General features: G+C 32.8%; 36 protein-coding genes. 24 read left to right on the top strand and 12 right to left on the bottom strand.

All coding sequences use genetic code 11. From position 1 onward, the window contains the following. Both BLT46_RS13345 and BLT46_RS10680 read right to left on the bottom strand, forming a co-directional pair. On the bottom strand, positions 1 to 161 hold a 161-nt coding region (locus BLT46_RS13345; protein WP_143021880.1), incomplete at its 3' end, for a transposase. A gap of 73 nt (positions 162 to 234) precedes the next feature. Further along, positions 235 to 624, bottom strand: a complete 390-nt coding sequence (locus BLT46_RS10680) for a group III truncated hemoglobin (protein WP_090410055.1) — start codon at positions 622 to 624, stop codon at positions 235 to 237. Positions 625 to 682: 58 nt separating this feature from the next. Between BLT46_RS10680 and BLT46_RS10675 the strand changes: the two genes are divergently transcribed. The 5 genes from BLT46_RS10675 (at position 683) to BLT46_RS10655 (ending at position 4,969) form a co-directional block, all read left to right on the top strand. Beyond that, entirely contained in the window at positions 683 to 1,432 is a 750-nt protein-coding gene (locus tag BLT46_RS10675; RefSeq protein WP_090410053.1) for a Rossmann-like and DUF2520 domain-containing protein, read from the top strand. Further along, on the top strand, positions 1,432 to 1,959 hold the full coding sequence (locus BLT46_RS10670) for a KdsC family phosphatase (protein ID WP_090410052.1): 528 nt from the start codon (positions 1,432 to 1,434) through the stop codon (positions 1,957 to 1,959). Before BLT46_RS10675 ends, BLT46_RS10670 begins: the two co-directional genes overlap by 1 nt. 13 nt (positions 1,960 to 1,972) lie before the next feature. Continuing rightward, positions 1,973 to 2,560: a Maf family nucleotide pyrophosphatase gene (locus tag BLT46_RS10665; protein ID WP_090410050.1), complete on the top strand. Its 588-nt coding sequence runs from the start codon at positions 1,973 to 1,975 to the stop codon at positions 2,558 to 2,560. A gap of 2 nt (positions 2,561 to 2,562) precedes the next feature. Then, complete coding sequence (locus BLT46_RS10660; protein ID WP_090410048.1) at positions 2,563 to 3,087, top strand: mechanosensitive ion channel family protein; 525 nt, start codon at positions 2,563 to 2,565, stop codon at positions 3,085 to 3,087. Positions 3,088 to 3,292: 205 nt separating this feature from the next. Continuing rightward, the gene (locus BLT46_RS10655) at positions 3,293 to 4,969 is read left to right on the top strand and encodes an SLC5/6 family protein (protein WP_143021894.1); all 1,677 of its coding nucleotides are present in this window, start codon (positions 3,293 to 3,295) and stop codon (positions 4,967 to 4,969) included. Here BLT46_RS10655 and BLT46_RS10650 read toward each other — a convergent pair. Next, on the bottom strand, positions 4,966 to 5,574 hold the full coding sequence (locus BLT46_RS10650) for a trimeric intracellular cation channel family protein (protein ID WP_090410044.1): 609 nt from the start codon (positions 5,572 to 5,574) through the stop codon (positions 4,966 to 4,968). The two genes, BLT46_RS10655 and BLT46_RS10650, sit on opposite strands and share 4 nt — an antisense overlap. Before the next feature lie 20 nt (positions 5,575 to 5,594). Further along, positions 5,595 to 6,335, bottom strand: coding sequence for an RDD family protein (locus tag BLT46_RS10645; protein WP_090410059.1), 741 nt, complete (start codon positions 6,333 to 6,335; stop codon positions 5,595 to 5,597). 22 nt (positions 6,336 to 6,357) lie between these two features. Here BLT46_RS10645 and BLT46_RS10640 point away from each other — a divergent pair, with 22 nt between their 5' ends. From BLT46_RS10640 to BLT46_RS10610, 7 genes are read left to right on the top strand one after another with little or no spacing between them, the layout of a single operon-like run. Then, the gene (locus tag BLT46_RS10640; RefSeq protein ID WP_090410042.1) at positions 6,358 to 7,326 is read left to right on the top strand and encodes a stage II sporulation protein M; all 969 of its coding nucleotides are present in this window, start codon (positions 6,358 to 6,360) and stop codon (positions 7,324 to 7,326) included. A 13-nt stretch (positions 7,327 to 7,339) separates the two neighbouring features. Then, entirely contained in the window at positions 7,340 to 8,260 is a 921-nt protein-coding gene (locus tag BLT46_RS10635; RefSeq protein WP_090410040.1) for a hypothetical protein, read from the top strand. Continuing rightward, the gene (locus BLT46_RS10630; RefSeq protein ID WP_090410038.1) at positions 8,260 to 9,066 is read left to right on the top strand and encodes a DUF4129 domain-containing protein; all 807 of its coding nucleotides are present in this window, start codon (positions 8,260 to 8,262) and stop codon (positions 9,064 to 9,066) included. The genes BLT46_RS10635 and BLT46_RS10630 overlap by 1 nt, the downstream gene beginning before the upstream one ends. Further along, a complete protein-coding gene (locus BLT46_RS10625; RefSeq protein WP_090410036.1) occupies positions 9,063 to 10,271 on the top strand; it encodes a hypothetical protein in 1,209 nt (402 codons plus the stop codon). Before BLT46_RS10630 ends, BLT46_RS10625 begins: the two co-directional genes overlap by 4 nt. A gap of 9 nt (positions 10,272 to 10,280) precedes the next feature. Continuing rightward, positions 10,281 to 11,279 (top strand): AAA family ATPase, encoded by a 999-nt coding sequence (locus tag BLT46_RS10620; protein WP_090410034.1) that lies wholly within the window; start codon positions 10,281 to 10,283, stop codon positions 11,277 to 11,279. Positions 11,280 to 11,291: 12 nt separating this feature from the next. Beyond that, positions 11,292 to 12,626 carry a DUF58 domain-containing protein gene (locus tag BLT46_RS10615; protein ID WP_090410032.1) on the top strand — a complete coding sequence of 445 codons (1,335 nt, stop codon included), beginning with the start codon at positions 11,292 to 11,294 and terminating at the stop codon, positions 12,624 to 12,626. 4 nt (positions 12,627 to 12,630) lie between these two features. Next, on the top strand, positions 12,631 to 13,425 hold the full coding sequence (locus tag BLT46_RS10610; RefSeq protein WP_090410057.1) for a TrmH family RNA methyltransferase: 795 nt from the start codon (positions 12,631 to 12,633) through the stop codon (positions 13,423 to 13,425). An 87-nt stretch (positions 13,426 to 13,512) separates the two neighbouring features. On the opposite strand, the gene BLT46_RS10605 is transcribed toward BLT46_RS10610, so the two are convergent. Together BLT46_RS10605 and BLT46_RS10600 are read right to left on the bottom strand one after the other, a co-directional pair. Next, a complete protein-coding gene (locus BLT46_RS10605) occupies positions 13,513 to 14,670 on the bottom strand; it encodes an iron-containing alcohol dehydrogenase (RefSeq protein WP_090410030.1) in 1,158 nt (385 codons plus the stop codon). A 76-nt stretch (positions 14,671 to 14,746) separates the two neighbouring features. Continuing rightward, positions 14,747 to 15,619, bottom strand: coding sequence for a helix-turn-helix domain-containing protein (locus BLT46_RS10600; RefSeq protein WP_090410028.1), 873 nt, complete (start codon positions 15,617 to 15,619; stop codon positions 14,747 to 14,749). Between the two features lie 1,073 nt (positions 15,620 to 16,692). On the opposite strand from BLT46_RS10600, the gene BLT46_RS10595 reads away from it, so the two are divergent. The 8 genes from BLT46_RS10595 to BLT46_RS10560 all read left to right on the top strand — a co-directional run bounded on the left by BLT46_RS10595 (position 16,693) and on the right by BLT46_RS10560 (position 28,149). Beyond that, on the top strand, positions 16,693 to 18,906 hold the full coding sequence (locus BLT46_RS10595; protein WP_090410026.1) for a RelA/SpoT family protein: 2,214 nt from the start codon (positions 16,693 to 16,695) through the stop codon (positions 18,904 to 18,906). A 96-nt stretch (positions 18,907 to 19,002) separates the two neighbouring features. Beyond that, positions 19,003 to 19,473, top strand: a complete 471-nt coding sequence (locus BLT46_RS10590) for a Fur family transcriptional regulator (protein WP_090410024.1) — start codon at positions 19,003 to 19,005, stop codon at positions 19,471 to 19,473. 27 nt (positions 19,474 to 19,500) lie between these two features. Next, positions 19,501 to 20,772, top strand: a complete 1,272-nt coding sequence (locus BLT46_RS10585; protein ID WP_090410022.1) for an adenylosuccinate synthase — start codon at positions 19,501 to 19,503, stop codon at positions 20,770 to 20,772. A gap of 120 nt (positions 20,773 to 20,892) precedes the next feature. Then, positions 20,893 to 22,635 carry an OstA-like protein gene (locus BLT46_RS10580; RefSeq protein WP_090410020.1) on the top strand — a complete coding sequence of 581 codons (1,743 nt, stop codon included), beginning with the start codon at positions 20,893 to 20,895 and terminating at the stop codon, positions 22,633 to 22,635. 20 nt (positions 22,636 to 22,655) lie between these two features. Continuing rightward, on the top strand, positions 22,656 to 23,849 hold the full coding sequence (locus tag BLT46_RS10575; RefSeq protein ID WP_090410018.1) for an aspartate aminotransferase family protein: 1,194 nt from the start codon (positions 22,656 to 22,658) through the stop codon (positions 23,847 to 23,849). A 28-nt stretch (positions 23,850 to 23,877) separates the two neighbouring features. Next, the gene (locus BLT46_RS10570; protein WP_090410017.1) at positions 23,878 to 25,275 is read left to right on the top strand and encodes a tetratricopeptide repeat protein; all 1,398 of its coding nucleotides are present in this window, start codon (positions 23,878 to 23,880) and stop codon (positions 25,273 to 25,275) included. A gap of 96 nt (positions 25,276 to 25,371) precedes the next feature. Beyond that, positions 25,372 to 26,124, top strand: a complete 753-nt coding sequence (locus tag BLT46_RS10565) for a shikimate dehydrogenase family protein (protein WP_090410016.1) — start codon at positions 25,372 to 25,374, stop codon at positions 26,122 to 26,124. A 129-nt stretch (positions 26,125 to 26,253) separates the two neighbouring features. Next, entirely contained in the window at positions 26,254 to 28,149 is a 1,896-nt protein-coding gene (locus tag BLT46_RS10560; protein ID WP_090410014.1) for a DUF349 domain-containing protein, read from the top strand. Positions 28,150 to 28,260: 111 nt separating this feature from the next. Here BLT46_RS10560 and BLT46_RS10555 read toward each other — a convergent pair whose 3' ends face one another. Together BLT46_RS10555 and gyrA are read right to left on the bottom strand one after the other, a co-directional pair. After that, entirely contained in the window at positions 28,261 to 29,532 is a 1,272-nt protein-coding gene (locus BLT46_RS10555) for a tetratricopeptide repeat protein (protein ID WP_090410012.1), read from the bottom strand. Between the two features lie 24 nt (positions 29,533 to 29,556). After that, positions 29,557 to 32,100, bottom strand: a complete 2,544-nt coding sequence (gene gyrA, locus BLT46_RS10550) for a DNA gyrase subunit A (RefSeq protein ID WP_090410011.1) — start codon at positions 32,098 to 32,100, stop codon at positions 29,557 to 29,559. Positions 32,101 to 32,382: 282 nt separating this feature from the next. Here gyrA and BLT46_RS10545 point away from each other — a divergent pair, with 282 nt between their 5' ends. Then, the gene (locus tag BLT46_RS10545) at positions 32,383 to 34,932 is read left to right on the top strand and encodes an ATP-dependent Clp protease ATP-binding subunit (protein ID WP_090410009.1); all 2,550 of its coding nucleotides are present in this window, start codon (positions 32,383 to 32,385) and stop codon (positions 34,930 to 34,932) included. A gap of 163 nt (positions 34,933 to 35,095) precedes the next feature. Here the strand turns inward: BLT46_RS10545 and BLT46_RS10540 are convergent, their stop codons facing one another. Then, on the bottom strand, positions 35,096 to 35,854 hold the full coding sequence (locus BLT46_RS10540) for a glycosyltransferase family 2 protein (protein ID WP_090410006.1): 759 nt from the start codon (positions 35,852 to 35,854) through the stop codon (positions 35,096 to 35,098). A 139-nt stretch (positions 35,855 to 35,993) separates the two neighbouring features. On the opposite strand from BLT46_RS10540, the gene rimK reads away from it, so the two are divergent. Further along, a complete protein-coding gene (gene rimK / locus BLT46_RS10535) occupies positions 35,994 to 37,358 on the top strand; it encodes a 30S ribosomal protein S6--L-glutamate ligase (RefSeq protein ID WP_090410004.1) in 1,365 nt (454 codons plus the stop codon). Positions 37,359 to 37,407: 49 nt separating this feature from the next. Further along, positions 37,408 to 38,574 (top strand): LETM1-related biofilm-associated protein, encoded by a 1,167-nt coding sequence (locus tag BLT46_RS10530; RefSeq protein WP_090410002.1) that lies wholly within the window; start codon positions 37,408 to 37,410, stop codon positions 38,572 to 38,574. Here BLT46_RS10530 and can read toward each other — a convergent pair. Beyond that, a complete protein-coding gene (gene can / locus BLT46_RS10525) occupies positions 38,571 to 39,221 on the bottom strand; it encodes a carbonate dehydratase (protein WP_090410000.1) in 651 nt (216 codons plus the stop codon). The two genes, BLT46_RS10530 and can, sit on opposite strands and share 4 nt — an antisense overlap. A gap of 10 nt (positions 39,222 to 39,231) precedes the next feature. Continuing rightward, a complete protein-coding gene (locus tag BLT46_RS10520; protein ID WP_090409998.1) occupies positions 39,232 to 39,873 on the bottom strand; it encodes a carbonic anhydrase family protein in 642 nt (213 codons plus the stop codon). 386 nt (positions 39,874 to 40,259) lie between these two features. On the opposite strand from BLT46_RS10520, the gene metK reads away from it, so the two are divergent. Continuing rightward, positions 40,260 to 41,552 (top strand): methionine adenosyltransferase, encoded by a 1,293-nt coding sequence (gene metK, locus BLT46_RS10515; protein ID WP_090409995.1) that lies wholly within the window; start codon positions 40,260 to 40,262, stop codon positions 41,550 to 41,552. Positions 41,553 to 41,685: 133 nt separating this feature from the next. On the opposite strand, the gene BLT46_RS10510 is transcribed toward metK, so the two are convergent. Then, positions 41,686 to 43,602 carry a polysaccharide biosynthesis protein gene (locus BLT46_RS10510; protein WP_090409993.1) on the bottom strand — a complete coding sequence of 639 codons (1,917 nt, stop codon included), beginning with the start codon at positions 43,600 to 43,602 and terminating at the stop codon, positions 41,686 to 41,688. Positions 43,603 to 43,867 lie beyond the last annotated feature (265 nt).

Raw genomic sequence — 43,867 nt, 5'->3', positions numbered from 1 at the left:
CCTTGTTCTCCATAAACTTCATATAGTTTAAGCCAAAAATAAAGGTTAAACTCACTGATTTTTTCTGATCGAGAAAGTCCCCTCATACTGTCTTTACCTTCCAAAATAATAGTTACTATACCTAACTTAAATTCAAAATTGTATTTCTGTTTTCTACTCATAAAAAATGCCCCAAAAAGTGTCTAACTTTTTGGGGCATGTCTACATTACGTAATGAAGCGTTTTTTTTTATAACTACATCAGAGGTTTACTACCTACATCTCTAAAATACTCTATTTTACTTAAAAACATTGTAGCCATACGTTCTGCCCTCCATTTAGCTTCTTCTGCTAATTTACCTTTATATAATTCATCTACAGTACTATTAAATAAGTATTTCCACGTATCAAAATGCTCCTGGTTTACTGGTAGTTGTGAATGTGGTGGAAAAGGGCGCCCACTATAAGAATATTCGTCTAATAGAATTGTCTGCCAAAATCTATACATTTTCTCTAAATGTTCTGGCCAACGACCTGCCAATTTACTTTCAAATATTGGCCCTATTAAATCATTTCTCTGCACTCGTCCGTAGAAGGTATCTACCAAAACCCTAATATCTTCTATACTTTCTATGTCTTTTTTCATTACAAATGCTTATTTTTACGTATTAATAAATCCCCCACAACCCCTCAATCACGTAACCATGATAACTATTTCAATATTAGGTTCTGGAAAAGTAGCGCATCACTTGATTCTAAATATATTAGAACAAGACAATATAGCTTTGCAACAAGTTTATGCACGTACACCAGACAAAGTTAGTAACTTAGTTTCTCACAATCAAATAATAACAAACATCAGCGAGTTAAAACCTGCTGATTTATTCATCATTGCTGTCAGTGACGATGCTATTGAAGAAGTATCTAATGCAATACCTTTTGCAAATGCTTTTATTGTACATACTTCTGGCACTAAACCAATGGATAGTATTCAAAACACAAACAGAAAAGGTGTCTTTTATATGTTACAAACATTTTCTCTTGACAAAGAAGTTGATTTTTCAGAAATCCCTTTTTGTTTAGAGGCGAGCAATGTAGAAGACTTTCTTCTTTTAGAGAAAATAGCAATAAAATTCTCTGAACGCGTTTATAAAATTAGTAGTACACAACGTCAAGCAATTCATTTAGCAGCAGTGTTTGTAAACAATTTCACAAATCACTTATGCACATTAGGTGAAGAAATTTGTAAAGAAAATAATGTACCGTTTGACATTCTAAAACCACTTATCTTAGAAACAGCACATAAAATTGAGGTTTTAGCTCCTAAAGATGCACAAACTGGGCCAGCCATTCGAGGTGATCAAAGTATTATAGACCGACACCTTAATGCGTTAAATGACCCAATTAAAAAAGAAATATACCAATTAATAACAAAATCAATACAAAGCAAATAATGTCTAAACACTTTAAAGAAATAATGAACGACATCACTACATTTATTTTTGATGTAGATGGTGTACTTACAGATGGAAATGTACACGTAGCTCAAGATGGTAGCTTATTAAGAGATATGAGTATTCGTGACGGATACGCTATCAAAGCTGCTATTGAAAATGGTTACCAAGTATGTATTATTTCTGGAGGAAGCAATGATGGAGTACGCATTAGATTACAAAACTTAGGAGTAAAAGAAATCTACATGGCTGTTCCTAACAAGGTAACAGTATTCAAAGAAATCATTTCGAAACACAATCTAAACCCAGAGAATATACTTTATATGGGTGACGATATTCCTGACTATCATATTATGCATGAGGTAGCATTGCCTACTTGTCCACAAGATGCTGTTCCAGAAATAAAACGCATAGCTAAATATATATCTCATGTTAATGGAGGAAAAGGTGCTGCGAGAGATGTTATTGAACAAGTTATGAAAACACAACAGAAGTGGTTTCAACATTTTGACGCTAAATACGATTAATGTTCCCTCTTTTATGTTAGATAAATTATTTAAAGAATACGCAATTGTCTTAGGCTCTAATTCTCCTCGTAGAAAGCAATTTTTACAAGAACTTGGCATTCCCTTTGTAGTCAGAGCATCTGATATAGACGAAAGCTACCCTGAAGAATTACAAGCTGGAGAAATAACAGACTTTATAGCAATAGCAAAATCAGAAGCCATTGCACTTGAAAGTGATAATGAAATATTAATTACAAGTGATACTACTGTTTGGAATAACAATCAATCGTTGGGAAAACCAGCAGACAGACAAGAAGCCTATGAAATGATTAAAAGTATCAGTGGAAAAGAGCACGAGGTTATAAGTTCTGTTTGTCTTCGAAATAAGAATAAAACAAGAATCTTTAACTGTATAACAAAAGTTACCTTTTCAGAATTATCAGATGAAGTTATCTATTATTACATTGACAACTATAAACCATTTGATAAAGCTGGTGCATACGGAATTCAAGAGTGGATAGGTTTAGTTGGTATTGAAAAAATTGATGGTTCTTACACTAATATTGTAGGCTTACCAACAACCGAATTAGTACAAGAGTTAATTCAATTTATTAAAGAATAACAATGTTACAAGAGTATTTTCGTGAAATAATAACAACAGCAATTGTTATCGTATTATATATTCCAACTAAAAAGATAGCTGCTTATATTATTCGTTCTTTCTCTTCCAAAGAGGATCGAAAAGATAGCAGAGTAAACTTAGTTATAAGGCTATTCAATACACTTATCTTGTTTCTTTATCTCGTACTTATATTAACTATTTGGGGAGTGAAACCAGAAAACTTTATGCTTACAATTACTTCTGTATTTACAGTAATTGGAGTTGCAATGTTTGCTCAGTGGTCATTGCTTAGTAATATTACAGCGGGTATTTTATTATTTTTCTCATTCCCTTTTCGAATTGGTGATACCATTAGAATTCAGGATAAAGACTTCCCTATTGAAGCTGAAATAATCGACATCAAAGCTTTCTGTACAATTTTATTAACTGTGGACAAAGAAAAAATATCTTACCCTAACAGCTTATTATTACAAAAAGGAATTGTCATTATTGATAAAAACAAAGATCAAGATAGTCCAAGTATATAAGTTAAATATTAATTTTAACAGTATTCAAAAATATACAATGGCACAAAAATTGTATTTACTACTACGGTTTTAATAGTAAAATGGTAGTAGTACTAAAGCCAGTTACGCAAATTTGCGTAACTGGCTTTTTTTAGCTTCTACTATGCTATTAACACCCTACCAACTATTCTACCAAACATAGGCTACAAATACAATTCACATTCCCATGAACCTATTAGATTGGAGCATATTCATCATCGTGTTATTCTTACTTATCACTTTTAATCAAATTAGACAAAGAAGACGTACTTCCCTAACCTCAATTTATGAACCATCAACATTATACTATGGTTTCAAGATTTTAGGAATACAAACCCTTTCATTCACATTTATATCCCTCCCTGGAATAGCTTATTATCACGGAATGACCTTTTTACAATTCTTCCTTGGTATTCCACTTGCCATCTATATTATTTGTGCTTATATACTCCCTAAATTCAAAGCAAGTACAACCACTAATGCATTTGAATTCATAGAAGAAAAACTGGGTACCCAAGCTAGTAGATTAGCGGTAATACTTTTTATTATTCAAAAAATATTACTTCTAAGTGTATGTCTTTATGCCACTTCAATTATCCTTTCTTTATTAGTTCGTGTCAGCTTTAAATCACTATTATTAATTGTAACTTTCATTTGTATTTCACTGGCAATCATCTACAAACAAAAAACAAAAATATTTCCAAAAAAAATGCAACTATTGTGTTTTATTACTTTAATGATTGCTATCATTCTTGATATTCTTTACAAGCTACCAGATGGTATGGGATTTAATGATGTTTTAAAATTTGCAGATTCTTTCGATAAACTAAAAGTTATTGTGCCTTCACTTTCCCTTAAAAGGGGATTGACCTACATCAACGGAATGGTCAATGGAACATTATTATTTATTGCAATGTTAAGTCTTGAAACAAGGGTTTTAGCTATCTATAATAAAACAAAATATAGTAGTAGAACAAAAGATAGTTTAATTATGAACGGGCTATTTAATATTCCTTTACAAGCTCTTATTTTATTTACAGGTTGTATGTTGTTTACCTTTTACCAATTCAATACGCCAAAACTTCATTACAACCCTCATAACGAATACATTGTAATGAACTCTCCCTATGCTCAAGAATATGATAGCATACAACAGAAATACAACATATTACAAGCTCATAAACAAGAAGTTAGTCAATTATATACTGGACAGATATACCAAAATTATAGCAACCCAGTACTACAATATCAATTAGTATGTTTAAATGAAAATGAAGATGAATTACACAAAGCTGCTCAGCAAACAATAAGAAAAGCGAATGGGAAACTTGAAATTAACGATTCGGATTTTATTCTTTTAGATTTTATCATCAATGAGATTCCTGCTGGAATAACAGGTTTTGTAATTGCACTATTTTTAATCAGTATGATTGCAATGGTACACAACGAAGTCAAATATCTATCACAAAGATCATTACACTACTTTAGTTCAAACACTACAACAGAAATAAATACAAGTATCATTCAGCCAATTATAGCTTCTGTTTGTCTATTACTAGCCCTTGCTTTGTGCTATACAATACCTGTATTTAGTAATCTATTTCAAATGCTTTGGTGCTACTCCTCTTTATTTTTTGGAACTATTTTGGGGCTTTTACTAATAGCTATATTAACTCCTAATGTTCATAATCTGGCTGTTCTTTACAGTGGAATATTAACACAAATTAGTATTTTGATTTTATTCTTTACAATAGATATACACTACATTTGGTATAATTCTATCGGTGTACTTTTAGTTTTGCTTTTCACTTACCTATTTCACAATGCAATAGAAGCTTATCAAATAATCAAAAACAACTTTTAAACTGTAGCAAAAGGAAGACTCCATTTGTACTTAACGGCTAATAAACGAATTACTATAATGATTCCTGCCGTTCCTATGTATAAAATGTCTTTACTCAATTCAAAGTAATTCAACACATAATACATTAAACCTCCTAATATACAAGCTGTAGCATAAATTTCCTGCTTGAAAATAATCGGAATTTTATTCGCTAAAATATCTCGTATTACTCCTCCAAAACAAGCAGTAATTGTTCCTAATGTTACGCAGATTATCGGGTGTAAACCTACATTCATTCCTTTCTCAATGCCAATTAGCGTAAACACAGCAATACCAATTGTATCAAATAAGAAAAGAGAATATCTCAAAAAGTTGAATTTTTTATAAAAGATAATTGCTAAGAACACGCCAAATAGTGTAATGAAAAAGTAATTCAAATTTGTAAGCCACATAACAGGAGTATATCCAATCATCACATCTCTTACTGTTCCTCCACCAATGGCAGTAGCAAACGCTAAAATACTCATTCCAAACAAATCCAACCTACGCTCACGACCTGCTAAAGCACCTGATATAGCAAATGCTAATGTTCCTAATAAATCTAAAATATCGAAAAAACTATACATCTATTTTTTAAGTAATTCTATTAAATCTTAGCTGTCATCTGATTATAATCTTTCAATACAGCCTCTATAAATTCTAAATCTGTAAGTGTTGATCTTCTTCCGCCTACTCCGATCACATTTTCCACTTTACTTACCAGCTTTTGTAAAAGCGAATAATCTTTCGTTTGCTTATAGCTATACAACGCTTCTTTAATAATGTAAACATCTTTATCACTTAAATTAAGCACCTGAGGAAATAAGGGTACATATTCTGATGCAACTTCTTGAAATATAGTAGCACTTAATGGTACGCGTTCTTTAATTGAAATAACAGATGTTCCTGCTAAAATATCTCCCAATCGCTGACTCTTAGAAGAGCTTGCAATCGATATTACTCCAACTGCACCAGACATCATCCAAAAATCAATTAGTCCCATAATCCAACGAGTAGCATAATCAACTATTGATGCTTCATAGCCATCTATTTTAATCACGCGAATACGCATTATTTTCTTCCCGGGTGTAGCACCCTGCATAATCGACTCAAAGAATAGTGTGTAGAAAAAAACTGGACTAAATGATATAATCCAAAATGCTATCTCTGACCAATTATCATCGAAACCTTTTGCTAAACGAAACTTATTAATGATATAACTAACTAAAATAACATATAGCAACTTAAATATATTATCAAGAACAAATGCGATAATTCGCTCACCAAGCGACGCACTTTTAAATTCTATTTTAATATTTTGTGTTGTATTTATTGTTAATTTAGCCATAAACATTATTTTGCCGTGTTAAATGAGGGAAGTCGCTTTTATAAAAAACAATAAGAATCAATGGATAGAATTTGAAAAAATAATCTATTCAAATACTACACACAAACCCGATTACCTTGCCGATATGTACATACAGATAATGAATGACTTATCGTTTGCGCAAACTTATTATCCCAAAAGTAAAGTTACACAATATCTCAACACTTTAGCAGCGCAAACTTATCAAAAAATTTATAAAACTAAACGTATCGAGGAAAATAGAGTTGTACATTTTTTTAAAACAGAAGTACCTCTTATAGTCCACGAACACAAAAGTCTTTTATACTTCACTGTATTTGTCTTCTTTCTTCTTGCTGGTATAGGCGCACTTTCAGCACATTACGACTTAGATTTTATACGTCTTGTTTTGGGAGATAGCTACGTCAATTTAACCTTAGAAAACATCAAAAAAGACGATGCTATGGGTATTTATAAATCAGGGAGTAACTGGGGTAGTTTTATCGGAATTGCCTTTAATAACTTATTTGTTGGGTTAAAGTTTTTCGTATTCGGAATATTTGCTGGTTTAGGTACGCTTCTCTTCCTATTTTATAATGCTATTATGGTCGGATCATTCCAATATTTGTTTATCAAAGAGAATGCTTTTATGGACAGCTTTAGAGGAATATGGTTACACGGAGCTATTGAAATAACTGGAATTATCATTGAAGCGTTTGCTGGTTTCGTATTTGGAGCAAGTCTCCTCTTTCCAAAAACATATTCGCGTATGAATTCTTTTAAACTTGGCTTTAACAACGGTTTTAAAATATTCATTGCAATGGTCCCTTTCATTGTAGTAGCCGCTTTTATTGAAGGTTTTATAACCCGATACGCTAAAGAAATGCCAGACATTCTGAACTATATAATTATATTTGGATCCTTCTATCTGATATTATTTTACTTTTTTATCTATCCCAAGAAGGTTTACAAAAAACATTTAATCAACTTATAAAAACAAATACACTATGTTCCAAGTATTCAAAAAAAGAAACTTTAGTGATTATATCAACGATACTATTTCTTTCTTTAAGTTAGAGGGAAAAACATTCTTTACTAATTTATTTACCCTTTGTGGTCCACTCCTTTTAGTGTTGTTTGTTTGTGTTTATTTCTTGTTTGATATGTTCTTTAAAACTGTTATGAATGACACAATGGATTCTGTTGATGAATTTCTAAACACTAATTTCGGATGGGCTATTCTAATCGCCTTTGTTACTTTTATAATTGGAATTGCAATTTCAATTCTTGCTTATACATTCCCTATTTATTACTTAAAAAACATCACAACAATTCCTAATCAATACAGAGAAATTGCTCCTATTAAGAGTGAACTAAAAAAAGACTTCGGTCGCCTTCTTATTTTTGTTTTAGGTACTATGTTTTTAATTTTCCCTTTGATGATGATTGTTTTCTTCATCTCAGCATTATTAATATTCCTAATAATTGGACTACCTTTACTTCTAATCTTATTACCAACGTTTACCTCTTTGACAACCATTGCATACTATGAGTATGTAACTAAAAAAGTGGGGGTCTTCACAGCATTCCAAACGGCTTTTTATATCGTTAAATCAAATTTCTGGCCTATCATTGGTAACACGACTATTGTGTACCTTGTCATTAATATCGTAGCGTCAATTCTATCTGCTATTCCTCAAGTAATTTTTTACGTAGGTGTATTTACATCAGATAGAAATATTGAAGATATTTCATTGACATCAGGATACAAAATTATGATGATTGCTGTTGTTATTTTATCTACAATATTGTCATTCTTTGCTAACAGCCTATTGATTATCAACCAAGGTATGATTTACTATAGTGCTCGTGAACACAAAGAAAACACACAATCTCACATTGATATTGATATGATAGGTAACAACTAATGAAGAAAACGCTTTTTACAATATTATCCCTAACTCTTGTAGTTGGCTCTCTTTACGCTCAACCGAAAGCTATTGATTCTATTCGAACCCAGCTTCCTCCAATCGTAGAACGCCAGGCACAAGCAAAAAACAAAAAGACTACTCCCCTTATAGAAGATAAGGAGAGTGATATTTCTGTACTTCAATTTGACCAAAACTTTAAAGAGAAGTATAAAAAAGACCAAAACTTCAACTACGAGGACACTAAAGCAGAGGATACAATATGGCAACGTTTTAAAAATTGGCTAAGAGATCTTATTTCTGATTTCTTTAGTGCATTTGATGTCGATTACGAAACACAAAGTAGACTTACTATCTTCTACAGAATTCTTTCTATTTTCGCTATTGGAATATTAGTTTTTTACATCATTAGAGCCTTTGTACAAAAAGATGCTTATTGGCTCTTTAAAAAGCGTTCTAAGAAAGTTGCAATACCTGTAGATGATGTAGAAAAGAACTTAACAACGGTACACTTTCCTACCTTACTTTCTAAAACTATAAACGAATCGCAATACAGATTAGCAATTCGCTATTACTACCTATGGCTGTTACAGTCATTACAGGAGAGTAAACAAATTGAATGGCATATAGAAAAGACAAACTCTGATTATGTTGCAGAAATAAAAGACAAAAAAACAAGAGAGAATTTCCAATACCTTTCTTATATCTATAATAATATCTGGTACGGAGAACACGAAATCACAGAAGCTGAGTTCTTTCAAGCCAAGCGTTCTTATGAAACAACCTTAAAAACCAATGTATCGTGAAAAACTCTATAAATAAATTTATATTCTTTTTCTTTGTGATTCTTGGTTTTATTTACTTCATAGAATCCAGTAGAAAACCACCCATTAACTGGACCGAAACTTACAGCAATGTTGATAAGATTCCTTATGGTCTATATGTATTGGACAAAGAAATAGACAAGCTCTTAGACAATCGTACAGCTGTTACCCGCATTACTGATAATATGTATAACTTCTTTGCTGAAAAGGCAACGGATTCAATAACTTCAGCGGCTGTCATATCTATTAAAGGCTATGAGTACATCAGCGAACATTCGATGAGTGATATAGAGGATTATGTTGCTTACGGTAATACAGTCTTAATCTTTCAAAAGTATATTGATGGAATAAGAGGTCTCGAAACAATGTCTATGAAAAAAAGATATGAAAACTATGCCTTAACAGAAGACATAAACCTTTCGGTTTCACTGACAAATAAGAACCTTACTTCTTATTCTTTTATACTTGACAATCCTACTTTTAGGTACTTTGATATGTCTGAAGAACTAAAAGAAACTGCTGAAGTACTTGGATATTCTAAAATAAAGGGAGAGAAATTCCCAAACTTAATTCGCATACCTATAGGCAAAGGGTTTCTTATTTTAGGTACTGAACCTGCTATGTTTACGAATTACAATATGCTAAAAAGTAATAATCATATTTACATAGCTGGTGTTTTATCGTATATACCAAAGGGAGATTTATTTTTCTCAGTAACTAAAATTGCTGGCGACGAAAAGTATATATCCAATTCAATGTTGCGTTTTATTCTAAACAATCCTGCTTTGAAGTGGATGTGGTATTTCTTCTTGATTTCCCTTATTGTTTTTGTCTTATTTACAGCAAAGCGAAAACAACGTGTCATCCCGATTATTAAGCCTTTGTCAAATACAACAGTTGACTTTACAAAAACAGTTTCTAATCTATACTTGCAAAACAAAGATTATGAAGACCTCATCAATAAGTCAATTATTTACACTTTAGAAAAAATAAGACGTAAATACTGGATTGATACAACTAAGTTAAACAAACAGTTTATACTTGATTTACACGCTAAAACAGGTAAGGACAAACAAGACATCAAGCAGTTTGTTTCTTTTGTAGAACAGTTCAAAGCAACTCCTAACAGTGCTTCTGAAGCACAATTAGTTGCATTAAATAAAATAATAGAGAAAATCATTGATTAAAAATATACTATGGAAAACACGCCAATTTCATCAGAAAACTTACACTTTGAATCACGTTTAGACTTGAGCTTATTACAAGAAAAAGTAAAGGCTATTAGAAGTGAAATACACAAAGTAATTATCGGACAAGAAAAGACGATAGACCAAATCATAGTGGCTCTCCTTGCCAATGGCCACATCTTATTAGAAGGAGTACCTGGAGTTGCGAAAACACTTTCTGCTAAATTGCTGGCACAAGCTATTGATATGGACTTTAGCCGTATTCAGTTTACGCCTGATTTAATGCCTTCAGATATTTTAGGTACATCTATTTTCAATATGCAACAATCGGCATTTGAGTTTAAAAAAGGGCCTATCTTTTCTAACTTAGTATTGATTGATGAGATTAACCGTGCTCCGGCTAAAACACAAGCTGCCTTGTTTGAGGTAATGGAGGAACGCCAAATTACTATTGACAGCAAAACATATACAATGGATGCTCCGTTTTTAGTAATTGCAACACAAAACCCAATTGAACAAGAGGGAACATACCGCTTACCAGAAGCACAATTAGACCGTTTCTTATTTAAAATTAGCATTGACTACCCTTCTTTAGAAGAGGAAATTGCTATTATTCAAAAAGAACACGAATTACAAGACAAGAAGAAGTTAGACCAAATACAAAAAGTACTAACTCCTACTGAAATCATTGCTTTTCAAAATTTGATTAAAGAGATTATTGTAGAGAAAAACATTATAGAATATATTGCTAAGATTGTTGCTAATACCAGAACAAACTCTTTGTTATACTTAGGAGCATCTCCTCGTGCCTCAATTGCTATTCTAAATGCTGCTAAAGGTTTTGCTGCTATCAACAACAGAGATTTTGTTACACCTGAAGACATCAAAGAAGCAGCTATTCCTGTGTTGCAACACCGTATTATTGTTTCTCCGGAAAGAGAAATGGAAGGTATTACGGCAAATGACATTATAAATCAAATCGTAGAATCAATAGATATCCCAAGATAATTGTAAGACATTATGTTTAAATTTTTCAAACAACTTTATCTTCAGAAGCGCGTGTATATAGGCCTTGGTAGTATTATGGTCTTATTTGCACTTGCGTTTATTTTTCCTGTGCTATACTTAGTTGTTTGGGGACTATTCCTATTGTTTTTTGCTGCGATATTAGTAGATATATCCTTATTGTTTTCTAAGAAAAACAAAGTCAATGCTGTGCGTATTTTGCCAGAAAAACTTTCTAATGGAGATGAAAACCCTATTTATATTTCGATTGAAAATCAATCTCCTATTACTTTTCACTGTGAAATAATAGACGAGATACCTTTTCAATTTCAAAAAAGGGACTTTGAAATCAAGAGAACCTTACTGGCTAAAGAACACAAGACTATTTCCTATACTCTTTCACCTAAAGAACGCGGAGAGTACCTATTTGGAAAACTAAATATCTATGTTTCTTCTACTTTGGGATTAGTAGCTAAACGCTATGTTTTTTGTGACCAAGCTACATTGCCAAGTTACCCTTCATTTATCCAAATGAAAAAATACGACTTGATGGCGTTTTCGAAAAACAAATACGCCTTTGGAATGAAGAAAATCAGGAAAATTGGCAACACTACAGAGTTCGAGCAAATTAAAGAATATGTTTTAGGAGACGATATACGCACTATCAACTGGAAAGCAACCGCTAAGAAAAACGAGTTGATGGTAAACCAATACCAAGATGAAAACACAGAAACAGTTTACTGTATCATTGATAGAGGGCGCGTTATGCAAATGCCTTTTAACGGGCTATCGCTCTTAGACTATGCTATTAATTCAACTTTAGCCCTGTCTAACGTAATTCTAAAAAAGAACGATAAAGTAGGTTTAATGACTTTTTCGGAGGACATTAAAAACCAACTCCCTGCGGATAGTAAAAAAACGCAGTTACACAAAATAATGGAGCAACTTTATCGCGTAACAACAAACTTTGTTGAAAGTGATTTCGGAAAGTTATACGCACAAATAAAGCACAAAATTACTCATCGAAGTCTGATTATATTATACACCAACTTTGAGTCGATGAATAGTTTAAAAAGACAACTGCCTTACCTAAGAGCTATTGCCAAAAACCACGTCTTATTAGTTGTGTTTTTTGAAAATACAGAGTTGACAAAACTGACAAATAAGAAGGCAAAAAACATTGATGATATTTTTGACAAAGTAATTGCAGAAAAATTTAACTTTGAAAAGCGATTAATCGTCAATGAATTGACAAAATATGGAATACAATCCATACTAACCGCACCAGAAGAATTATCCATAAATACCATAAATAAATACCTGCAAATCAAAGCAAAAGGTACCTTATAGAATGATGATAAAAAAAATAGACAGTCCTCAAAATCCTTTTATTAAAAGTATTGTTCAACTACAAGAAAAAGCAAGAAATAGAAAACAAAGCAACTCTTTCATCATCGAGGGGGTTAGAGAAATCGAATTAGCAACTAAAGGTGGCTATGTAATGAAGACGTTACTTTTCTATGCTGACATCATTAGTGAGCAAAGCTTAAAACCTTTTATTACAGCAGAAACTGAGTTGATAGAAATATCAAAAGACGTCTACCAGAAGTTAGCCTATAGAGATACAACAGAGGGAGTAATTGCAATAGCGCAGTCGAAAACACTTTCTTTAGCAGACTTAAAGCTTTCTGAAAATCCGATTATATTAATTGCGGAAGCACCTGAAAAGCCTGGGAATATTGGAGCTATATTACGAACAGCAGATGCAGCTAATATTGATGCCGTTATCATTGCTAACCCGCGTAGTGATTTATACAACCCGAACATCATCCGTTCAAGTGTTGGCTGTGTATTTACCAATCAGATTGCAATGGCTACAACAGAAGAAGCAATTGCCTTTTTAAAAGAGCGCAATATCAATATCTATTGTGCTACTTTACAAGATTCTACTTCTTACCACACAAGAAATTACACAGAAGCGACAGCTTTTGTAGTAGGTACAGAAGCGACAGGACTTACGCAACAATGGAGAGATGCCAGTACAAAAAACATCATCATTCCAATGAGTGGTGTTATTGATTCTATGAACGTATCCGTTGCTGCCTCTATCCTACTTTTTGAAGCAAAAAGACAACGCGATTTTAAATAAGCGAAATCATCCTATAAAAAAAGCCTGTCAATCGACAGGCTTTCGTGATTTAAGAACTATTGTTCTCTAAACTTTCAAATACTTTGATTAGTTGTTTTCTACAAAAACAAGACCATCATAACAAGCATTGTAGATATCTTTTAACTCTTGAACAGTTGGTTTTCTTGGGTTGAAACCAGTACAAGGGTCTAAGAAAGCATTGTTAGCAATGAAGTCTAAGTTTTTATCCCAATCCTCACGTGAAATTCCGAAGTCTTTAATCGCCGCTTGGTTATTAACCTCAGCTCTTAACGTTTCAACTGCTTGGGCTAAGTCTTCTGCTGTTTCTTTGTCAAGAACTTTTGCAAGGTCTCTAAAACGCTCTGTTGCTTTTGCGTTATAACGAATTACGTTTGGTAAAAAGATTGCGTTAGAAGCACCGTGGGGAATGCCATATAACGCACCTACTTGATGAGATAAAGAGTGAACAATTCCCAACCAAGCATTGTTAAAAGCAAGACCTCCCATAAATGAAGCATCGTGCATATTTTGACGAGCTACAATATTGTTAGGATTTTTAACTGCTTCTTTCAAGTTGTTGAAAACAATCTCTAAACCACCTTTAGCCAATACATCAGCATAATTATCTTCGATATTAGAAACATACGCCTCAACACAGTGAGTTAATGCATCTAAACCAGTATTAGAAGTAACGTGAGCTGGCATAGATTCACAAATCTCTCCATCTACGATAGCAATATCTGGTGTTAATTCATACGATACGATAGGGTATTTCACACCTTTTTCACGGTCAGTAATTACAGCTAAACCAGTAGTTTCTGTACCTGTACCACTTGTAGAAGGGATTGCAATAAACTTAGCTTTGTTACGTAAAGTCGGAACTTTAAAAGGAACTGTCATTGCATCAAAATCAGCATCTGGGTGTTCGTAGAATACCCACATCATTTTTGCAGCATCAATTGCAGAACATCCTCCAAGACCTACAACCCAGTCAGGTTGAAATTCTTTCATCAACTCTGCTCCTTTGAAACAAGTTTCAGATGATGGATCTTCTTCTACTCCTTCATACGTTTTAATCTCTAATCCAGCTTCTTCTAAGTAAGCAATTGCTTTACCTAACATTCCGCTTTTCTTCATTGAGCTTCCACCTGTAACGATTACCGCTTTGCTCCCTTTTATATTTTTTAATTCTTGAAGACTTCCAGCACCGTGGAACATCTCACCTGCAATAAATAACTTACCCATTTTTGACTAATTTTTCTGTTTAATTTCTGAAGCAAAAGTATGGGCAATCCTCCCCTCAGATGTTATATACTTAGTCCTATTTGTTATAAATTTGAGCCAACTCATTTTGAAGTTCTGTTGGCGTTTCATCTAATTTGTTTTTAACGAATTTATTTAAGGCAGAGGGCGAACTAAACCCAAGTTCTAAAGATATTTGTTTATGGGTCCAATCAGAAAACAACAACAACCTTTTAATCTCTTGTAAAATACGCGTATGTATAGCATTAATGGCTGTTTCGCCACAATGTCTTTTCGTAATACTATTTAATTTCTTAGTAGAAATAGCCAAACTATCCGCATAAAACTTCACTGTTTTCTCGCTTTTATACTGTTCGTTCAACATCTTTTTAAAACGGATATAAACCATTTTATCTGTCTCATACTGAAAGATTGGTTGCTGTCCGTGAATAGACTCTATAAGCCCTAACAACAAAATTTTGATATAAAATCGCGCTTGTTCTTTACGCATTAAACTCGGGCTTTCATAAATACTTTCAATATTAGTAACCACCATTTTTGCACGTTCAAACTCTGCCGGAGATAGAATTAGTGAATTTAAGTTAGTTGATAAATTAACGTTATATGACAGCAATTCGTTCTTCAAAATATCCGAACAAAACAACACTTCTTCAAACAGCAATATTTTGCCAGATATTTCTTCCGATACAGACAAAACAGCCGCTATCTGTTCTGGAAATACAATAGAAATTCTACCTGATTTTAGCGAAATAATATTAGCTTCTAACTGAAGCTCTATCTCCCCCGATTCTACTATAAAAATACAAAAGTGATCTTTTTTATGTGGTTCAAGATAATCTTGTAAGTTATCTTTTGTCAAGTCATATACACGAAATGAAAGACTTTTGTCCTCTTGTTTTAGAATCTTATTTTTTATTTCTATCCTTTTCAAATTAAAACTATTTAATATTTACTAACAACATAAACCCTGTTGTCAATCCCCCTTTACACTACAAGAAAACCAGCATTATTAAACAATGTAATTCTAACTTGTCATAACATCATATTCTTATTGTTTTATAGCCAAACATTACTACATAGCTATACTTATTGTAAGGGAGAGATTTGATTGACTACAAACCTACAAACAAAAAAGCAAACCTGTTTTTAATATGAGTATTTTTAATGCAAATGATGTGAAATGATAGCTTATAATCTTAAAATAACTACTTTTTAATTATCGCCTTACGCTTATCCATATTTTCACTTTATAAGCTAAAACTAACAGTACAACTATCTGTTTAATAATTAACCTATTAATAGTTTATATTGACAGAAAAGGCTACGTTAGGGTAAACAGATTACTTTGCTTTTAGTTTTGTTTAGCACTAATTCGACACAAGTACCACATTAGTTCTACACTCCTTCGGAAATACCCCCCTATTTTCGAGTAAATGTGGTACTTGTGTCGAACATGTGTCGAACATGGTACAATCAAAACACTTATAAGCCGTGGTGTTATTGGGAATGAAAGCGGTATGCCTTTAAGACAAAAAAACGTTGTAGCACAATCTAAAACGCTTTTTTGTATTTTATTTGCGTTACAATAATTTAAAACCTAGTGTTTATAGTACTTTGTGTGTATTGTGTGGAAATCGTATGATAGCATTATAGAGTCATAATATTTTTATTTGGGAAGCATTTGAACATAAATCAAAACAATTCTACTCCCTAATTTCTCTAAAAAAGCAGAAAACCAGCTTTAACATACTGTCAAAAGCAGTCACTTTTAAGGCTTTTTAATTCTTATAATTTTACACTCCTACATAATAAAATTGTTTGTACTTTAGTAAAGATTTGTAAATCTTTACATTAAATCACAAAACGTGATATTTTATATTCTATAAATTTTATCAAGCTTTATAAATGATGTACCTTATATTTTTAAACCAGAATGCGGTTTATACATTGTTTTTTTTCATATATTTAATACAAGGTTATTTACGATATTAAGAAGAGTAATTTATGACAGAGGCAGAAATTGAAATTGAAAACAAAGCTATCGCAAGAGAGTATAAAGAACTTCTCCAAATAAGTTATCAAACTTTAACTGACGACGATAAAAAGTTAATCAGAAAAGCGTTTGACGTAGCTGTAGAGGCACACAGACCTCAACGCAGAAAATCTGGAGAGGCATATATCTTCCACCCAATCGCTGTTGCTAAAATTGTAGCAAGCGAAATTGGTTTGGGACCTACATCTATTGCTTCAGCTTTACTACACGACGTTGTAGAAGACACAGACATTACAGTAGAACAAATAGAAGAATGGTTTAACCCTAAAATTGCTAAGATTGTTGAAGGGTTGACTAAAATGGCTACGTTTGAACCTGACCCGCATATTTCTATGCAGGCAGAGAACTACCGAAAAATGCTATTGACGTTGAATGATGACGTACGTGTAATCCTTATTAAAATTGCTGACCGCTTGCACAATATGCAAACAATGGACAGTATGGTGGATTATAAACAAGCCAAAATTGCTTCTGAAACATTATATATCTACGCTCCTTTGGCGCATAGACTTGGTTTGTTTAACATCAAAACAAAATTAGAAGACTTAGGTCTTAAATATACTGAGCCCCGTGTTTACAAAGACATTGTAAACAGAATGAAAGAGAGCAAGGAAGAACAAGATGCGTATATTAAATCGGTGAGTGATACGCTAAAAGCTTCTTTGGATGAGGAACATATTGAATATTCAATGAAAGGACGTCCAAAGTCTATCTACTCTATCCGACGCAAAATGAAAGCACAGAACGTAACTTTTGACGAGGTGTACGACAAATTTGCTTTGCGTATTATTTATAAGTCTAATCCTCACGATGAGAAATTCATTGCTTGGAAAATTTATTCTATCGTAACTGACCATTATCGCCCAAGCCCAAACCGCTTGAGAGATTGGATTTCTGCTCCTAAATCAACTGGATATGAAGCCTTGCATATTACTGTAATGGGCCCAAAAGGTAGATGGGTTGAAATTCAAATCCGAAGTGAGCGAATGGACGAAATTGCAGAGAAAGGTTATGCTGCTCACTACAAATATAAAAATGGGGTTACAGAAGAAAATAACCTTGATATCTGGTTAAATCAACTGAAAGAGGCATTAGAAAATGCTGAAACTGATGCAGTGGATTTTGTGGAAGACTTTAAACTTAGTTTATATGCTAAGGAGATTTATATTTTTACTCCTAAGGGTGAAATTAAATCGCTTCCTAAAGGGGCTACTGCCTTAGACTTTGCTTTCTCTATTCACTCTGAGGTGGGATTACACACAAGAGGAACTCGTGTGAATGGTCGTTTAGTTCCACTAAACCACGTATTGTCAAGTGGTGATCAGGTAGAAATTATTACTTCTGAAAGTAAAAAACCAAATGTAAGTTGGTTAGATTACGTAACTACTTCTCGTGCGAAAAACAAGATTAAAAGTGCACTAAACGAGGATACAAAGAAAATCGCAGACGAAGGAAAAGAACAGTTAATCCGTAAATTAAAACACCTTAAAATTACATTAGACGAGAATGTAGTAAATGAAATGGTAGCTCACTTTAAAGTGAAAACAAGCCAAGAGGTATTTTATCGCGTGGGTTCTGGAATGATCGATAATACACAACTGAAAGAATTTGCAGCTAATAGAAACAACTCCTTATTTAATTTCTTTAAAAAGACTATTAAGAGAGCACCTTCTATTCCTATAAATGATGCCGCAAGCGGAAAAGTACCCGATTTATTAGTTTTTGGTAAGGATGAAGAAAAGCTAAATTATAAATTGGCTACGTGTTGTAATCCTATTCCTGGAGATGACGTATTTGGCTTTGTAACTATTAATGAGGGAATCAAAGTACATAAAACAGATTGTCCGAATGCTATTAGTATGCGTTCAAACTATGCTTATCGAATTATACCTGCTAAATGGGTTGATTCTCAAACTGCAATGAACTTTGAAGCTACTATTAATATTACTGGTTTGGATTCTGCTGGTTTAACTACTGATATCACTAAGATTATTATGGAGAGTAAAGTGGTTAATATTCGCAGTATCTCATTAAGTGAAAATGCGGGATTATTCAAAGGTTCAATCACTGTAATTGTTCCAAATAATGACGTGTTAAAAAAAATGATGATGAACATCAAAAAGATAGAAGGAATTGACAAAGTGTCAAGAGTTAATCCTTCTTAAGAATAATTAAAAGTTATATGAATATAGATGAAGCTTATTTTTATTTTTCGTCTGAAAAGAAAATAGCTCTATATTTGCACCTAAGATATTTTGAAAATGGGAAGTGAAAAAAATCAAGAAATCGTTAAAAATGTTTTTACGAAGTTCTTAGAAGACAGAGGGCATCGTAAGACTCCTGAGAGGTATGCTATTCTACAAGAAATTTATGATAGTGAAGATCATTTTGATATAGAGTCTCTTTACATCAAAATGAAAAATAAAAACTATAGAGTTAGTAGAGCTACCCTTTACAATACTATTGAAATATTGCTTGAATGTGGATTGGTTAGAAGACACCAATTTGGTCAAAACCAAGCACATTATGAGAAATCATATTTTGACAAACAACACGATCATATTATTTTAACTGACACAGGTGAAGTAATTGAATTTTGCGATCCTCGTATTCAGACGATCAAAAAAACGATCGAAGAGATCTTTAATATAGACATCCATAATCACTCTCTTTACTTCTATGGTTCAAGAAAGAATCCGGAAGCTGAGGCTGAGAAAAAGGAAAACAACTAAAAATAAAACAATTTAACAACACAAATAATGACAGTAGACTTACTACTAGGCCTGCAATGGGGCGATGAAGGAAAAGGTAAAATCGTTGATGTACTTACTTCTAAATACGACATTATTGCACGCTTTCAAGGTGGACCAAATGCTGGACACACTTTAGAATTTGATGGTATCAAGCACGTACTACGCACTATCCCGTCGGGTATTTTCCATAAAAATTCTATGAACATCATCGGAAACGGTGTTGTAATTGATCCAGTGGTATTTATTAAAGAAATTGAAGGACTTGAAAAATTTAATATTGATATCTACTCAAGATTATTGATTTCAAGAAAAGCTCACCTTATTTTACCTACTCACCGTTTACTTGATGCTGCTTCTGAAGCTGCAAAAGGGAAAGCTAAAATCGGTTCTACATTAAAAGGAATTGGCCCTACTTATATGGACAAAACTGGTAGAAACGGTGTAAGAGTTGGTGATATTGAATTAGCTGATTTTAAAGAGCGTTACCGCGCTTTAGCTGACAAACACGAAGCAATGATTAAGTTCCACGATGTGGATTTACAGTATAATCTTGCTGAATTAGAAGAGGAATTTTTCGCTTCTGTTGAACAACTTAAAAAATTAACTTTCATCGATAGCGAGAACTACGTTAGTACAGCGTTAAAAGATGGAAAATCAATATTAGCAGAAGGAGCTCAAGGGTCTTTACTTGACGTTGACTTTGGTACTTACCCATTTGTTACTTCTTCTACTACTACTGCTGCTGGTGCGTGTACTGGTTTAGGAGTTCCTCCAAACAAAGTGAAAAACGTATTCGGTATTTTCAAAGCATACACTACAAGAGTTGGTAGCGGTCCATTCCCTACTGAGTTAAGCGACGAAATCGGAGCTACTATGGCTAATGTAGGTCGTGAGTTTGGATCAGTTACAGGTCGTGCAAGACGTTGTGGTTGGTTAGACTTAGTTGCTTTAAAATATGCAGTTGAAGTTAATGGTGTTACTGAATTGTATATGATGAAAGCTGACGTGCTTTCTGGTTTTGAAACTTTAAAAATCTGTACTGCGTACAAATATAAAGGAGAAGAAATCGATCATTTACCTTACAACATCGAACCAGAAAACGTTGAGCCAATCTATACTGAAGTAAAAGGATGGAAAGCTGACTTAACTGGAATGATTTCTTACGAGGAATTACCTTCAGAATTAAAAGAATACATCACGTTCATTGAAAAAGAACTTAATGTGCCTATTAAAATTGTATCTGTTGGTCCTGATAGAACGCAAACAATCGTTAAATAATACACTAAAACACTTCTTCGGAAGTGTTTTTTTTATCTTTTTACTTTCCTAAATATAATTTATTCTTAACTAAAATCTTTGTTCACATTTTTTACTTAAATTTGACAAAAATATATCGACTTGAGAGCAATACATTATTCTGTAATTTTTATACTTTTCACGTTACTTAGTTTTAGTCAAGACAAAAAAAAAATCATTATACATCACGCTGATTATTCAGATATTAACCAACAGGTTTTACCCGATGCGGTAATTCTAACGGGGAATATTTCTGCGGAACACGATGGTTTAAATATGACGTGTAACAAAGCATATTACTTCGAAAAAGAAAACTACCTTAAACTTTTTGGTAACGTACACATTGTCCAAGGGGATACCCTGACGATGAATAGTAAATACGCTGAGTATAATGGAGCTAATGGTTTTGCTTACGCACAAGGTGATGTACTTTTAACGTCTCCGGACTCTACAATGGAAACAGATACTCTGAAGTATGATCGTTTCCAAAATTTAGTGTTCTACGATTCTCACGCTGTGATTAATAACAAAGGAAATATATTGGAGAGCCAACGTGGAAAATATTTCACAGAAGAAAAGAAGTTTCAATTCTTCACTGCTGTTACAATTACTTCTGAACAAGGAACTGTAGTTAAATCAAATCACTTAGACTTTTATGAAGTACCTGAACACGCTTATGTTTATGGTCCGTCAACGGTTACTAATAAAGGGGATTACATTTATACTGAAAATGGTTTCTACGATGTTAAAAGTGATATCGGAAAAATGGTAAAAAACTCGTATATATGGTATGACCAGCGAAAAATAGCTGGTGATTCTATTTACTATGCGAAACAAAAAGATTATGCTTCTGCTACAAATAATGTGGTTATTACGGATACAATCAATAAAGCTAAGATTACAGGGCATTATGCTGAACTATACAAAGCACAAGATTCAATGTATGTTACAAAGAAGGCTTTGGTTAGTATGAAATCGAAAGAAGGTGATTCTGTGTATATGCACGCTCCTCGCATCTTATTGACAGGAAAAGATAAAGAAAGGGTTATTCGCGCTTATAAAGATGCTCGAATTTTTAGAGATAGTATGAGTGGTAAGGCAGATTCTATTCACTGGAGTGAAAAAATTGGACTGACACAAATGATAGGAAAACCTGTATTATGGAACGGAGACACACAATTAACAGGTAGATTAATTCATATGCTTAGCAATATGCAAACTGAGCAAATGGATTCAATTAAGGTTATAGATAATGCTTTTGCTATTCAAAAAGATTCCATAGGCACTGGATATAATCAATTGAAAGGTGTTAACTTATATGGTAAGTTTAAAGAAAATAAACTTTCTGAACTTGACCTTATTAAAAACGCCGAAATCATTTACTATATGTATAATGATAAAAATGAGTTAGTAGGAATTGACAAAGGGATCTGTAGTCATATCAATGTAACTTTTGACGATGGCAAAATTGCCACTGCTACCAAGTTCGTAGCTCCGTCAAGTGACTTGTATCCTGATGCACTACTACCTAAAAACGCAAGATTACTAAGAGATTTCCTTTGGAGAGGAGATGAAAAAATCAACTCTTTGGACGATATATTTACTGATGAAGAACTCTTAAATGAAAAGAAAACAGAAAAGGAAAGAGATGATAAAAAAGCAGGATTTGACAAGCCGTTAGAACTGCAACCAGAAACGATGCCTACTTCCTCTTCTCAAACAAAAGATAAGAAAGTAGAAAAGAAAAAAGAAGAAAGAGTACCTACTCCTCTTCAAATTCAAAATAATACTGCACCTGTTAAACAGTTACAACCAAAAGCACAAGTGCAAAAGATTACAAAATAGACAATAAAAGAATCAAAATAATGAAAGAAGATTTTTTTAAATACCAAGCTCAGACATCACCGAATCCTTTAGCTATGCAAGTGTCATACGCAAAAGGTTCATACATATACGACAATAACAACAAAGCTTACTTAGACTTTGTAGCAGGTGTATCTGCTTGTACCCTTGGACATCAAAACCCTAAGGTGAATCAGGCAATAAAAGACCAATTGGATAAATACTCTCACGTTATGGTTTACGGTGAGTATATTCAAGACCCGGCTGTTGAGTTTTGTAAAATATTAGCAGAGAACATCCCTGCTCCACTAAACAAAACATACTTAGTAAACTCTGGTACAGAGGCAACTGAGGGAGCTTTAAAACTTGCAAAAAGAGTAACTGGTAGAAGCCAACTTATCTCTTGTTTTAACGCTTACCACGGAAATACGATGGGATCAATGAGTGTAATGGGGTTTGAAGAACGCAAACGTGCTTTCCGCCCCCTATTACCAGATGTTGATTTCATCCACTTCAACTGTGTGGAAGATTTGCAAAAAATAACCACTAAAACGGCGGGTATCATTCTTGAAACGATTCAAGGTGGTGCAGGTTTTGTTGAACCATTTGACGGATTTTTGACTAAGGTTAAAAAGCGTTGTGAAGAAGTTGGGGCTTTGATGATTGTTGATGAGATTCAACCTGGTTTTGGAAGAACGGGTAAATTATTCGGTTTCCAAAATTACGATGTTGTACCTGACGTAATCGTTATGGGTAAAGGTATGGGAGGTGGAATGCCTGTTGGTGCTTTTACTGCCAGTGATAAACACATGGATATGTTATATGACAATCCGAAGTTTGGACATATTACTACTTTCGGTGGTCACCCTGTGATCGCGGCAGCGTCTTTAGCAACGTTGAAAGAGTTAGTTGAAACAGACTTAATGGCGCAAACTCTTGAAAAAGAGAAGCTGTTTAGAAAGTTATTGGTTCACCCTTTAATTACAGATATTAGAGGTCGCGGACTGATGTTAGCACCGATGACATTGAGTGCAGATATAACAAATCGTGTAATCATGAAATGTCAAGAAAAAGGATTGATCTTATTCTGGTTGTTATTTGAAGGAAAAGCAATACGTATTACTCCGCCATTAACAGTTTCAGAAGACGAAATAAAAGAAGGATGTGCTATGATTATTGAGGCACTGAATGAAGTACAAAAAGAATTAGGATTATAATTTCTAATTTACAAACACATATTATTATATGCATTTAAATAACGACGAAGAAGAAAATAAATTATCTCTTTCTCGTTTTGAGTCGATGCTTAAAACTAACAAGGTTTTATTTTTTGACTCTGAAGAATTTGAGAACATCATTTTGCATTATCTCGATTCCGGGAAATTGAATTTAGCAAAAAAGGCTCTTAAATTAGGATTAGAGCAACATCCTAACTCAACTGGTTTAAAATTAGTAGAGGTAGAATTATTATTATTTCAGAATAAACTTGAAGCAGCGGATAGATTGTTAAACGAGATCGAAATACTTGATCCGCAAAACGAAGAAGTATTTATTCAACGCGCAACAGTTTATTCAAAAAAAGGTAACCATTTAGAGGCTATTGAGTCTTTGAAAAAAGCGTTAGAATTAACAGAGGACTTGGCTGATGTCTATTCTCTATTAGGAATGGAATACCTACTTGTAGATGATATTGAGAAGGCAAAAGAAAACTTTATCTTGTGTTTAGAACACGACGAAGAAGATCAATCTGCTTTATACAATGTTGTGTACTGTTTTGATTTTTTAAGCGAGAATGAAGAGGCAATTACCTTTTTAACTGGCTTTATTGATAGAAATCCATATAGTGAAATCGCTTGGCACCAATTGGGAAGACAATATTTCACGATTAAGAACTATAAAAAAGCTGAATGGGCATTTGACTATGCTACGCTAATTGACGAGGAATTCGTTGGCGCATACTTAGAAAAGGGAAAAACTCTTGAAAAGTTAAACAGGTTTGAAGATGCCATTACTAATTACTTAGTTACTTTGGAGTTAGATGATGCTACTTCTTTTGTACTAATGCGTATTGGAGCTTGTTATGAACAATTGAATAACTATACGCAGGCCTATCAATTTTACAAAAGATCAGTACACGAAGATCCAATGCTTGACAAAGGCTGGATTGCCCTTACCGACTTGTGTATATTAGAAGAGAACTATGACAAAGCGTTATTCTATGTTCAAAAAGCAATTCAGATTGACGAGTTTAATGAAAGATATTGGATTAGATATGCTGTCTTAAACAAAAGTTTATTGAATTTTTCTGAAGCTGAACGCGGTTATAAAATAGCAGCTGAACTCGGAAATTACATTGTTGAGAATTGGACAGGTTGGGCAGATGTATTATATCTTTTAGGAGAATATGAGTCATCAATTCAAAAATTGTTGCAAATAGCAGATTTTCATCCTGAAGAAGCAGACATCGACTACAGATTAGCCGTTGTTTACTTTACAATTCACGATATTGATAGAGGTACTGAGTACTTAACTACTGCCTTAAACAAAGACTTTGACAAGAGAACAATCATTCAAACGTTCTTCCCTACTCAATGGGAAAACCCACTTGTTCAAAATATAATTAAGAGATTTGAAACTAAATAAAGCTATTCTTTTGAATAGCTTTTTTTCTTATATTCATACTCGAATTTCAAAGGATGTTTTACCTCAGTAATCCTTCGATTAAAACTACTAACTAAAATGACTAAACGCTACGGATTAATTGGGAAGAATATTGATTATTCCTTTTCAAGAGCCTACTTTGCAGATAAATTTGATAAAAAAAAAGATAGTAACAGTACGTATGAAAATTTTGATATTGACAAAATCAGCCTGTTTTCTGATATAATTGAAGCTAATAAAAATATTACTGGCTTAAATGTAACGATACCTTACAAACAAACCATTATTCCCTATTTAGATAGCTTGAGTAAAAAGGCTAAAAAAATAGGAGCTGTAAATACAATTCAGATTACTAAAAAAGGAAAATTAAAAGGATATAACACCGATTGGTATGGTTTCTATCATTCGATTAAACCTTTGTTGAAAAACAGCCATAAAAAAGCTTTAATTCTTGGTACTGGCGGCGCAAGTAGAGCAATTGAATACGCTTTAAACAAACTGGGAGTTAAATACCAATTTGTCAGTAGAACAGCAAGTGAAGATAGTTTAGCTTATAGCGATTTGAATGAAGAAATTTTATCTGATCATACAATCCTTATAAATACGACTCCCGTTGGTACATATCCTAATATTGACCAATACCCAGAAGTACCAATAGACTATATAACGAACAAGCATATTGTATATGACCTAATCTATAATCCAGAGGAAACAATGCTAATGAAGTTAGCAAAAGAAAAGGGAGCAATAGTCAAGAATGGTTACGAAATGTTAGTACTACAAGCAGAGAAAGCTTATAAAATATGGAACAGACCATTCCCTCGAGATTAAGAATAGAACAAAAACTGCTATTAATCTTATAGCAAAAAAAAGGGATTATTCATTTTTTTTTATTAAATTTGAGAAGGTGTCATATATATCGCACTTTATATTTATTGTTTAACTTAAGAGTTTTCACAAATGTTAGAACAAAAGAATGATAACCTGCACGAGCAAGCAGATGGACAAAAACCGGAATCAAATTCAAGTGAGGTTGTCCCAACTGATAAAGAAAAAGCTCTCGATTCCATCAACGCTTCTAATGCTGAAGAGGGAGAAGATTTAGCTTTGCATGAACAAGTAGATATTCCAACTATTGACTATGAAAAGTTGGATATGGAAAAGTTAACGCACGAACTTCACAAATTAGTCAAACATCACAAGGTAACAGCTATCAAAGACATTGCTGAAGAAATCAAAAAAGAATTCTTTCGCAAGTACAATGAGTTATTGGATGAGAAAAAAGAGACTTTCTTAGAAGAAAATCCTGATGCTTCTGAAGCAGACTTCGACTTCCCCTTACCTATAAAAGTTGAATTCGATAAAGAATATGACGAATTTAGAACGTTGAAAAATGCATACTACAAGCAATTACAAAACAATCTAAATACAAATCTGGATAAGCGTCTTGAAATCATTGACAAACTAAAAAACTTAGTTGAAAACAGTGAGCAAGGAACAGATTCGCTAAAACAATTAGCAGAATTAAGAGATGCGTGGAAATCTGCAGGTCCTATCCCTAAAGATAAATACAATCACGTATGGAATAACTATCACTTCCAAATTGAAAGATTTTATGATCAACTTCACTTAGATAGAGAATCAAGAGATTTAGATTTCAAATATAACTTAGAACAAAAACAAAAGTTAATCGCAAGAGCACAAGAATTATTATCTGCTAATGATGTAATTAAAGCTTTTAGAGAATTACAAACGTTACACCGTATTTGGAAAGAAGAGATTGGTCCCGTTGACAGAGAAATTAGAGAACAAATCTGGGAGCAGTTTAGTGATATTACAAAACAACTACACGATAAAAGAGAACTGCTATTCGATAAATTACGCGTGGTAGAAAAAGAAAACTTAAACTTAAAAGTTGCTATCATTAGTGAAATTGATCAATTGTCTAAACAAAAGATTACAAATCACAATATTTGGCAAAAAGAGATTAAACGCGTTGAAGAATTAAGACAGCGCTTCTTCTCAATCGGCAAGGTACCTGTTGAAAATAATGAAGCTGTTTGGGATTTGTTTAAATTAGCAACGAGAAATTTTAACAGTAGTAAAAATACTTTCTATAAAGAGCTTAAAAAAGACCAGCAAGACAATTATGCGAAAAAAGTTGCCTTAATTGAAAAAGCTAAAGAATTAAAAGATAGCGAAGACTTTGATAGAGTTACTCCTATCATGAAAAAAATTCAAGACGACTGGAAGCTTATCGGACATGTACCTCGCAAACACTCAGACCAATTATGGAAAGAGTTTAAAGAGGCTTGTAATTCTTACTTTGATCGCTTACACTCTATTAAGAATAGTGAAATGCAAGAAGAGCAAGAAGTGTACAATAGAAAAAAGGAATATTTAGACTTGATGAAAGGTTTTCAATTATCTGGAGATCATAAAACAGATCTTGCAGAAATTAAAAATCACATCAATAATTGGAAAAGCCTTGGTCGCGTTGCGCAAAATAAACGCTTCATTGAAGGGAAGTTCAATAAAATACTTGATGTTCTATTTGACAAGCTAAGTATGAGTAAACGCGAAACTGAAGCTGTTAAATTTAATAATCGCTTAGAGTCTATTTTAGAATCTAATGATAAAAGAAAACTTCAAAATGAAGCTGTGTTTATTCAACGTAAGATAGATGAAATTAATTCAAATATCTTACAATTAGAAAACAACTTAGCATACATCCAAAATGCAACAAATGACAATCCATTTGTAAAAGAAGTAAATAAAAATATTGAAAAACATAGAGATGATTTAAAAATCTGGGAAGATAAATTAAATCAAATCAGAGAAATGGATAATGAGTAACAAAAAAGGGAACAGTTAACTGTTCCCTTTTTTGTTTAGTTTTCTAATATACGAAAAAAGCCCAATGACATAAATTCATTGGGCTTTTTTATCTATAATAATCTTATACGACTATTTACTTTTAGCTTCTAATGCTTTTAACTTATCGTTCATTTCTAATGCACGGTAAATATTTTTCAAAGTAGTAACAGCTGATTCATTTTCTGGATTAATAGAAATAACTTTTTCTAAGTCATTCATAGCATCTTTATAAATAGCGTGTTTTTGCTTTTGTAATGCTTCATATTTCTTATTATCGGCAGCAGAAAGACCTAAACTATTCATTTGATTAGTAATATCTTGATCTGGTTGCAATTTTAAGAAAGCCATATTTAAATAAGCATTCTCAGACTTTGGATTTACACGAATAGCATCTTCGTAATATTTACGTGCTTGATCGTATTTACCAGCTTGGAAACTTGTAACTCCTAAGTTGTATAACAATACATCATCATTAGGATTTTTAGATAAAGCCTCTTTTGCTAATTCCTCATATTTCCCCATATTATTAGACTTTAAATACAAGTCCATATGTGTTAATAATAAGTTCATGTCATTAGGATTGCTTTTTCTTGCTTCTGCAATTGCCTTTTCAGCCTCATCATACTTACCTTCTTGGTAATAAATTAAAGCTAAATTCTTAACGATTTCAGGTCTTTTAGAATCCTCTTTTACAAACTTAGGATCCGTATGTGTCCCTTGCTTAACCATTAAGTCACGCATTTTAGAATCTTTACCAAAGCTTTGTACTTGTCCTGAAGTTTTTTCAACTGCAGTGTAGTATGACTCACTTCCGTTATATCCTAAATCGATTAACTTCTTATAGTTTTTAGTAGCTGTTTCATAGTCTTTAGAATTAATAGCTGTAGATGCTGCGTAATATAAATACACTGTATCTTTAGGATTTAATTCATAAGCTTGATTAAAACGTCTTGTTGCTCCTTTATAATTTTGAGAACTATTATCTTCAATTGCTTGACCAACAACTTTAGTTGCTACTGCTGTAACTTCTTCATTAGCTAACTTAACAACTTTACTTCCTTTGTTAGTTTCGAACTCGTTTAGTTTGCGGAAAGATTCAATAATAGCATCTACATTGTTATCCACATCTACATCTTTTTGGATTTGAGCATACGCTAAATTTCCTTTAAGACCATAGAATTGTGCTTTCTCAGCATCAGATGCATTTCCTAAAACTGCTTCAACAGCTTTCAATGCAGCATTTGCTTCAACAACATTTCCTTTTTTAACAGCTTTTTCAGCGTCTTTAAGTTCTTTTTTTTGAGCCATTGTTAACCCTGATACCATCAAAGCTGACAATAAGTAAACATAACCTTTATTCATATTTATATAGTTTTTTTCTATTGACTATTCTAAAGTTTCATCTGTTGTATCTTCCATTGTATCCTCAGCGTTAATATCTAAAATGATATTTCCTTCTTCATCTAAGTTTACACCTTCAACCTCTTCGTCGTCTTCACGCATTACTTTACAAACAGCAGCAATTGAATCATTATCTTTGATATTAATCAATCTTACTCCTTGTGTAGCACGCCCCATAACTCTAAGATCAGATACTCTCATACGGATAGTTAAACCTGACTTATTAATAATCATCAAGTCGTCCATATCTGTTACAGAATTAATAGAAACTAACAAACCTGTTTTATCTGTGATATTCATTGTTTTCACACCTTTACCACCACGGTTTGTTTCTCTATACTCATCTAACGCAGAGCGTTTTCCGTATCCATTTTCTGAAACTACAAGAATTTCACTATCCAAGTCACTTACAGATACCATTCCGATTACCTCGTCTTTTTCATCTGCTAATGTAATACCACGAACTCCAGATGCTGTTCTACCCATCGGACGAGTTTTCTCTTCGTCAAAACGAACTAATTTACCTGATTTTAAAGCAAGTAATACTTTACTCTTACCATCAGTTAATTTAGCTTCTAATAGTTCATCATCTTCTTTAATCGTAATTGCATTAATACCATTTTGACGTGGACGAGAATATTGCTCTAAAGGAGTCTTTTTAACTTGACCTTGTTTAGTAGCCATAATCACAAAGTGATTGTTGATATACTCTTCGTCTTTTAAGTCCTGTGTACAGATAAATGCTTTTACTTTATCATCGTTCTCGATATTAATCAAGTTCTGAATAGCACGTCCTTTACTAGTTTTTGTACCTTCTGGAATTTCATAAACTCTCATCCAGTAACATTTTCCTTTCTGTGTAAAGAACAACATATATTGGTGGTTTGTAGCAACATACATATGCTCTAAGAAATCTTGATCTCTTGTTCCAGCAGATTTTTGTCCTACTCCTCCTCTATTTTGTGTTTTGTATTCTGATAACGGTGTTCTCTTAACATAACCAGCGTGAGAAATAGTAATTACCACTTGCTCATCAGCAATTAAGTCTGTGATACTTACATCTCCTCCTGCATACTCAATTACAGAACGACGTTCGTCACCAAATTTATCTTTTACTTCAATTAATTCTTCTTTAATCAAGTTCATTCTTAGCTCTTTACTTGCTAACAACTCTCTTAAATGATTAATTAACTTCATAATCTCATCATATTCAGCACGCAATTTGTCTTGCTCTAGTCCTGTTAATTGACGTAGACGCATTTCAACAATTGCTCTTGCTTGAATTTCAGATAAAGCAAAACGCTCAATTAATTTAGCTCTTGCTTCATCAGCATTACTTGAAGAACGAATTAATGCAATTACTTCATCAATGTTATCAGAAGCAATGATTAAACCTTCTAAAATATGTGCTCTCTCTTCCGCTTTTCTCAATTCGAACTGCGTACGACGAGTAACAACATCATGTCTATGTTCAACGAAATGATAGATTAATTCTTTTAAATCTAACATTTGTGGTCGCCCATTAACTAAAGCAATGTTATTTACACTGAAAGATGATTGCAATTGAGTGTATTTATAAAGCGTATTCAATACAATGTTAGGCACTGCATCGCGTTTTAAAACGTAAACAATACGCATACCGTTACGGTCAGACTCATCGCGAATAGTAGCAATCCCTTCAATCTTCTTATCATTAATAGCTTCAGCAGTTTTCTTAATCATTTCTGCTTTATTAACTTGATAAGGAATCTCAGTAACTACAATACTTTCTCTTCCATCAACTTCTTCAAAATTTGCCTTAGCACGCATTACAACACGCCCACGACCTGTTTTGAAAGCCTCTCGAACTCCTTCGTAACCATAAATAATACCTCCTGTTGGGAAATCCGGAGCTTTGATATAGTTCATTAACTCATCAATCTCAATATCGTTATTATCGATATAAGCTAATGTACCATCAATAACTTCCGTCAAGTTATGAGGGGCCATATTAGTAGCCATCCCTACTGCAATACCAGAAGCACCATTTACCAATAAGTTTGGAATACGTGTTGGCATTACTCTTGGCTCCTCTAAAGTGTCGTCAAAGTTTAATTGAAAGTCAACAGTTTCTTTGTCAATATCAGCAAGAATCTCTTCAGACATCTTCTTCATTCTTGCCTCTGTATAACGCATCGCCGCTGGACTATCGCCATCTACAGATCCAAAGTTACCTTGCCCATCAACAAGTAAATAACGCATACTCCAATCCTGAGCCATACGCACCATAGCGTCGTATACTGAGATATCTCCATGTGGGTGATATTTACCTAAAACTTCTCCAACAATTCTCGCAGATTTCTTATGAGCTCGATTAGACATTACGCCTAATTCATACATTCCAAATAATACTCTTCGATGAACAGGTTTTAAGCCATCTCTAACATCAGGAAGAGCTCTGGAAACAATAACTGACATCGAGTAATCGATATAGGCAGATTTCATTTGCTCCTCTATGTTAATAGGAATTAACTTTTCTCCTTCAGACATAAGTATATAAAATTAAAATTGTCAATTATTAAACGCGCTAATATACGTTTTTTATGGGTTTATACCACGTTTTTACCTAAGTATTTCATTTGATTTTTTAAGTTTTAAATTCATTTTCCCGAACAACTTATAACTATCAAATATTTTTTAAAAAACCTCCTAACAAGTTTTTTTATTAAGATTTTTTTTTGTCAATTAGCTATTGTCATGTTTAATTGCATAGGTACGCTTTTTGCACCTATCAAAAACAATTATTGATTATTCACCTAATTTATATTAAAAATGGACGATAATTTTTCACAAGAAGTAAAAGATGTGATTTCTTATAGTAAAGACGAGGCATTAAGACTTGGCCACGACTTTATTGGTACTGAACACTTATTACTTGGACTATTAAGAGTTGAGCATGGTGAAGCATCTAATATTTTACACAATTTAGATATAGATATAGATTTTCTACGACATAAAATAGAATCTTTAAACCCAGCATCTCCAAGTAAAGAGCTCTTAAACAACAAGGCGGCTCTTCATCTTACGAAACAAGCTGAACGTGCTCTTAGATTAACATACTTAGAAGTAAAACTATTTAAAAATGAAGAGATTAACACTGTTCATTTACTTCTTTGTATTCTTAAAAATAGCGATGATCCTTCTACACAAGTTTTAAACAAAATGAAAGTTGATTATGATGCTATTAAACAAGAGTATTTAAACTTTCAGGATGCAGATAAAACTGATTCTGATGACATCTTTGATTCTCCAAAAGCAGAAACCTTTGAAGATTCAGGACAAAATGACAGCAAAAACTCTGACAAAAACGACAGCTCAAATACAAAAACTGCTAAAAGAACTAAAACTCCTGTTTTAGATAATTTTGGCCGTGATTTAACTGAAATGGCCGAAAATGGGAAACTTGATCCTGTTGTTGGTCGTGATAAAGAGATTGAACGCGTTTCTCAAATCTTGAGTAGACGCAAGAAAAACAACCCTCTTTTAATCGGAGAACCTGGAGTAGGGAAATCAGCTATTGCTGAAGGACTTGCTTTACGCATTGTACAAAAGAAAGTTTCACGTATTCTATTTAACAAAAGAGTTGTTACACTAGACTTAGCAAGCTTAGTAGCTGGAACTAAATACAGAGGTCAGTTTGAGGAGCGTATGAAAGCTGTGATGAACGAACTTGAAAAGAATGACGATATTATTCTTTTCATTGATGAAATTCACACTATCGTTGGGGCTGGTGGTGCAACTGGTTCTCTTGACGCTTCTAACATGTTTAAACCCGCTCTTGCCAGAGGAGAAATCCAATGTGTGGGTGCAACTACATTAGACGAATTTAGACAACATATAGAAAAAGATGGTGCACTTGAACGTCGTTTCCAAAAAGTAATTGTTGAACCAACTTCTGTTGATGAAACAATTATTATTTTGAACAACATTAAAGATAAGTATGAAAGTCACCACAATGTTACTTACACTCCAGAAGCTATTGAGGCTTGTGTGAAGTTAACTAACAGATATATGAGTGATCGTTTCTTACCTGACAAGGCTATTGACGCTTTAGACGAAGTAGGTTCTCGTGTACATATTACTAACATAAACGTTCCTGAAAACATTGTTGAACTTGAGCAAAAACTTGAGCAAGTGAAAGATGAAAAGAACGAGATGGTTAAAAAGCAAAAATATGAAGAGGCAGCGCGTTTAAGAGATGACGAGAAAAAGTATGAAAAAGAACTTGAAATAGCTCAAGAAAACTGGGAAAGTGATGTTAAAAACAACCGCATTGTAGTTACTGAAGACGATGTCGCTGATGTTGTTTCAATGATGACAAGTATTCCTGTTAATAGAATTGCAGAAAAAGAGATAACTAAACTGGCTAATTTACCCCAGTTAATAAAAGGCAAAGTAATTGGACAAGACGAAGCGGTTGAAAAGATTGCTAAAGCCATTCAACGTAACAGAGCTGGATTAAAAGATCCTAACAGACCTATTGGTTCGTTTATTTTCTTAGGACAAACAGGTGTAGGAAAGACACAATTGGCGAAAGTTATAGCTAAAGAAATGTTTGACTCAGAAGATGCTCTAATCCGTATCGATATGAGTGAATACATGGAAAAATTTGCTGTTTCAAGATTAGTTGGAGCGCCTCCAGGATATGTAGGTTATGAAGAAGGTGGTCAGTTAACTGAAAAAATCAGAAGAAAACCTTATAGTGTTATTCTATTTGATGAAATTGAAAAAGCACATCCAGATATCTTTAATATGTTACTTCAAGTTCTTGATGATGGACATTTAACTGATAGTTTAGGACGTAAGGTTGATTTTAGAAATACGATCATCATTATGACTTCAAACATTGGAGCACGTCAATTAAAAGACTTCGGCCAAGGGGTTGGTTTTGGAACAACAGCTAAGAAAGAACAATCTGAGGCTCATTCTAAATCAATCATTGAAAATGCACTTAAAAAAGCATTCGCTCCTGAGTTTTTAAACCGTATTGATGATATTATTGTATTCAATGCACTTGAGAAAAAAGATATTGATTTAATCATTGATATCGAATTAGTGAAATTGTATGCAAGAATTGAAGATTTAGGCTACAAGATTACTTTAAGTACTGAAGCGAAAGACTTTATTGCTGATAAAGGTTTTGATAAGCAGTATGGTGCTAGACCTTTAAAAAGAGCTATTCAAAAATACATTGAAGACCCTCTTGCAGAAGATATCGTTAATTCTAAAATTGCCAATGGTGATTCAATAGAGATGGTTCTTAATGAAGATAAAACTCAACTTGAAATTAAAGTTAACTCTTCAGAGAGTACTTCTAAATAATAAGAAAAATCCCAACTAGTAACAAGTTGGGATTTTTTGTATACAACTAGTATAATAGACTTCATACTATCAATTTAAATTCAACACTTTTGATTGTGAATTTTAAACATCATAAAAAAAGGAGATACAGTGCTGTACCTCCTTTTTTATATAAAATGTCTAACTATTTACTCCTCTTATTTGCACGTTGTAAATGAATTAACTTCACATACTTCATATATGAAAAAAAAGCTTGAATCATAGCAATAGTCAATCCATCGATCCCATTTAAAAATCCCTTCTTAAAAAAGTAACATCTTATAAATGCAACCAAACCATTCAAAATTGGTTTCCCTCCATTGATGCGTTTTCCCTTGTCAAAAAGCTGTTGAGCATGCCAAGTTGAATACTGATTCTTTTTTGCTATAATTTGTTCATAAGAGCTCCATCCATAGTGTAAAATATGCACATTAACTTTGACTTCATTCGTAGTCAAAATTTTCTGATGAACCATATCATTTGAAGGTATAGCTGTCTGCTTATTAAAGAAACGAACTTTTGAGTCTGGATACCATCCAGAAAAATCAATCAACTTATTTCCTAAATAATTTTTAACTCTAAAACTGTAACTATCATATTTCTGAGACAAATACTTCCCTTCTAACACAAAAGATATTGCGTCTTTATCTAAATACTCATCAGCATCTAAGTTCATGATCCAGTCATTTTTACAAAACTGCAAACCATAAACTCTCTGAGGACCATCTCCTAAATATGCTTGTAAAAATACTTTTGCACCATTTTCTTTTGCAATTTCAACAGTACGATCCGAACTATTTGAATCAATTACAATTACTTCATCACATACCTGAAACAATTCCTTTACGCATTTTCCGATATTTTTCTCTTCATTAAAAGTAATTACCAATCCACTAATTGCCATACTTGAATCCTATTTATAATAAAGTTGTAAATATAATACATAAACCGTTCTTAATTAAAAATAATTATTTGCTATTTTTTTCATTCACATATAAAAGCATTATATTTAAAATACTACATTCGCATTAGAATTATTATATATGTTAGACAAAGTTATTGTTGGTAGTGAAGAATGGTGTTCTTTTTCTACCTTAAATATCCCCGCTATTAAAGCAAGAGTGGATTCAGGTGCTAAAACATCAGCTTTACACGCTGTAAATATTACACCTTTTGAAAAAGATGGAGAAAAGTGGGTTAAGTTTGATGTTAATCCTCTTCAGCATAATGGTAAAACTATCATTCACTGTGAAGCTAAGGTTATAGACAAAAGAATTGTCAAGAGTTCAAGTGGTACAAGAGAATCTCGCTTTGTAATTAAGACAGAAATCTCTATTGTTGATAACTCTTGGGAAATTGAATTGACTCTTACGAATAGAGATTCAATGGGATATCGTATGCTATTAGGACGTGAAGCAATGGGGGGTCGTGTACTTGTAGATCCAGAACAACACTTCTTATTAGGGCAACCTACTACTGAAAAATTAGAAGAATATTATACGAAACCTAAAACAGAGAAAAAAGGTTTGCGTATCGGTTTATTAGCAAGTAACCCTGAACTATATAGCAATAAACGAATTATAGAAGCAGGGGAATTAAGAGGACACGAAATGCACTTCTTAAATCTAAAGTATTGCTATATGAAATTAGATGCTAATCAACCCGAAATTCATTATAGAGGTGGACGTATTTTAAATGATTTTGATGCAGTAATTCCACGTATTAGACCGAGTATGACTTACTATGGTTGTGCACTTACGAGACATTTTGAATCGTTAAAAGTATATAGTTTAAACAATGCTGCTGCAATTGCACAATCACGTGATAAGTTATTCTCGCTTCAATTATTATTAAACAACGGAATTGATATTCCTACTACGGGATTTGCTAACTCACCATTGGATACTAACGACTTAATTAAAATGGTTGGGGGTAGTCCACTTATTGTTAAGTTATTAGAAGGTACTCAAGGAAAAGGAGTAGTACTAGCAGAAACTAAAAAAGCAGCAGAAAGTGTGATTAATGCTTTTAAAAGCTTAAATGCTAATATTCTTGTTCAAGAGTTTATCAAAGAAGCAAATGGAAAAGATATCAGATGTTTTGTAATCGATGGTAAAGTTGTTGCTGCAATTCAGCGTGAAGCTGTTCCTGGTGAATTTAGAGCGAATATACACTTAGGTGGTACTGCATCTGTTATTAAAGTAACTCCTGAAGAGAAAAAAATAGCTATTAAAGCTGCTAAAGCGATGAACTTAAAAGTAGCTGGTGTAGACATTATCCGATCGGCAAAAGGACCTCTTTTATTAGAAGTTAACTCATCTCCTGGTTTAGAAGGAATTGAAGGAGCTACAAATAAAGATATTGCATCAGAAATGATTAAAGCGATTGAGAAACAAGTAAAATGGTAAAGTGGTGGCAATTGCTGCCACTTTCTGTTTAGACTAAAAATTAAATAATATGAACCCATCTATATCTGGTTGGATAAAGAAGTACTTCGAAAAACACGACAGTTTTAATATCTTCCAAAGCAACGATTACGAACAAGTAAGTCAATCTATTAGAACAATAGGATTTAGTTTTGGCGCTATAGATATAAACGAACTCCCTCCTGCTTTCCAAAACTTTAAATACACACAAGAAGAACTTGCTAAAGTGTGTTATTTACAACTATTAGAAAAAGTGTATTGCATTAAATACCCTAAAAGTAATCATGATGATTTCATTGCTAAGTTGATTTCCTTTTATCAACTTCTCATTCCTCACAAAGACAATATTTTTACTTCATTTTTCAGCAATAAAAACCCTTATACTCAATTAGAAAGTATTTTTACCCTTAGAATGAAAGATCATTTCTTTTCACAATCAAAAAACAATGATTTTGTTTTAAATATGATTTTACTTTCTATTGATATTTTAGCTTTTGAAGCTTTTGTAAATAAAAATTCTAATCCTAATATTTATAGTAGCTACATGGCAGAAAGCCTTACTACTATTATCACTCTTTTTAAAGAACAAAAAGAGGCGAGAAATGATGCAGATAATAAGCTCATTAATTTCTTACAAAAAACAATGAATACGGCTACTATAGAGGAAAGACAAAGATACCCTTCTCCTTTAGAAGTAAACTTTATATCAGACTTTGTTATTTGTAATTCGTGGAATAACGATACGAAAAAATTAATTATACCTTCTTACATTAGAGAATTGTATATATCATTTACTGATAAAGAGGAAGAATTAGAAAAAAGTAAAAGCTATTTTTTAGAATATTTAGCCAAAAGAAATAATGACTACTATTATTTAAAATCAAGTAACTTATTTGACAATGTTGTAGAAAACTCATCAAGCTATATCAAAACTTTACTAATAAGAAATAAAGATAGAATTGTGAAAGAGTTTCAAAAAAACACACAGCTTACAAAACTTGTAATGGACTCTACACATAGAGATTTGAGTACAGAAGAGAAAAAAATGGTCAAAAAACAAACGATTGAAATTATTAAAACCATTCCTTCTCTTGCTATATTCTTATTACCCGGAGGTACTATACTACTACCGATAATATTAAAATTTATACCTTCATTATTGCCTTCATCTTTCAATGAAAATTTAGACGATAATTAGATTTTTTTAAAACGAAGTTGATATACTTCATCTAAGTCCTGATTATTAGTTACATTAACCTCTAAATCAGTAACATACCCTGAGTTAAGTCCATAAACCCAACCGTGTATACTTAACTCTTGTTTTCTAGCCCATGCAGCTTGTACAATAGACGTTTTTGCAAGATCATAAACTTGCTCGTGAACATTTAGTTCTACAAAACGATTAAAACGAACTGTTTCATCTTCGATTTGATCTAACTCTACATTATGCAAGCGATAAACCGTTTTTATATGACGAATCCAGTTGTCTAACAATCCGTAAGATTCGTTCTTCATTGCTGCTAATACTCCACCACATCCGTAGTGACCACAAACAATGATGTTCTTAACCTTCAAAATATTGACGGCATAATCGAGTACACTTAACATATTCATATCTGAGTGAATAACCATATTTGCAATATTTCTATGCACAAATACATCACCTGGCTCTGCACCTATTATCTCATTAGCGGGAACCCTGCTATCAGAACATCCAATCCATAATAATGGAGGTGTTTGACGTTCACAAAGCCTCTTGAAATAATTGGGATTTGAGGAAAGTTTTTCTTCCACCCAAGCTTTATTATTATCAAGAATCTTTTTATAAAACTCGTTATGCTTCAAAATTATATAATTACTTATTGATAAACATTTCTTTTACAAAATCAACCTCTCCAGTTTCAACCTTATAAAAAGCGCCTACAATACCTATCTCTCCACCATCATACATATCTTTCAATACTGAACTTTTGTTCAAAATATGGTCAATTGTGTACTCTACATTATGAAAAGCAACTAAATCAACAGCCTCTTTAGATTTAATATCTTTCTCTGGATGTGTTTCTTTTACATGCGTAATTGAAGGTTCTACTTTAGCTAACAAATCAGTTAAATGTCCTAATTTAGTTCCATTACACGCTCCAGTAATTGCGCCACAATGAGAATGTCCTAAAACAACTATCAATTTAGAACCGGCTAACTTACAAGCAAACTCCATCGATCCAATGATATCGTCATTTAATACGTTTCCAGCAATTCTTGTACTAAAAATATCACCAAGCCCTTGATCAAATATTAACTCTGCAGAAGTACGACTATCAATACAACTTAAAATTATAGCAAAAGGAAACTGATTTCCCTTTGTGTCGTTAACTTGCTCTAATAAATTACTATGTGCTTTAAGATTAGCGACAAACCTTTTATTTCCTTCTTTCAAAAAATCTAACGCCAACTCAGGTGTCAATGACTTTTGGTCTTCTATGTTATGTAATCTCATGAATTCTGATTTTAAGTATATAAATACGTGGGCAAATGTAGCAAAAAATCCACCCTTAAATATGATACTGATAATTTTTATTGGTATTTTTAAGGATTAATCAAATAAAACACCCAATTAATAACTTTAACTCAATTCTACTTTCAAGGTTAACTAAATATAACATTGTTATTTTTTCGATTATGACAATATAGTAATCGTTAACATAAATATAAATATCAAAAATATTTGCTTTGATTATAAAATAGTTAATACATTTGCAACACAAAATAACAGGAGGAAGAATTTGTACTGATTGCAACCTCGGTAAAAAATGCTAAAGCAGAATCTTATACTTTCCCTTTAGCCATTTCCTCTATTTTTAAATTCATAAAAAATAAAACATTATGGCTTATTACTTCACATCTGAGTCTGTAAGTGAAGGACATCCAGATAAAATTGCAGATCAAATTTCTGATGCATTAATTGACAACTTTTTAGCTTTTGACGAAGATTCGAAAGTAGCGTGTGAAACATTAGTGACTACTGGTCAAGTAGTTCTTGCTGGAGAAGTAAAATCAAAAACATATTTAGACGTGCAACAAATCGCTCGTGATGTAATCAAACGCATTGGTTACACGAAAAGTGAATATATGTTCGAGGCTAATTCTTGTGGTATCTTATCTGCTATTCACGAACAATCTGCTGATATCAATCAAGGGGTAGATCGTGGAAACAAAGAAGACCAAGGAGCTGGTGACCAAGGAATGATGTTTGGTTACGCTACGAAAGAGACAGAAGATTATATGCCATTGGCCTTAGATTTGTCTCACAAATTACTACAAGAGCTTGCAGCTATTCGTAGAGAAAATACAGAAGTTACTTATTTAAGACCTGATGCTAAAAGTCAGATTACTCTTGAATATGATGATAACAACAATCCAGTTCGTATTGTAACAATTGTACTTTCAACGCAACATGATGACTTCATCAAACCTGAAAACGATACTTTAGAAGCTAAATTACAAGCTGAAAAAGAAATGCAAGCTAAGATTGAAAAAGATATCAAAGAAATCTTAATCCCTCGTATTTTAGCTAAATACCCTCAATACCAATACTTGTTTGAGAATGCTGAAGAAATTGAGCACTTAATCAATCCAACTGGTGTATTCGTTATTGGAGGTCCTCACGGAGATACAGGATTAACTGGTAGAAAAATCATTGTAGATACATATGGTGGTAAAGGTGCTCACGGTGGTGGTGCATTCTCTGGAAAAGATCCAAGTAAAGTTGACCGTAGTGCTGCTTACGCAACAAGACACATTGCTAAAAACTTAGTTGCTGCTGGTGTAGCTGATGAAGTTTTAGTACAAGTTTCTTACGCAATCGGTGTTGCTAAACCGACTGGATTATATATTAATACATATGGTACAAGTAATGTAAACTTAACAGATGGTGAAATTGCTCAAAAAGTAAGTGAACTATTTGACTTAAGACCTTACTTTATTGAAAAAAACTTAAAATTAAGAAACCCTATCTATAGTGAAACTGCTGCTTACGGACATATGGGACGTAAACCACAAGTAGTACAAAAAGTTTTCACAAGACCTGGTGGAGAAACTAAAGAAATTGAAGTTGAATTATTCACTTGGGAAAAATTAGACAGAGTTGAAGATATCAAAAATAAATTCAATCTATAATACCACAAAAAAGAGTTGCTTTATGCAACTCTTTTTTTAATACTTATTGATATATAATAAAATAACAAAAGGGATGTAGTACAATGTATTACATCCCTTTTACCTTCTTATAAATAAGACTTTAAATAATAAGCTAAGCCTTAATATTATCTAAACTTTCAAATTCTGAATTCTGTGATTTAAACTCAGGAACAATAGATTTTAATTGCTTAACCAAACTCAAAGCATTTACATGCTCTTCTCCATGCTCTACATTTGTACACAATGTTTCTAAAGCTCCTTTCACAAATACTAAATCCTGATTACTAACTTTAGCAATCATAATCTTATCGTGATGTGTTTTAACAGTGTTCTCGTTATTTGCTAACAATTCCTCAAAAATCTTCTCACCTGGACGTAAACCTGTAATTTTAATATCTATATCATCTGGATAACTGTACCCACTTAATCGAATCATACGTTTTGCTAAATCAAAAATCTTCATTGACTGTCCCATATCAAACACAAAGATTTCTCCTCCTTGCCCCATTACTGATGCCTCTAATACTAATTGACACGCTTCAGGAATCGTCATAAAATATCTAGTGATATCAGGGTGTGTCACTGTTAAAGGACCTCCCGCCTCTATTTGTCGTTTAAACAATGGAATAACAGATCCATTTGATCCTAAAACGTTACCAAAACGAGTAACGATAAAACTTGTCTTACCATTATCTCTTAAACACGTTACATATAATTCGGCGGCACGTTTTGTAGCCCCCATAACATTTGTAGGGTTAACAGCCTTATCAGTAGAAACCATTACAAACTTTGTAACTCCATACTTTACAGACAAATCTGCTATAACCTTTGTACCTTTTATATTGGTGTGAATAGCTTCATATGGATAAGCCTCCATCAAAGGAACATGCTTATAAGCAGCAGCATGATAAACCATATCAGGTTTATACATCTCAAAAATACTATCCATCTTTTGCTCATCTCTGATATTTCCAACAATATAGGTAATGTGGTCTCTTTTATTCGACTCCATAGTTTGTTGAACATCATACAAAGGAGATTCAGCATGATCAATAAGAATCAACTTATCAAAATTCAACTGTGCAATCTGCCTTGCAATCTCACTACCAATAGATCCAGCAGCCCCTGTAATAACAACTACCTTCCCAGTAATCTCATTAGCTACAACAGGATTATCTAAACGAATTGCTTTACGTCCTAACAAATCGTCGATCTTTAATTCCTTAATTTGCTTATTAGTATAAGCACCATTTAACCAATCTGTAGCTGGTGGGATAATTTTTAATTTGACAGGTAACTTTTCTAAAACCTCAGAAATCGCATTTAAGCGTTCACGATTAATATTCTGAATCGAAATAATAATTTCATCTATTCTATGCGACGTTACAAAGTTCTCATCAATAGTATTTGGAGCATAAACCTTATACCCTCCTATCCTATTACCAACCTTTCCATTATTATCATCAATAAATCCTACAATTTGAGTTCTAACTTTAGTATCAGATTGTAACGCACCAACTGTAATAATACCAGAATCACCTGCACCATAAATCATTACTCGTTTATGATTTCTAACATCTAAAATATAAGTTCTATAAAACTGACTATAAAATAACCTTGCTAAAATCATCATTGCTGACGTCAATGATAAATGAAGTAAAATAAATGAATAAGAGTATCTTAAAAAATCTTCCAAATCAGTTCCAAACAGACCATTTCGCTGTAATGAACTTGTAATTGTTAATAATATGGAAGCAAATAAACAAGACAAAAATATAGTTTCAATATCCTTAATACTTGTTTGCCTAATTACACCTTTAAAAGGTTTGAAAAATATAAAACTAATTATATAACAAAATAATACAACTGGAATTCTCAATAGCATAATATCAATAGAGAAATTTCCAAAAAAATTAGTTAAGAAAAGGCTTGATACAAAATAAGTAAATATTACAATTAATAAATCAATGGTAAAAATAATTCCCCTTGGTGTATCCCTTTTCAACTGTCTCTTCAGAGCATTTTTCATAGTAATTTAATCCTTAAAAAGTGTAGTTAACTTTAACATACAAATATAAAGTTAAAAATTCGATTGATTTTGAAATTCACTATAAAAAACAGCATTTTCACCCAATAATAGCGTGTTAAAATACTTTCTTTAAAGTATTATTCAAACAATACAGGATATAATTTAAACTCCTTCAGTTTAGAGCAAAAAAAATCCCCAACCTCATAGAGATTGGGGATTCAAAAGAAAGGCGGCGTCATACTCTCCCACTGCTTAGCAGTACCAT

The sequence above is a fragment of the Myroides phaeus genome, from assembly GCF_900099675.1.
In the GTDB taxonomy this organism is placed as follows: domain Bacteria; phylum Bacteroidota; class Bacteroidia; order Flavobacteriales; family Flavobacteriaceae; genus Flavobacterium; species Flavobacterium phaeum.
The sequence above is the reverse complement of the archived record's forward strand: the minus strand, read 5'-3'. Positions and strand labels throughout refer to the sequence as shown.

Excerpts from the sequence above, each read along its gene's own strand:
- BLT46_RS10680 (WP_090410055.1), bottom strand. The coding sequence starts at position 624 with ATGAAAAAAGACATAGAAAGTATAGAAGATATTAGGGTTTTGGTAGAT.
- BLT46_RS10675 (WP_090410053.1), top strand. The coding sequence starts at position 683 with ATGATAACTATTTCAATATTAGGTTCTGGAAAAGTAGCGCATCACTTG.
- BLT46_RS10670 (WP_090410052.1), top strand. The coding sequence starts at position 1,432 with ATGTCTAAACACTTTAAAGAAATAATGAACGACATCACTACATTTATT.
- BLT46_RS10665 (WP_090410050.1), top strand. The coding sequence starts at position 1,973 with ATGTTAGATAAATTATTTAAAGAATACGCAATTGTCTTAGGCTCTAAT.
- BLT46_RS10660 (WP_090410048.1), top strand. The coding sequence starts at position 2,563 with ATGTTACAAGAGTATTTTCGTGAAATAATAACAACAGCAATTGTTATC.
- BLT46_RS10655 (WP_143021894.1), top strand. The coding sequence starts at position 3,293 with ATGAACCTATTAGATTGGAGCATATTCATCATCGTGTTATTCTTACTT.
- BLT46_RS10650 (WP_090410044.1), bottom strand. The coding sequence starts at position 5,574 with ATGTATAGTTTTTTCGATATTTTAGATTTATTAGGAACATTAGCATTT.
- BLT46_RS10645 (WP_090410059.1), bottom strand. The coding sequence starts at position 6,335 with ATGGCTAAATTAACAATAAATACAACACAAAATATTAAAATAGAATTT.
- BLT46_RS10640 (WP_090410042.1), top strand. The coding sequence starts at position 6,358 with ATGAGGGAAGTCGCTTTTATAAAAAACAATAAGAATCAATGGATAGAA.
- BLT46_RS10635 (WP_090410040.1), top strand. The coding sequence starts at position 7,340 with ATGTTCCAAGTATTCAAAAAAAGAAACTTTAGTGATTATATCAACGAT.
- BLT46_RS10630 (WP_090410038.1), top strand. The coding sequence starts at position 8,260 with ATGAAGAAAACGCTTTTTACAATATTATCCCTAACTCTTGTAGTTGGC.
- BLT46_RS10620 (WP_090410034.1), top strand. The coding sequence starts at position 10,281 with ATGGAAAACACGCCAATTTCATCAGAAAACTTACACTTTGAATCACGT.
- BLT46_RS10615 (WP_090410032.1), top strand. The coding sequence starts at position 11,292 with ATGTTTAAATTTTTCAAACAACTTTATCTTCAGAAGCGCGTGTATATA.
- BLT46_RS10610 (WP_090410057.1), top strand. The coding sequence starts at position 12,631 with ATGATAAAAAAAATAGACAGTCCTCAAAATCCTTTTATTAAAAGTATT.
- BLT46_RS10605 (WP_090410030.1), bottom strand. The coding sequence starts at position 14,670 with ATGGGTAAGTTATTTATTGCAGGTGAGATGTTCCACGGTGCTGGAAGT.
- BLT46_RS10595 (WP_090410026.1), top strand. The coding sequence starts at position 16,693 with ATGACAGAGGCAGAAATTGAAATTGAAAACAAAGCTATCGCAAGAGAG.
- BLT46_RS10590 (WP_090410024.1), top strand. The coding sequence starts at position 19,003 with ATGGGAAGTGAAAAAAATCAAGAAATCGTTAAAAATGTTTTTACGAAG.
- BLT46_RS10585 (WP_090410022.1), top strand. The coding sequence starts at position 19,501 with ATGACAGTAGACTTACTACTAGGCCTGCAATGGGGCGATGAAGGAAAA.
- BLT46_RS10575 (WP_090410018.1), top strand. The coding sequence starts at position 22,656 with ATGAAAGAAGATTTTTTTAAATACCAAGCTCAGACATCACCGAATCCT.
- BLT46_RS10570 (WP_090410017.1), top strand. The coding sequence starts at position 23,878 with ATGCATTTAAATAACGACGAAGAAGAAAATAAATTATCTCTTTCTCGT.
- BLT46_RS10565 (WP_090410016.1), top strand. The coding sequence starts at position 25,372 with ATGACTAAACGCTACGGATTAATTGGGAAGAATATTGATTATTCCTTT.
- BLT46_RS10560 (WP_090410014.1), top strand. The coding sequence starts at position 26,254 with ATGTTAGAACAAAAGAATGATAACCTGCACGAGCAAGCAGATGGACAA.
- BLT46_RS10555 (WP_090410012.1), bottom strand. The coding sequence starts at position 29,532 with ATGAATAAAGGTTATGTTTACTTATTGTCAGCTTTGATGGTATCAGGG.
- gyrA (WP_090410011.1), bottom strand. The coding sequence starts at position 32,100 with ATGTCTGAAGGAGAAAAGTTAATTCCTATTAACATAGAGGAGCAAATG.
- BLT46_RS10545 (WP_090410009.1), top strand. The coding sequence starts at position 32,383 with ATGGACGATAATTTTTCACAAGAAGTAAAAGATGTGATTTCTTATAGT.
- BLT46_RS10540 (WP_090410006.1), bottom strand. The coding sequence starts at position 35,854 with ATGGCAATTAGTGGATTGGTAATTACTTTTAATGAAGAGAAAAATATC.
- rimK (WP_090410004.1), top strand. The coding sequence starts at position 35,994 with ATGTTAGACAAAGTTATTGTTGGTAGTGAAGAATGGTGTTCTTTTTCT.
- BLT46_RS10530 (WP_090410002.1), top strand. The coding sequence starts at position 37,408 with ATGAACCCATCTATATCTGGTTGGATAAAGAAGTACTTCGAAAAACAC.
- BLT46_RS10520 (WP_090409998.1), bottom strand. The coding sequence starts at position 39,873 with ATGAGATTACATAACATAGAAGACCAAAAGTCATTGACACCTGAGTTG.
- metK (WP_090409995.1), top strand. The coding sequence starts at position 40,260 with ATGGCTTATTACTTCACATCTGAGTCTGTAAGTGAAGGACATCCAGAT.
- BLT46_RS10510 (WP_090409993.1), bottom strand. The coding sequence starts at position 43,602 with ATGAAAAATGCTCTGAAGAGACAGTTGAAAAGGGATACACCAAGGGGA.